The sequence below is a fragment of the Ensifer oleiphilus genome (genome assembly GCF_013371465.1).
Taxonomy (GTDB): domain Bacteria; phylum Pseudomonadota; class Alphaproteobacteria; order Rhizobiales; family Rhizobiaceae; genus Ensifer; species Ensifer oleiphilus.
The window spans coordinates 746741-804411 of sequence record NZ_JABWDU010000003.1 but is presented as its reverse complement, the minus strand read 5'-3'; the positions used below and the strand labels follow the sequence as shown (position 1 = coordinate 804411).

Below are 57671 nucleotides of genomic sequence, written 5' to 3'. Positions count from 1 at the left end.
GCTGGATGGGCGAGGTCGTGCAGCAGGTGAAAAGTTCCACTTTCATGAAGCGGTACGGGACCATCGATGAACAAGTGGCGCCGATCCTGTTCCTGGCCTCGGACGAGGCATCCTACATTACCGGCAGCGTGCTGCCGGTTGCCGGGGGAGATCTCGGCTGACGACGTGAGACATGAATGCGTAACGGACTCGGGGAGGAGTGATCATGCGCACCATCGATGTGAATGAAGCGATAGACAACAATCCGTTCGGGAGATTTCAGTGGCTCGTGGTCGCGCTTTGCGCGTTGCTGCTGATCGTCGACGGCTACGACGTCTTCGTCGCTGGCACCGTGCTGCCGACGCTGATTGCTGAGTGGGGCCTGAGCAAGCCGCAGGCTGGCGCGCTCCAGGCCTGGGCCTTGTTCGGCATGATGTTCGGTGCGCTCTTCTTCGGGCCTCTGGCTGACAGGATCGGCCGCAAGAAAGGCATCGCGATCAGCTTCCTAGTGTTCACCGTGTCGACGCTGCTCACCGGCTTCGCCAATTCGCCGGAGCAGTTCAAGGTCTTTCGGTTCTTTGCCGGCCTCGGTTGTGGTGGGTTGATGCCGAATGCGGTGGCGCTGATGAACGAATATGCACCCAAGCGCCTTCGAGGCACCATGGTGGCCATCATGTTCTCCGGCTACTCGGTCGGCGGCATGGTCGCGGCCGGTCTCGGTATCGGCATCATTCCGCAATTGGGCTGGAAGCCGATGTTCTTCGTGGCGGCGCTGCCATTGCTGCTCTTGCCTGTCATCCTGTGGAAGCTGCCGGAATCGCTCGGTTTCCTCATCCGTCAGGGCGAACAGGAAAAGGCGAAACAGATCTACGCGAAGCTCGCGCCTGCAGCAGCCCTTGGCGCCAATGATCGGCTGGCGTTTTCCGAAGCGAAGGGCGCGTCTGCATCAATCGCAGAACTGTTTCGTCACCAGCGTGCGTTGCGCACGCTGATGCTGTGGACCGCCTTCTTCTGCTGCCTGCTGCTCGTCTATCTCTTGTCGTCCTGGTTGCCGAAGGTGCTGCAGGAAGCCGGCTATGCCGAGAAGGCAAGCCTGCTCAGCCTCTTCTCGCTCAATTTCGGCGGCATGGCCGGCGCGATCGCCGGCGGGCGGCTTGGCGACCGCTTCGGTCTGCCGAAGGTGGTGGTCGGCTTCTTCGTTGCAGCCACCGCATCCATCGCGCTGATCGGCCTCAACCCGTCGGCAGGGATCCTGTTCCTGATGGTCTTCGTCGCAGGCGCCACCACCATCGGCACGCAGATCCTGCTCTATGCGAGCGTGGCGCAGCTCTACAATCTCTCTGTCCGTTCCACCGGGCTTGGCTGGGCGTCGGGCGTCGGTCGGATCGGCGCGATCGTCGGCCCGACGCTCGGCGGCGTGCTTCTTGCCAAGGAATTTCCGCTTCAACAGAACTTCCTGATCTTCTCGATCCCGGCGGCGGTCGCCGCGCTTGCCATGCTTGTATTTGCAGTCAGCAACGCCCGCAGCTCGGCAGTCGCCCGGCTTGCGACCGCCTGAGGCTATCCGGCTGATGTTGTAAGGCCGACCGCTCGCACTGGATTGTCCCGCCGCCCATTCTGGTCTGCCCCGAATGGGCGGCGGGCTGTCAGCAATCCGGACACCCATCCCTCGCCGCAACAAATGGAGCAATTACGCTGTGGCCTATCTTGAGCTTTCCAATCACCGTCTGCATTACCGCATCGATGGCGGCGCGAGTGACGACAAGCCCTGGCTCGTGTTCTGCAACTCGCTCGGCACCGACATGCATATGTGGGACGCTCAGGTGGGCGTCCTGTCGGCGCAGTACCGTATCTTGCGCTACGATCGCAGGGGGCACGGTCGATCGTCCGCGCCGTCTCCGCCCTATTCTCTCGACGACCTCGGTGGAGATGTCCTGGCGCTGCTGGATGCACTGGAAATCGAGCGAACGCATTTCTGCGGCCTGTCGATCGGCGGTCTCACGGGACAGTGGCTGGGCATCCATGCCGGCAAGCGTCTTGGCAAACTCGTCCTATGTGCGACCGCCGCGAAGATCGGCACTGCGGAAAGCTGGTCGGCGCGAATCGAGGCTGTGCAAGCCGGAGGGCTGGAGGCGCTGGTGCCCGCGACGGCAGAGCGTTGGTTCACACCGAAATTCCGCACTTCCGAAGCGCGATCTGTCGGCGAGGTGCTCGACAGTTTCGCCGCCACATCGCTCGCCGGATATGTGGGCTGTTGCGCGGCACTGGCAAAGGCCGACCTGCAAAATGCGCTTTCGCAGATAGAAACGCCCGTGCTGGTCATCTCCGGCGAGCAGGATCCGGTTTGCCCGCCGGCGGATCTCGAAAATATCGCGGCCAGAGTTCAGCGCGGTCGCCACGTGTCGTTGCCGGGGCGGCATATCGTCAACATCGAGGCCTCCTCCTTGTTCAACGCCCTGCTTCTGGAATTGCTCGGGAGCGAGGCCACAACACGTCCTTGCGAACCCGGCAACTGACGCGAGAGCCAGCATCATCGGTGCAGAATGCCCGCCAAGGGCTGCAGCTGGCGCCAAATGGCATTGCCGATGGCGCTGACCCGTGGAAAAAGGCCAAAAAAAAGGGGCCGTCGGAAAACCGCGGCCCTTAAGTGTGAAGGTCAATAAACCTCCAGAGGGGAACAGCTGCTGCGGCGGAACTGGGAGGAGACCGCCATGTGCATCAGCTGCAGGCTTTATGCTCGTTTTTTGATCATTTGGAAAACATTTTTTGTGCAATGCAGCCATGCGTGTGCTGCACTGCACCTTCCAGCCTGACTGCACTCGTAGAGGTGGGGGGTCGTTTACACGCCCCACCTGGCGCTGCCGGCCTGGGCGCTGCAGCGCCGCCATTCAGGTCCGCTTCGTCGAACTCACCGCGTCCTGACTTTTGGCGGCAACACTAGAATACATCCCGGTCGTGCGAAACTCGGTGGGGTTCGCCCCAAAATGCCGTCGGAAGACTTTGGCGAAATAGTTCGGATCCTCGAAGCCGGACATGATCGACACTTCCTTGACGGACAGATGCGCCGCCTTGGTCAGCAGCTTTGCCGCTCTCTGTAGCCTTTTGCGCAACACGAACTCCGCAGGCGGCATGCCCTCGCTGGCGGCAAAGACGCGCGAGAAATGTGCGCGGCTGAGCCCCGAGACCTCGGCCAACTTCTCGACGGGCAGGGGATGCTCAAGGTTCGCCGTGATATGTTGGATGACGTGTTGCATGGTCCGGTACTCCTGGCTGAAGACCGGATGGGCGCCGAAGACGTCGTCGTAGAGGGCCATTGCCGCCTCATAGGCGATGGCCGACGCACTGCCCGACGCTTCGCCGCCGCCTGCAATCAGCCGCAGGCTGCAGTCTGCCAGATGCTCGATCGTCTCGGGCTTCAGGTTCAGGATCGGTCCGGTTGTCGACAGTATGGCCTTGTGGATGCGCAACGCCTCTTCGCCGTTCATCGAGATCCAGAAGAACTCCCACCGACCACCCTGCTCGAGCCAGTAGCGGTGATTGTGCGGGACCATGAGGAGCAACGTCTCGCCCTCGCGCACACGGTGGTTGCGTGTCTCGTAGCGCAGGTTTCCCGCGCCTGAAATCGTATGTTGCAGCACGGTAAATGGTGTCTGGCCCCGCTTGCGGCCGTCCCAGTCGTAGCTTGCATCGGTGCGGATCTCATAGCCCGTGCTGGTCGGCATCGTGTGCAGGCTATGACGTCCGCGTGGCAGCGAGACCGTCTTCATCGCCGGACCGTTCTCGATCAATCTTTTCAGCACAGAATTACCCATGAAAGCACAATACCTCTCTGGTGGCGCCACGCATTATACGCATAATGCCTCTCAACAAAGCAAGATAGCCGATTTTGAGCGATATGGATGGAGCGGATCGATAGGGCAAGCACGCTTTGGTGCAACCCGTCGTATGAACCAATTTTACCCAACCGTTCACATTCAGCCGACAGAACAGCGACGAGGACAGCATGGGCAACTTCAAGATTGCGATCATTGGCGCAGGAAGCGTCGGCTTCACCAAGAAGCTCTTTACCGATATTCTCTGCGTTCCGGAGTTCCATGATGTCGAGTTCGCGCTGACTGACGTCAGCGCGAACAATCTCGAGATGATCAAGTCGATCCTCGACAGGATCGTCGAAGCCAACAATCTGCCGACCAAGGTTACCGCATCGACCGAGCGTCGCGAGGCAATCGCAGGCGCGCGCTACATCATCAGCTGCGTGCGGGTCGGTGGGCTCAGCGCCTATGCGGACGACATCCAGATCCCGCTGAAGTACGGCGTCGACCAGTGCGTCGGCGATACGATCTGCGCTGGCGGCATTCTCTATGGTCAGCGCAACATCCCGGTGATCCTGGATTTCTGTAAGGATATCCGCGAATTGGCCGAGCCGGGCGCGAAATTCCTCAACTATGCCAACCCCATGGCGATGAACACCTGGGCGGCGATCGAGTACGGCAAGGTCGACGCGATCGGGCTCTGCCATGGCGTCCAGCACGGTGGCGAGCAGATCGCCGAGATCCTCGGCGCCAAGGAGGGCGAACTCGATTTCATCTGCTCCGGCATCAACCACCAGACATGGTTTGTCGACGTCAGGCTGCGCGGTCGCAAGATCGGCAAGGACGAACTGGTCGCCGCTTTCGAGGCGCATCCGGTTTTCTCCAGGCAGGAGAAGTTGCGCATCGACGTGCTCAAGCGCTTCGGTGTCTATTCCACCGAAAGCAACGGTCACCTGTCGGAGTACCTGCCCTGGTATCGCAAGCGGCCTGACGAAGTGACGCGCTGGATCGACATGTCGGACTGGATCCATGGCGAGACCGGCGGCTATCTGCGCCACTCGACCGAGACCCGCAACTGGTTCGAGACCGAGTTCCCGCAGTTCCTCGAAGCCGCCGCCAAGTCGATCGATCCGGCTCGCCGTTCCAACGAACATGCGAGCCATATCCTCGAGGCTCTGGAGACAGGGCGCGTCTACCGTGGCCACTTCAATGTGAAGAACAACGGCGTGATCACCAACCTCCCGTCGGACGCCATCATCGAATCGCCCGGTTTCGTCGACCGCTTCGGCATCAACATGGTCGCGGGCATCACGCTTCCCGAAGCTTGTGCCGCCACCTGCATCTCGTCCATCAACGTCCAGCGCATGTCTGTTCACGCGGCGATCTCCGGCGATATCGATCTGTTGAAGCTTGCGGTTCTGCACGACCCCTTGGTCGGCGCCGTCTGCACACCGGAAGAAGTCTGGCAAATGGTCGACGAAATGGTCGTCGCCCAGGCGCAATGGCTTCCCCAATACGCCGACGCCGTGCCTGCAGCGCGCGACCGCCTGAGCAAGGCAACTGTCAGGACCCGGGAATGGAAGGGTGCGGCGCGCCGCGAAATCCGATCGATCGAGGAACTGCGCGCCGAGAAGGAAGCGACGACACTGCGTGCGGTTGGCTGACAGGCCGAGGTGAGGGGATGCGGCAGATTGGGAGAGCTGCCCCCTCGGATCCAGGACGCGTCTGCGATTGAAAAAAATGCGTGAGGAGCAAGCCGTGCCGCTTCGGTCCGGCGTGAAGCATGAGGGAGAGAGAAACGATGAACGCAATGCGCCATTTTAGACTGCGAGCCGCCCTGATGGTCGGCGTATCGACCTTTGCCGTGCAAGCCTGGGCTTCCGAGCCGACCGTTGTCCCCGAACAGCCGCCATTCCCGGCACAGGGCAAGATCACCTACGTGCCGCGCGATTCCATTCTCGAATACAAGGCTTTGCCGGAGTATCGCGAACCCGATTGGGTGACCGAGAAATTCGTGAAAACCGGCAAGCTTCCGCCGGTTGCCGAACGGCTGCCGAAGGCGCCCCTCGTGTTCAAGACAGGAAACATGCCCGACGGTCTCGGCGTCTATGGCGATACGATGCGCCACGTCGTCGGCGGGCGTCCGGAGGGGTGGAACTACTCGGCCGGTCAGACGCAAGGTTGGGGCGGCATCGACATCGAAATGTTCGAGTGCCTGACCCGGACCGCGCCGCTTTATCAGGTCGAAGCAAAGGACATGGAGCCTTTGCCCAACCTCGCCAAAAGCTGGGAGTGGTCACAGGACGGTCACACGTTGACCATGCATCTGATCGAGGGCGCGAAATGGTCTGACGGCGTTCCGTTTTCGTCCGATGATGTGATGTTTTATTGGCAGGACAATGTCGTCGATCCGAACGTCTCGCCGCTCAATGGCGCGACGCCGGAAACGTTTGGAGAAGGCACGACGCTGAAGGCCATCGACGCCAACACCGTCGAATGGACCTTCAAGGAGGCGTTCCCCCGCCAGCATCTGTATTCGATGGCCTATGGCACCTTCTGCCCGGGCCCGGCGCATATCCTCAAGACGAAGCACCCGAAATACAACAAGGACATGACCTACGATCAGTACAAGAACGGCTTTCCGCCGGAGTACCTGAACATGCCCGTCATGGGCGCCTGGGTGCCGGTCGAGTATCGCTCGGACGACATCATCGTGCTGCGTCGAAATCCGTACTACTGGAAGGTCGACGAGGCCGGCAACCAGCTGCCTTACCTCAATGAGATGCATTACAAGCTGTCGACCTGGGCCGACCGTGACGTGCAGGCGATCGCCGGCTCAGGAGACTTCTCCAACCTCGAACAGCCGGAGAACTTCGTCGAATCCCTGAAACGCGCCGCATCGGACACGGCACCCGCCCGCCTCGCCTTCGGCGCCCGCCTGATCGGTTACAATCTGCACATGAACTTTTCCGGCAATGGCTGGGGCGATCCGGATGAACGCGCCAAGGCCGTGCGTGAGCTCAATCGCAATTTGGACTTTCGCAAGGCCGTAACCATGGCGATCGATCGCAAGAAGCTCGGCGAGTCGCTGGTCAAGGGTCCGTTCACCGCGATCTATCCCGGCGGATTGTCGTCCGGCACCAGCTTTTATGATCGCCAGTCGACGGTCTACTATCCCTTCGATCTCGAGGGCGCGAAGGCCCTGCTTGAAAAGGCAGGCTTGAAGGACACCGATGGCAACGGTTTCGTCAACTATCCCGCCGATACGCTGGGCGGCAAGGATGTCGAGATCGTGCTTCTCGTCACCTCTGAGTACAACACCGATAAGAACCTCGCCGAAGGCGTGATCGGGCAGATGGAAAAACTCGGGCTGCGCATCGTCCTCAACTCGCTGGACGGCAAGCAGCGCGATGCCACCAACTATGCCGGACGTTTCGACTGGATGGTGCATCGAAACGGCGCCGAACTGTCGTCCGTCGTACAGAACACGCCCCAGCTGGCTGCCACCGGTCCACGAACAAGTTGGCATCACCGCGTGCCGGAAAGCGGCGAGCTTGATCTGATGCCCTTCGAAAAAGAGCTGGTCGACATCGTCAACAAGTTCATCGCCAGCAACGACAATGACGAGCGGGCTGATCTGATGAAGCAATATCAGAAGGTCTCGACGAGCAACGTCGATACGGTCGGTCTGACGGAGTATCCGGGCGCGCTGGTCATCAACAAGCGCTTCTCCAACATTCCAAGTGGTGCGCCGATCTTCATGTTCAACTGGGCGGAGGACACGATCATCCGGGAAAGGGTGTTTGTCACTGCCGACAAGCAGGGTGACTACGAGTTGTTCCCCGAGCAGCTGCCGGGCAAGCCTGGTGAAGGCGGCCCGATCAACTGACCTTCGCGGAGTTCGTTCCGGCCGCCGCCGATCGCGGCCGGAACGATCCTTCAACAACACAAGAGAACCTAACAGCCATGTTCCGATTTCTGCTTGTGCGCATCGCATCCGCCATACCCGTGCTCTTCGTGCTGAGCGTCGTGACGTTCGCGATCATTCAGGCCCCTCCGGGCGACTACAGCGACTATATTCGCTCGCAGCTGATCAATCAGGGCGGCGCCTCCTTCGAGGAAGCCGATGCCCAGGCTCAGGCCTACAAGGTCGCCAACGGCCTCGATAAGCCGATGGCGGTGCAGTACGTCAGCTGGATCACGGGCATCGTAACGCGTGGCGATTTCGGCCATAGCCTGTTCTACAACAAGCCGGTGGCGGACGTTGTCGGTGAACGGCTGCCGCGCACGCTGGCGCTGGCGCTGGTGTGCCACATTCTTGCATCGATCATCGGCATTACCTTCGGCATCCTGGCTGCCACGCGGCAATACTCCTGGATCGACAGCCTGCTGTCGGGTATTTCCTTCCTGGGCATGACGGTGCCGCGCTTCCTGATGGCGCTGATCATCGTCTACATCCTGGTCTTCCATTTCAACGTGACGGAGATCAACAGCTTCCATTCCGCCCGCTACGGCGGCGCCCCCTGGTCCTGGGATAAATTCGTCGATCTCCTGAAACATGTCTGGCCGGTGATCGCCATCGCCACCTTCGGCGGCCTCGCCTACAATATGCGCGTGATGCGGGGCAATCTGCTCGATACGCTGAACGCCCAATATGTCGAGACCGCCCGGGCCAAGGGTCTGTCGGAGGGGGCCGTCATCATGCGCCATGCCGTGCCGAATGCTCTGCACCCGCTGGTGATGTATCAGGGCGTGGTTCTGCCCTACATGCTGACGGGCGAAATCGAGACGGCGATCATCTTTGCTCTCCCGACCGTCGGGCCGGCCATTGTCGGCTCCATGTGGGTCGGCGACGTCTATGTCACCGCCACCTTCATGCTGGTGTTGTCGGCAACGCTCATCATCGGCAACATCATAGCCGACATGCTGCTGGCGATGCTCGACCCGCGGGTGCGTCTTGGCGGAGGTGCACACGCATGAAAGCCGACGTTCAAGACATCATCGCCGCTCCGGTGCCGGCAGCTCATCACGGCAACGAGACCTATCTGGCGCTGGTCTGGCGCCGTCTCAAGCGCTCCTGGACCGGCATGGCCGGCCTCATACTCGTCTGCCTGCTGATGCTCATGACGATCTTTGCGGAGTTTTTCTCGCCCGTCGATCCGAAGCTGACCGGCGTCGCCTTTGCGCCGCCACAGATGATCAGCATTACCGACCAGGACGGCAAACTCGTCTGGCCGCGCACCTATCAGTTGGGCGAAGGTACCGAGCTCGACCCGATCACCTTCCAGCCGATCGTCGGCCCGGACTACGCCAATCCCAAGGATCTCGGTTTCTTCGTCAAGGGTTTCAGCTACCGGCTGCTCGGTCTCCTGCCGATGGACCGGCATTTCTTCGGCGCCGTCGATGGGACACCGGTCAATTTCCTCGGCACGGACAAGTTCGGCCGGGATGTGCTGTCGCGCATCTTTCATGGCTCGCGCGTATCCCTGATGATCGCATTGACGGTGGTGTTCATCGTCACCGTTGTTGGCACCACCATCGGCATGGTGTCGGGCTACTTCGGCGGTCGCTTCGACATCTGGATGCAGCGCTTCGTCGAACTGGTGCTGGCCTTTCCGCAACTGCCGCTTTACCTGGCTTTGACATCGCTGATCCCGGTGACGGCGCCGACCAACGTGTTCCTTGCCTTCGTCATCTTCGTCATGTCGGCACTGGGCTGGGCACAGATGTCACGCGAAGTCCGCGGCAAGACGCTGGCGCTGGCGAGAATAGACTACGTGCGCGCAGCCATGGCGATCGGCGCCACGGATCGCCGCATCATCTTCCAGCACATCTTTCCCAACGTCATGAGCCACGTCATCGTGGCGGTGACGCTGGCGATCCCGAACGTGGTTCTGCTGGAATCGTTCCTCGGCTTCCTCGGGTTTGCGGTCAAGCCGCCTTTGATGTCCTGGGGGCTGATGTTGCAGGATACCGCCACCTATTCCGTCATCGGGTCCTATCCCTGGATACTGTCACCTGTCGCCTTCGTGCTGATCACCGTCTTTGCGTTCAACGCGCTTGGCGATGGCCTGCGCGACGCCGTCGATCCCTATTGAGGAGGCGCCCATGGCACCCGTTGACTTAAACCTGCTTGCACCCGAACAGAGGCACGATCATGCCGCCGCCATCGGCTCTCCAATCATCGACGCACGCCATGTGGCGGTGAAATTCAAGGTCGAGGGCGGCATGGTGGATGCCGTCAAGGATGTCTCCTTCCAGCTCTATCGCGGCGAGACGATCGCCGTGGTCGGGGAATCCGGCTCGGGAAAGTCGGTGACGGCCCGCACGGTCATGGGGTTGCTGACCAAGCGCGCCACGGTGTCGGAGCGTTCCAGCATCGACTATGACGGCAGGAACGTGCTGAAGTTCTCCGATCGCCAGCGCCGGGCACTGCGCGGCAACCGTATCTCGATGATCTTCCAGGAGCCGATGAGTTCGCTCAATCCGGTCTACACCATCGGCGCCCAGATCATCGAGGCCATCCGGGTGCATCAGAAGCTGAGCCGCAAGCAGGCAACGGAGCGGACATTGGAGCTTTTGCGCCAGGTCCAGATTCCCGACCCGGAAGCGCGTCTCAACCAGTATCCGCACCAGCTGTCGGGCGGCCAGCGGCAGCGCATCATGATCGCCATGGCGCTCGCCAACAATCCGGACGTGCTGATTGCCGACGAGCCGACGACGGCGCTCGACGTTACCGTCCAGGCGCAGATCCTCAACCTCATCCGCGACCTGCAGAAAACGCTCGGCATGGCCGTGATCCTGATCACGCACGACCTGACCGTCGTCAGGCAGTTTTCGGACTATGTCTACGTCATGCAGAACGGCGAGGTGAAGGAGCACAACACCACGGCGGCGCTGTTTGAAAACCCGCAGCATCCCTACACTCGACACCTGCTCAATTCCGAACCGAGAGGCAACGCCAACCCGATGCCCGCGGATTCGGCCGCCATTCTGGAAGGTCGCTCGGTGCGCGTTTCCTTCATGCTCAAGGCAGGCGGTTTCTTCAAGCCGCAGCTCAAGGAGCTGGTCGCGGTCGACAGCCTCAGCCTGAAGCTTCACCGTCACGAGACATTGGGGCTGGTCGGCGAATCCGGCTCCGGCAAGACGACGTTCGGTCAGGCTCTGGTCAAGCTGCTGCGGGCCGAAGGGGGCGAGATCCTGTTTGACGGCGAGCCGATCCAGGACAAGACCCGCGACGAGATGCGGCCGTTGCGCTCACGCATGCAGATCGTCTTTCAGGATCCGTTTTCCTCGCTCAATCCGCGCATGTCGGTCGGCCAGATCATCGAGGAAGGGCTTGTCGTCAACAGGCTCGGCGCGACCCGCAACGAGCGCCTGGAGCGGGTTCGCGACGCGTTGAACAGCGCCGGCCTGCCGAGCAACATCCTATCACGCTTCCCGCACGAATTTTCCGGCGGCCAGCGGCAGCGCATTGCGATCGCCCGGGCGATCGCCTTGGAGCCCGAGTTCATCCTTCTCGACGAGCCGACTTCGGCGCTCGATCTCTCGGTACAGGCACAGATCATCGAACTGCTGCGCAAGCTGCAGGACGAGAAGGGACTGAGTTACCTCTTCATCTCCCACGATCTCAAGGTCGTGCGCGCACTTTGCCACCGGGTGGTGGTGATGCAGCACGGCAAGATCGTCGAAGAGGGGCCGGTCGAAGACGTACTTTCCCATCCCAAGACCGCCTACACGGAACGGCTCGTCAGGGCCGCGTTCGAAGTGGCTGCCTAGCAGAAAAGAGGCATTTCATGACGAGACAACCCAAGATCACCTTCATCGGCGCCGGCTCGACCGTGTTCATGAAGAACATCATCGGCGATGTGCTGCAGCGCCCGGCCCTGTCGGGTGCCAGGATCGCCCTGATGGACATCAATCCGCAGCGGCTCGAGGAAAGCGAAGTCGTCGTTCGCAAACTGATTTTAACGCTCGGCACCAAAGCCACCATCGAGCTGCATTCTAACCAGCGCAAGGCATTGGATGGTGCCGATTTCGTTGTCGTCGCGTTCCAGATCGGCGGTTACGAGCCCTGCACGGTCACGGATTTCGAAGTGCCTAAGAAATATGGCCTTCGCCAGACCATCGCCGACACGCTCGGCGTCGGCGGCATCATGCGCGGTCTGCGCACGGTGCCGCACCTCTGGAGCATCTGCGCCGATATGACCGAGGTCTGCCCGGAGGCGATCCTGCTGCAATACGTCAACCCGATGGCGATCAACACCTGGGCGATCGCCGAGAAGTACCCTCACATCAAGCAAGTCGGCCTCTGCCACTCCGTGCAGGGCACGGCGATGGAACTCGCGGAGGATCTCAACATTCCCTACGAGGAGATCCGCTATCGGTCGGCCGGCATCAACCACATGGCCTTCTTCCTGAAGTTCGAGCACCGCCAGCCGGATGGCTCCTACCGCAACCTCTATCCCGATTTGCTGCGCGCCTACCGTGAGGGTCGTGCGCCCAAGCCCGGCTGGAACCCGCGCTGCCCGAACAAGGTGCGCTATGAGATGATGACCCGGCTCGGCTATTTCGTCACCGAAAGCTCGGAGCATTTCGCCGAATACACACCCTATTTCATCAAGGAAGGTCGCGACGATCTGATCGAAAAGTTCGGCATCCCGCTCGACGAATACCCGAAGCGCTGCATCGAGCAGGTCGAACGCTGGAAGGGGCAGGCGGAGGCCTATCGCTCCGCCGACACGATCGAGGTCAAGCCGTCGAAGGAATATGCCTCCTCGATCATGAACTCCGTCTGGACGGGTGAGCCCTCGGTCATTTACGGCAACCTGCGCAACAATGGCTGCATCACCTCGCTGCCCGACAATTGCGCCGCCGAAGTGCCGTGCCTTGTCGACGAGAACGGCATACAGCCGACGTTCATCGGCGATCTGCCGCCGCAACTGACGGCGCTGATCCGCACCAACATCAATGTTCAGGAACTGACGGTCGCCGCGTTGATGACCGAGAACCGCGAACATCTCTATCATGCGGCGATGATGGATCCGCATACGGCCGCCGAGCTCGATCTCGACCAGATCTGGGCGCTCACCGACGATCTGCTCGCCGCTCACGGCAACTGGATCCCGGAATGGGCGAGAAGTGCCAGAAAGGTTCACGCCGCGTAGCTCTTTCTCCCGGTCGCGCGGCCAGGAAGCCCCGGAACCTCCCAGTTCCGGGGTTTTCCCTTGGGGGGCAGGGTGTCAGCGTGCTTGAAGACGATCAGGGCGCGGTGGCGCAGGACGAGCCAATCGGGGCGCTGGAAATCCAAGTCAGCCGATGGCAGGCAAGTGCCATCGGCGATGGGTGGGGCTCACCCTCTTCCTGCTTTAAGTTCTTGTTTTCACGTATGTCGTTATCGCAAAACCGCTGCACACTTTTGCACGGATACTTTAGACCCGGCGTCAGCGCAGTCGGTTGCCATTCTTGTCGAAAAGGAAGGACCGCGATGCGGCGATAGCGACGGTCAGGGTTTCGCGGCTGGCGATGTCGCGAACGTCGCCATGCTCGATAATGATCCGCTCTTCGTCGGAGACGTGGGCGTAGACATAGCTGGTATTGCCGAGATGCTCGGCGACATCGACCTTAACTTTGACGTCTGCGTCGCCTTTGCCCTGACCCAGAAAATGCTCCGGCCGGACGCCGAGTGTGACGACATCTCCGACCGCGACCGATGGCGCGGCAATGGGAAGGGTCAGCCGGACATCGGGCTGGCTTGTGAGCGAGACGGTTGCATTCTTGTCCGTCAGTGACGCGATGTGGGCCTTGAGAAAATTCATGCGCGGTGAGCCGATAAAACCGGCAACGAAGGTGTTTGACGGGTCGTCGTAGAGCTTCAGCGGCGCGCCCACCTGCTCGACAACGCCCGACCGCAAGACGACGATCTTGTCGGCAAGTGTCATCGCCTCCACCTGATCGTGCGTCACGTAGATGATCGTCGACTTCAGCTCCTTGTGAAGCTTGGCGATCTCGACGCGCATATGCACGCGCAATTCGGCGTCGAGGTTCGACAGGGGTTCGTCAAACAGGAAGACGAGCGGATTGCGCACGATGGCGCGGCCGATCGCGACCCGCTGTCGCTGGCCGCCCGAGAGTGCCTTCGGCTTGCGATCGAGAAGCGGCTCGAGCTCGAGGATGCGCGCCGCGTCGTTGACGCGGGCGTCGACTTCCCCTTTTGCCATGCCGGCGAACTTCAGCGCGAAGCCCATGTTCTCGCGCACGGTCATGTGCGGATAAAGGGCATAGGACTGAAACACCATGGCGATCCCGCGCTTGGACGGATCGACATCGTTCATCACCGTGCCGCCGATCGTGAGTTCGCCGGAGGAGATGTCCTCCAGACCGGCGATCATACGCAGCAGCGTCGATTTTCCGCAGCCCGAGGGTCCGACGAAGACGACGAACTCCCCTGCCTCGATCGACAGATCGACGCCCTTGATGATTTCGAGCGCGCCGAAGCGCTTGCGGATGTCGGTGAGACGGACTTCGGCCATGGTGACTACTCAGTTGACGGTAAAGGTGATGGACTGGGTGTCGAAGCGGCGGCTCTTCACCGTCAACTCAAGCTTGCCCTTGGCCTCACCGGCCTCGATCCAGAAGCCGGTGGCTCCGCCCTTCAGCGTGTGTTCGGACGGACCGATGATCCGGCCCTGACCTTCGAGCGATAGCATGACCGGCTCCTCGAAATAGGGCAACAGGTTGCCGCATTGGTCGAGGGCCCGCACCACCACGCGTACGGCATCATTTTCGCCAGCGCGAAGCTCCGTGTCGTCGGCGATGACTTCGAGCGAGGCCGGGACGGGATCGGCCGGCAGCGTCAGCGTCTTGACGGGCTCTCCGTCGACGTAGCCGGTAAAGGTGCCCTCGCGCCAGACCCTGCCCCATGTGCCGAATTCTTCCGGCGTCACGCTGCGCAGGTCGAGAACGACAGGGGGATGCGGCAGATGCGGGTAATTCTCCCTGTCCGGATAGATCCGCTTTGCCGGCCATTCGCCGAACTTCACTTCGACATAGTCGCAGTTCGTCAGCACGATCAGCGGCAGCACACCGCCGATGTTGCGCTCGCCGCGCGCCCAGAAGGTGACCGGCTGAAGCACGACATTGTCCTTCGGATCCCCTTGCGAGGCGTAGGCATAGGCGGCGAGTTTCGGGATCCGGTACATGTCGAGCACGCCGTGGTAGCAGATGCGGTCGCCGGCGCCGAAGTCCTTATGGGTGTTGTAGTCGAACATGCACCAGCCGGTGGAGCCGGAGATATCCCGGTCGGCGGCAACTGCGTTGAGGATCAGGAGATGGCGGGTCACGTGCTCGGCCTGACGCTGTTCCTGGTCGAAGCGCTTGGTCGGATACATGTGGCCGTTGTATTCGGTGATCATGTAGGGGATCGGCCGGTCAATGCCTGTCGTCTCCACGCGATCGCGTAACACCACACGCCCCCGGTTGTTGCCGGGCAGCTCCTCATTGCCGAGGATGAAGTCGTTCATCGTGTAGACGTCTTCGAGCAGTTCCGAGTTGGTGATGAAGCGTACGCCACCAGTCTGGCGGGTGGGGTCAAGTTCGCGGGCAAGACGGTTCGTCTCCGCGTAGAAGGCGTGGTTGTCCTGGCTTTCGTTGATACGAACGCCCCAGATGATGATTGAGGGATGGTTCCAGTCCCGCTCGACCATGCGGCGTACGTTCTCGATGGATTCCTTCTGCCAGGCTTCGCCGCCGATATGTTGCCAACCGGGAATCTCCTCGAAGACGAGAAGGCCGATCTCGTCGCAGCGCTCGATGAACCACTTCGACTGCGGATAGTGCGAGGTGCGAACGACGTTACAGGCGAGTTCGTGCTTCAGGATGTCGGCGTCCTTCTCCTGCGCGCGCCGGCCCATCGCATAGCCGGTATGCGGAAAGGCCTGATGCCGGTTCAATCCGCGCAGTTTCAGTGGCCGGCCGTTCAGCAAAAAGCCTTCCGGTGTGAACAGGGCGGTGCGGAACCCGAAGCGTTGGGTCAGCACGTCTTCGCCGTGTTCGGTCTCGAGTTTGAGCGACAGCGCGTAGAGCGCCGGATTGTCGATATCCCAAAGCTCGATGCCGGCGAGATCGGAGAAGGTGAGCACCGCCTCGTTGCCATCAACCGTAACCGAGGACGCAGCGACGTCGCCGCCACCCTTGCGGCGGATCTTTGCCGCCAGCGTCCCAGAGAAGGCGAGGCTTTCCGGATTGGCGATGAACACCCGTGCGGTGACGGATTTCTTCTCGGCGAGCGCGTCCGGCGTCTCGATCTTGACGTTGGCGATCGAAACTGGAGATGTCACCTTCAGCCAGACGTCGCGGTAGATTCCTGCATAGCAGAGGTAGTCGATCTGCCCACCGAAGGGCGGGATCTCTGGGTTCTCAGAACCGTCGATCTTGACCGTGATCAGGTTTTCTCCGCGTACGAGATGCGGCGTCAGTCGCGCCTCGAAGGGCGTATAGCCGTCCTTGTGGGCGATGATCTTCTTGCCGTTGAGATAGACGACGCTGTCGGCCATGGCGGCATCGAAGACGAGCGACACTTCGCGACCTTCGAACTCCGCGCGCCAGTCGAAGCGCTTCTGATAGGTGAACGGCTTCTGGTAGTCCGTCTCGTCGAAATAGTTGTAGGGCAGCTCGACGGCGCTATGCGGTAGGCGCACGGTTTCGCCCGTCTGAAGCGCATGGACGTGCGCCGGTTCGAAGCCGTCGCGAAAGACCCAGTTGGCATTGAAGTTTTCAGTAATGCGCATTGACGACGTTCCTATTTCACTGAACCGAGCATGCCCTGCACGAACTGGCGCTGCATGACGAAGAAAACGAGAAGGGTGGGAAGGGTGGCGAGGATCGTTCCGATCATCACCACGCCGTAATCGGGGTAGTAGGCGGACGCGAGCGAGGAGACGACGAGGGTGATCGTCTTCGTCTCGTTCGACTGCAGGACGATGAGCGGCCAGAGGTAGTTGTTCCAGTTGGTCATGAAGACGATGACGAAGGCGGCCGCGTAGGTGGAGCGCATCACCGGAACGTAGATGTAGAGAAAGATCTGCCACTCCTTGAGGCCGTCGACCTTGGCGGCATCACGAAGTTCCGTCTGGAAGGCCTTGGTCGACTGGCGGAAGTAGAAGATGATGAAGGCCGACGCGATCGTCGGCAGCATGATCGCAATATGCGTGTTGATCAGGCCGCTTCTCGCCATCATCATGAACAGCGGGATCATCAGTGCTGCAAACGGCACCATGAGCGTCAGAAGCACAAGCGCGTAGATGCGATCGCGCGCCTTTGACCTGAACATCTCAAAACCGTAGCCGGCGAGCGATGAGACGACGATCGTCAGGAGCGTCGCAAGCACGGCCAGCTTGGTGGAGTTCCAGAAGACCAGCGGCACGTCGACCTGAGAGAAGAAGTTGGCGACATTGGTGCCGAAGGCGTCACCGATACCCGTTCGGCCGCTGATGATGTCGATCGACTTGTTGGTGGAGCTGATCGCCATCCAGATGAACGGGAAGATCGACAGGAAGGCTGCGGTCCCCAGGAAGGCGTATTGCAGCACGGTCGTTGCACGGCGCGAGACGTTCATGACCGATCCCTCGCGGCGTAGAACTGGAGGAAGGAGAGAAGCGCCACCATGATGACGATGACGTAGGAAATGGTCGCCGCGTAGCCGAAGCTCGGCATGAAGCGGAAGGTAAGGTTGTAGATGTAGAGCGAAAGGGTCAGCGTCGCATTCGCCGGGCCGCCGCGCCCCTCGGTCAGGTTGTAGACCTCGTCGAAAAGCTGGATCGTGCCAATGGTCGAAATGATCGTCGTAAACAGGATCACCGGCTTCAGCATCGGTATGGTGATGTAGACGAAGCGGGCCCAGGCGGGCACGCCATCGATCTTCGCCGCCTCGTAGATCGACTTGTCGATGTTCTGCAACGCGGCCAGGTAGAAGATCATGTTGTAGCCGGTCCAGCGCCAGGTAATGGCGAGGATGACGAGCACCTTGGCCCAGAAAGGTTCCGTCAGCCATCCGATCGGGGTCGAGATCAGGCCGACCGTCAGAAGTGCGGAGTTCACGACGCCGTCAACGGAAAACATGCTCTTGAAGAGCACGGAATAGGCCACCAGCGAGGCGACGCAGGGCAGGAAAATGGCGGTGCGGAAGAAGCCGATGAACTTCAGCTTGTCGTTGTTCAGGACCGCGGCGAGCATGAGCGCCAGCGTGATCATGATCGGAACCTGGACGATAAAGAAGGTGACGGTATTGGTCAGCGCCTGAAAGAAGACCGGATCGTTCCATAGCCGCACGACGTTTCCGAAGCCGGCAAACTTCATCATCATGCCCTTGCCCGAGAAGAAGGACAGGTAGAGCGAGCGTAAGATCGGGTAGACCAGGAAGATCGCGATCAGAAGCAATGACGGGGCGACGAACAGCCAGCCGTTCAGGTCGTAATAACGCTTCAATCCGCCTGTTTTGCCGGCAGTCATGGGACGCCCTCAAGAAAAAGGGATGACATTGCGGGCGGCAGCGGCCCGAGGGCCGCATGCCGCTCCAGAGAAAGAGGCAGGCGGTCGCCGCCTGCCTTTGGATCCCTACTGGATCTGGCCCTGGGCCTGGCTGTCGACGGCTTTCAGCACGTCATCGATGGGGGCGCCTTGGCCGAGCGACGGCAGGTGTGCCGTGACCGCCGTGTCCACTTCGTTGGTGAAGACGCCGTAATTGACCGCCGGAACCTTCGCCAGCCAGTCGGAGAAGTTCTGCCAGACCTTTTCGCCGCCGAAGAAGGGGTCGGCTTCGGAATAGGCCGGGCCGTTGCGCGCTGCCATCAGCGAGCCGACGGCGCCGCGTTCCGTCAGGATCTTCTGATAGAAATCGACGTCCTTGGCATAGACCTCGTTGAGGAAATCGATGGCTTCGTCTTTCTCGGCGGAGCTTGCGGTCACGTACCAGCTGGAACCGCCGAGGTTGGAAGCATGGGATGCACCCTCGACGTTAAGCTTCGGAATGGGGGCCACGCCCCATTTGCCGGACTGATCGGCCTGGGCCTTGACGGTGCCGGTGATCCACACGCCCGTCGTCACGGTGGCAACATCGCCGGAGGTGAAGGTCGCGACCCATTCCGTCCAGCCGGCAGCCGGCTTGTGAATGTTGGCCTGTAGGATCTTCTGCTCTGTTTCGAGCGCTGCCTTCAGGGCGGCGTTTTTCTGGATCGACAGATTGCCGTCCTTGTCGAAGTACCAGCCGCCGGCGGACTGCATCAGGATGCGGATGAAGCCGGCATCATTGACGTCCAGACCCAGCATCTTCTTGCCGGTCTTGGCTTCAACCTGCTTGCCGATCTCGATGAATCGGTCCCAGGTCAGGTCCTGCATATCCTCGGGCTTGAAGCCGGCCTGCTCCAGATAGTCCTTGCGGTAGTAGAGGCCGGTGACGCCGGAATCGAACGGCATGCCGTAGACGGCGCCGTCCATCGTCATCAACTGAACCTTGTAAGGCGCGAAGCCGGAGAAATCGACCTTGCTGGAAAGCTCGGCGAAAGCGCCGGGGAAGGACTGAAGATACTTCTGCGCGCCATAGTCCTCGATCAGCACGATGTCGGGCAGGGCATCGGTCGTGCCCGACGACAGCGCCGTCTGCAGCTTCTGCTCGACATCGGCCTTGGCGAAGTCGACGATGTTGAAGGTCGTTTCGGGATGCTTTGCGCTATAGCGCGCCGCGGCTTCCTTCATGATCGCAACGTTGAAGTTCGGATCCCAACACCAGACCGTGACTTCACCGGCAAAGGCGGCCGTGGACGCAAGCAGGCTTGCTGCCGCGAGCGCGCCAGCCGCAATGCGCGACAGGTTTGTTTTGCTGTACATCGTTTCCTCCCTAGAAACTTGCTGAGGGCAGGTGCTCCTCTCCCGCCGTCAGCGCAACAGTTACCCAAATTCAGGAAACACGCAAGGAAAATTCAGTAAATATTTATCTCGCATGAAAGCCAGGTCCCTGATGCCTAGGATTCCAGGGGTTTTCGACAGCTGTCGCGCCAAACGAGTTCGGTCGAGATACGCACCTGTTTGCCGTAGCTGCGACCGGAAAGGCGCTCGAGCAACAGATCGACGGCCGTCTCGCCGATATGCTCGCCATGGATGCGCACCGTCGTCAGCGACGGCGTCAGAAACTGCGCGACAGGGATATCGTTGAAGGAGATGACGCCAATGTCGCCCGGGATCGAAAGGCCGAACTCCTGGATCGCCCTGTAGGTGCCGATCGCCATGTTGTCGTTGGATGTCACGATCACATCCGGCCGGTCGGTGAGCGAAAGCAGTTCGCGCGCCAGACGATAGCCGGTATCGAGCCGAAGGCTCTGACCCGACGAGCAGTCGGCGAGCGCCAGAAGCTCAGGCGCGAAGGTGCCGTTCTTCGTCTGCCAGTCGATATAGGCGGCACATCGGCGCTCGGCGAAACGCTGGACGGCGCCATTCAGATTTTCGTGGCTGCCGATAAAGCCGATGCGCCTGTATCCGCTGGATTTCAGGGCGTCGAGGATCTTGCGGGTCGCAAGGCCGACGTCGGAAAACACACTGTCCAGCCGGTCGCTCCTCGGGTCGAAATCGGCAAAAACCACGTGGCGGGCATGCTCGTTCAGCCATGCGATCTCGTTGTCCGAGTGCTTGCCGATGACGATCACGCCCGATGCGCCTTCAAGCAGGGACGCTTCCGGAAGTGCGTCGGAATGGAAGACCTTGACGATCTCCGTTCTCAGGTCGCGGCAGCGGCTTTCGATGCCAAGTCGCACGCCGACATAATAGGGATCGGCAATCTCATCCGACGGCTCAAGAAAGTGCACGATGACAAGCTTGGTCAACAGGCTGGGGGCTGCCTGTCCGTTGGTCTTGTTGCGGTTGCGCGGGGTCTCGTAGTTCAGCGCCTCGGCCGTCTCGATGATCGCCTGGCGCTTGGCGGGCGAGATCGACAAGGCCGGGTCGTAGTTGAGTACCCTCGACACCGTGGCCGACGACACGCCAACGCTCTTGGCGATTTCCTTGATAGTGACCATGTCGTCATTCCGTTGTTGTCATTGGGCGACTATGCCACACGCACCCAAATTCCGAAATCGCTTTTAGTAAAGTTTTACTACCCTTGAAGGCGCAGGACCAACGAAAATCTGACCGAGAGCGCTAAAGCGGCGCAGTTATAACCAAGCGATAGGTTGTTCTCAAGGAAGCACACGGTTATCGGCAAGGCAGCGGGAGGCAGGCCTGCCTTGCTCTTGGAGGGTTTCCAAGGAAACGCGTCCGGCCGCGGTGTCGGCTGGCGATTTATGCATTCAACGCATGAATTGCATGTCGATATCTCGTTTGCGCAGGCCGAGCCGTCAGGACTAGGCTGCCATCAATCCAGAACAACAGTGAAGCGCAAAGCTTCGGGGAACCTCTATGAGCGATACCAGACTTGCCGATCCGGGCCAGTTTGTCGTCGTGCCGCGGCGCAAGATCGGCACGAAGATACTGGCCCTCGTATTCATCACGATGCTGATCCTGCTTGTGAGAGCCTTTTGGCTCGGCGATATCGCCTGGAGCTATGTCGGAGAAAACCTGTTTTCGAAGGCGGTTATGGCTGGTGTCGTCAACACCATCATCATGACCTTCTGCGCCATGGCGCTTGGCATTCTGCTCGGCGTGCTCGCCGCAGTCATGCGCATGTCCGACAATCCGGTTCTGAGAAGTGTTTCCGTCGGCTACATCTGGCTGTTTCGCGGCACGCCGGCGCTGCTGCAATTGCTCCTGTGGTTCAATCTGGCGCTGATTTTCCCGACCATCGGTATTCCCGGCCTGTTTTCGCTGCGCACCGTCGACGTGATGACGCCTTTCGTCGCGGCCTTCCTCGGCCTCGGCATCCAGCAGGGCGCCTATACCGCGGAGGTCGTGCGCGCCGGCATTCTCTCCATCGACAAGGGGCAGACAGAGGCGGCCCTGTCGATCGGCATGACCAAGCTGCGTTCTACGCTGAAGATCGTCCTGCCACAGGCGATGCGTGTCATCGTGCCGCCGATCGGCAACGAGACGATCGGCATGGTCAAGCTGACCTCGCTTGCCAGCGTCATCCAGTACTCCGAGGTGCTGCGCAGCGTGGAAGACATCTACTACGTCAATTCGCGCGTCATCGAACTGCTGATCGTTGCCGCCATGTGGTACATGGCCGTGGTCACGGTCCTCAGCATCGCGCAGATGTATATCGAGCGCTATTTCTCCAAGGGATGGGGCGCCTCCGGTCGGAACGAAACCGCTCCCGCGCCGCAGACCACCGTCGAGGAGGCCGTCTGATGGACGCGCTTATCGTGGCCCATGGCCTTCAGAAATACTTCGGCACCTTCCATGTGCTCCAGGACATCGATTTCAGCATTCGCAAGGGCGAAGTCGTCTGCATCATCGGTCCGTCCGGCTCCGGAAAGAGCACGTTCCTGCGCTGCATCAATCAGCTCGAAAGCATCGAAGGTGGCTATGTGAGCGTCGATGGCGAGATTGCCGGCTACCGTCGTGACGGAAACCACCTCTATCCGCTGTCCGACCGCGAGGTCGCGCGGCAACGCCAGTCCGTTGGCATGGTCTTCCAGCGCTTTCATCTCTTTCCGCACCGCACCGTGCTCGAAAACATCATCGAAGGGCCGGTCGGCGTGCAGAGACGCCCGAAGCAGCAATGCGCCGAGGAGGCGCGTGCCCTGTTGAAGCGCGTCGGCCTGGCCCACAAGGCGGACGCCTATCCGGGCGAACTGTCCGGCGGGCAGCAGCAGCGTGTCGCAATTGCCCGGGCGCTCGCGATGAAACCGAAGGCGATGCTGTTCGACGAGCCGACGTCGGCGCTCGATCCCGAACTTGTCGGCGAGGTGCTCGGCGTTATGAAGGAGCTGGCCGCCACCGGCACGACGATGATCGTCGTTACCCACGAGCTCGGCTTCTGCCGCGAGGTGGCGGACCGGGTGGTGTTCATGGACGCAGGCCGGATCATCGAAACCGGAACGCCCGCGGAGATCCTGGAGAATCCCACAAATCCCAGAGTGAAGAGCTTCATCTCTGCGGTGCTTTGAAAACGAAAAATAACATCAAGAGGAGAATGACATGAAATTTCTGAGAGTGGCCGTGTCCGCGCTGGCGCTTCTTTCGGCCGGTGTCGCGTCGGCCGAAACCAAGCTCAACCTGGTCAATGACGGCGAGCTTCGCATCCTGACCAATCCGATCTATCCGCCGATGGAATTCGTCAACCCGGAGAAGGGCACGCTTGACGGTTTCGATGTCGATCTGGCGACGGCGATTGCGGCCAAGCTCAAGCTGAACCCGCTGTTCGTCACCTCCGCCTTCCAGGAATTGCAGAGCGGGCTCCAGACGGGCCGCGGCGACGTGATCATCTCCGGCATGAGCGACAACGTCAAACGCCAGGAAAGCATGGACTTCGTCGACTACCTGACGAGCGGCCCGATCCTGTTCACGACCAAAGCCAGCGCCGAACAGTACAAGTCGCCCGAGGACCTTTGCGGCAAGACGGTTGCCGGCAGCCGCAGCACCAGCTTCGGCGAAAACGTCACCGGCTGGAGCGAGGCCAATTGCGTGGGCAAGGGTAAGCCGGCGATCAAGTTCGAAGGCACGGCCGATTCCAACGCCGCCCGCCTCGGCATGAAACAGGGTCGCTATGACGCGGTTGTGCAAGGCATCGAAACCATCGCCTACCAGATGCGCGTCGAGCCGGACACGTTCACGCTGGTCGGCGATCCGCTGCTTAGCAACGACACGTTCGGTATGGGCTTCAAGAAAGACAATTCGGCACTGCGCGACGCTGTCGCCGGTGCTCTCGACGACTTGATCAAGGACGGCACCTATAACGAACTGCTGACGAAGTGGGGCCTTGTGCACAATGCCGTGCCGAAGGCCGTGATCAACGGCGTCAAGTAAGCTGTCGTCTTCCGCTCGCGCACCTGATCTCTCCGAGAGAGGCGGGCGGTAACCCCCCAAAGCTCTTTCCTTTTCACCGGCCTCAGTGCCGGAACGGGAGAGCTTTGTCTTGCAAAAACCACCCCCGGCGCTCCCGCCGGGGGTGGAGAAAACCGGACAAAGACCATGCTGACCGAAACTATCCCTGCTGCCGATCGTGTAGCCCCGCTGTGGCCGCCAGGAAAACAATCCGCGGTCGCGCTTGCCTTCGACGTCGACGGCCCGACGGGCGATGCGATGCTCGATGGCTCGCTGCTTTCCAATCCCCGCTATTTCACGCAGGGCGCCTATGGCCCATGGAAGGCTCTGCCGCGCTTGCTTGATCTGCTGTCGGTCTACGATCTCAAGGCGACCTTCTTCATTCCCACCTGGGTGGTGTTGCATTGGGGCGCTCATTGCGAACGGATCGTTCGCGAAGGCCATGAAGTCGCCTATCATGGCCACCGTCACGAGGTCTTTATCGATCTGAGCCGTGAGCAGCAGCTCGCCATCATGGAGCGCTCGCGTGCCATCTTCCAGGAGCGGCTCGGCGTGACGCCGATCGGCTTCCGTACCCCGTCCGGCGACTGGAGCACCGAGACTGCGGATCTGCTGGGCGCCTTCGGCGTCCTCTATTCGAGCTCGATGCGCGGCGACGATCGCCCCTATTTCCATCCGAGCAGAACATCCGAGCGCGGCCTCGTCGAAATTCCCGGTCGCTGGGACATCGATGACTATACCGCCTTGGCCTACACGGAGGAGCCTGATTTCCCGGTTGGTCTCGACCGGATCTCCGACTACCGGACCGTCGAGCAGAACTGGCGCGCGGAGTTCGAGGGATACCACCGCGAAGGCCTGTGCTGGACCACGATCCTCCACCCCAAGGTTTGCGCCAAGCCGGGGCGCCTCTCGATTCTCGAGGGCCTTTTCAAAGCGATCAAAGCGCATGGCGACGCGGTCTGGACCACTCCCTGCGGCGATGTCGCCCGCTGGTGGATCGACCGGCATTCGAAGGACCTCGGAAGGACGCTGGCATGAACGAACAGGCGACAACGACGTGGCCCGAGGGCAAGCGATGCGCGGTGCTGATCTCGGTGCTGTTTGACGACGGGATGGACGCGGCTACTGCTGCCCCGGACCTTCTCCAGCGCAGCAAGAGTTTTTCCGTCTGGAAGTATGGCGCAACCCGCGGCGTGGAGCGCCTGTGCCGGACCTTCGCATCTTTCGATATCGCCGCCAGCTGGTTTGCGCCGGGGCAGGTGGCCGAAGAGCATCCCGGTTTGCTGAAGTCGGTCGCCGGCGCCGGCCACGATCTGGAAAGTCATGGCTGGGCCTTCGAGCGCCACGATCGCATGCTGGCGTCGCAGTCGGTGGATCTGCTGAAGCGGTCACGGGAGACACTGGGCGAGCTGTCGGGGAAAGCAGCCACCGGTTTCCGTCTCCCGGCCGGGAACTGGCCGCAAGGCTTCGATCAATCGTTGCTGGAGGCAGGGTACGGTTGGTCGGCGTCCCTCAACGGCGACGACGTTCCCTATCTGCACCCCTCCCGCCTGGTCGAGATACCTGTTCATGTTGAGCTGGAGGATCGGCCCTACTTCCAGTTCAATTTCACCCCGGCATTTCCGAAAGGGCAGAGCCGCATCCCGTCTTACGACGGTGTTCTTCACAACTGGATCGCGGAGTTCGACGCCTATCGCCGCTTCGGCCTTTGCTACGTGCTGCAACTCCGGCCGGAATGGACCGGAACACCAGGACGGATCTCCATCGTCGAAGACCTGTTGGCCCATATCCGCGGCTTCGACGACGTCTGGATCGCCACCGGCGCGATGATTGCGGACTGGCACCGCAAGAATGGTGTCGCGCCGCCGCTGACCCATCCCCTCCACGTCTTCGATGCCTACCTGCAGGAGCAGCAATCCCATGGCTGACACCGTACTTCAGTCGCTGGCGCTCAAGGTCGCAGCCACGGCGTTCGACGACTTTCCGCAAGCAACCATCCGCAAGGCGAAGCAGCATGTGCTAGACACCTTCGGCGTCGCTGTCGCCGGCTCAGCGTCGGCCGAGACGCGCATGGTCCTTGCTGCATCGGGCGTGAGCGCAGCGAACGGTTCTTCGCTTATCTGGGGAACTCCGCTTTTTGCCGATGCGCGCACCGCCGCGCTCGTCAACGGCGTTTCAGCCCACGCCCTCGAACTCGATGACAGCGGCGGATGCGACCACTCCGGTGCAGTCGTGCTGCCGGCGGTTGTCGCCGCCCTCGGCGAGGTGACGCGCCCTGTTCATGGCAAGGAATTTCTGAAGAGCGTGCTGATCGGATACGAGGTCGGCCGGCGCGTGCTGGAGGCCGCCGGCGGCTACGAGACGCATAACGGGCTCGGATGGCATTCGACCGGCACCTGCGGCGCCTTCGGCGCGGCGGCAGCCGTCGGAACCTTGATCGGCTTTGACGCGCAGCGCATCGCCTCGGCGCTCGGCCTAGCCTGTTCCTTTTCCGGCGGCACGTGGGCGTTCGTCCACGACGGCAGTCCTGCCAAAAAGCTTCATGCCGGTCGCGCCGCGGAAGGCGGATTTCTCGCCGCGCACCTCGCCGCCAGCGGCTTTGTCGGGCCGGGAGATGTTTTCGATAAGAGCGCCTGGGGAAGTTTCTTTCAGGCCTTTTGTCGGGGCGAGGGGGATCCGGCGATGCTGGTCCACGGCTTCGGCGAAAACTGGCGCATCGAGCGTTGCTCGATCAAACCGCATGCCACCTGCCGCGGCACCCACTCGGCAATCGATGCGATCGACAAGCTGCTGGGCGACCAGGAGCTCGCGAGCCAAGACATCGCAGCGATCACGGTCGACATGAGCGGCTTTCAGTTTGGCATGTGCGGCGGCAAGGTGCTGACATCGCGCGCGCAGGCACAGATGAGCCTTCCCTATGCGATTGCCGCACGGCTTCAGTACGGCAAGGTGTCGCTCGCGGAACTTGAGGAACGCGCCTGGCGCGATCTGAGCATTGACCGATGGCTCCAACGCATGGACGTGCGGATCGATCCGGCCATGTCCGATGAGGCGGAACCGGCAGTCGCGCTCGCCACGAGCGACGGCCGACATGTGAAGACGACGGTCGATTTCCCGCTTGGAAGCCCCGCGAACCCGCTGAGCGACGACCGCCTGATCGGAAAATTCGACGAATTGGCTGGCTCCGCGTTGGGGCGGGAGAAGGCTAATGGCCTGCGCGATCGCGTCCTCACGCTCGACACCTGCTCCGATGCACGCGAGCTCTTGGAGTGGCTGCATTGACGCTGGATCAGCCAAAGCCGCGTAACAACAAACCGCAAGAATGCTGAGAGGACGAGATGACTACGATGGCTGAGACGACCTGGTCGCCGCTCTTTAAGGAAGCAGTATCCACGGACTTCCGCGATTTCCACGAGTGCCTCGACCAGGACAAGCGCATCGCGCTTTATGATGTCGCCGGCTCCAAGGTCCACGCGCACATGCTGGCGCGAGCCGGCATCCTGACCAAGGAGGAGAACAACCACATCCAGGTGGGCCTCGATCAGATCGCCGACGAAATGCGCTCCGGCGCGTTTGTGTGGAAGAAGGAGCTCGAGGACGTTCATATGAACGTCGAGAGCCGCCTGACCGCCCTTGTCGGCGACGCTGGCAAGAAGCTGCACACGGCGCGTTCGCGCAACGACCAGGTGGCAACGGACATCCGCCTTTACGCGCGCGCCGAACTGGATGCGCTCGCGTCTGAGCTGACGTCCCTGGTGCTGGCTTTCGTCGACCTCGCCGATCGCCACGCAGAGACGATCATGCCGGGCTTCACCCATCTGCAGGTCGCCCAGCCCGTGACTTTCGGCCATCATTTAATGGCGTATGCCGAGATGTTCCTGCGTGACCTTGAACGCGTAAGGCAGGCGCGCGAGCGGCTGAATGTCTCGCCGCTCGGCGCGGCTGCACTTGCCGGCACCGGCTATCCCATCGATCCGGCCTATAGCGCTGGCGAACTCGGTTTTTCCCGCGCCTTCCGCAATTCGTTAGACGCCGTATCCGATCGCGATTACGTCGTCGATATCTGTGCGGCCGGGGCCATCATCATGGGGCATCTCTCGCGCTTTTCCGAGGAAGTCATCCTGTGGTGCACGCCGATGTTCGATTTCATCGAGGTCGGCGACCAGTTCTGCACCGGTTCCTCGATCATGCCGCAGAAGCGCAATCCCGATCTGGCCGAACTCGTGCGCGGCAAGGCGGCGCGCATCATCGGCAATCTGGCGACATCGGCAGCGCTGATGAAGGCCCAGCCGCTGGCCTTCAACAAGGACCAGCAGGAATCCAAGCCTCCACTCACCGATACGCTGGAGAATGTGCGCGGAGCCGTCACCGTGACCGCTCAGATGCTGCCGACGATCAAGGTGCGTGCCGCGAACATGCTGGCCGCTGCCGAACAGGGCTATTCCACGGCGACGGATCTGGCGGACTATCTGGTGCGCGCCGGCTTGCCTTTCCGCGACGCCCATCACTCTGTCGCGGCGATCGTCGGCGCGGCGCGAGAAAAGGGGCTGGCGACGCTCTCTGATATGCCGCTTGCCGAGATGCAGACCTTCGCGCCGGCCCTCGGTGAGGATGTTTATGAGGTGCTGAGCGTCGAGGGCTCCGTTGGCAGCCGCAACCATCCGGGCGGGACCGCTCCGCAACAGGTCAGACGCGCCATCGCCGAGCTCCGTTCGCTTCTTGCCTGATCGCGCCAGTCTGCGCTTTACCAACGCGATGACGACGGTTTAAATGCCCCGGTTGCCATCGCGGAGGAACACTTTGAAGCCGGTTTTCGAGCAGAATCGCTTGCCGCCCTTGCAGACGCTGCAGACATTCTCGATCGTTGCGGAAACCGGCAGCTTCACGGCCGCAGCCACGGAACTCAACCTCAGCCAGAGTGCGATCAGCCGCCAGATCCAGCAGCTGGAGCATTATTTCGGCTGCAGTCTGTTCGAGCGCCACACCCGCAAGGTGGTGATCACAGAGCAGGGTGCGGCGATCATGCCGATCGTCAATGGATTGCTCGTTTCGCTGCGCAATTCCTTCGAGGCGACGCGAACGAAGAGCCGATCCCTCACGATCCGAATGCCGCCGACATTCGCGCGGCGGTGGCTGCTGCCGCGGCTTCCGGAACTGCAAAGCCGTCATGAAGATCTGAACATTACGATCGACACGGCGTGGTTTGCCCGCCCGACCTTCACCGTCGGCGACATCGATCTCCTGATCACCTACGGCAACGGCCACTGGCCGGGCATGGACGTTTTCCTGCTGCTTCCGGAAAAGTTGACGCCGATGTGCTCGCCGGCCGTTGCCGAAACGCTCGGCGATCCGGCGACGCTCGAAAACCTGTCGGCCTGCGTCTTGTTGCATTCCAATCCGCGCCAGAGCGACTGGACATTGTGGCTGCAGGCGGAAGGGGCCTACGACTTCCGCGCCGCCCGCAACCAGATCTTCGACACGCAGGATTTTGCGATGACGGCTGCCGCAAGCGGTTACGGCGTCACGATGGGCGACCTCTATCTTGCAAAGCAGGACCTGCAAGGCGGCGAGCTGGTCACGCCGTTCCCGCGCATCATCGACAGCGGCTATGGCTACTACGCCCTCTATCCGGCCCGCACCGAAACGCGACGGAAGGTTGCGGATCTCGTTGAATGGCTGACGGAAGCACGCCCCGTCGATGAGCGTTAGGGGGCCGGGCGGCTGTCGGGCGTGCGACTCATCCGAGTTTAAGACCGCTTCGCCAACTGGTGCTCGCGCCAGATGGTGAAAAGTCCCGCACCGACAACGATGGCCGCACCGGCGATCATGTTCAGCGTCACAATCTCGTTGAACAGAATGACAGCGATGATGACATTGAGAACCAACTGGAAATAGGTGACGGGTTGCACCTCCGCTGCCGGTAGCAGTCCATAGGCTCTGATCAGAAAATAATGGCTAAGCGTGCCGCAGACGCACAGTGCGGCAAGGGCGATCCAGTCGGACGGCTGCACTTCGGTCCAATAGAATGGGCCTATCAGTGAGATCGCGACTGCGCCTGCAACGCCAGCATAAAACAGGCTGGTGACGGCCGAATCCTCGTGACTGACGGCGCGGGTGGCGATGCTGTAGAGGGCAAACAGCACGGCTGCCGCAAGCGGCAGCAGCAGCGACCGGTCGAAGTGAACGTCGATCGGATTTATGATTACCAGGACACCGATCAGGCCGACCATGACGGCGATCCCCCGCCTCCAGCCGACCGTTTCCCCGAGAAGAGGGATCGAAAGGACAGTGATGATCAGCGGCGTTGCCTGGAAGATCGACTGGCTCATCGCGAGCCCGGCATGCACATAGGAAAAGACGATGATGACGATTTCTGCAACCAGCAGCAATCCGCGGGTGATCTGCAGCCAGGGGCGGCGCGTCTGAATAGCCCCACGAATCCCGCCCGGTGACGAGGCGGCGAAGCAAAACACGAACAGCGCGAATGCCCAGAACCGGATCATGGTGATGAAGAGTGCGGGGTAACGATCGCCAAGATACTTGGTAATCGCATCCTGGCCGGCAAAGATACAGATCGCCAGGAAAGCGAACAGATAACCGCGGGTCTTCGTGCTCATGATGTAAACGTACTCTCATTCGTAGTGCACCCCGATAGCATGAAATATGCGCAAAGGCTCAAGCCATTTGCAGGCTGTCTGGTGCTCCGGGCGGGTGGGAACCACTCCAGGAAAATCGATCGTCCTTCTCGGCGTCCGGGTCTCAAGTTGCCGAACCGTTCCTCAGTTTCGGGCTCGTTTGCGAGGCCGCCGCGCCAGTTGCGTTTCAATTCAGCATCGATCCAGTCAAATTCTGATTTACGTACCTCAGAAAATGGGCTAGCAGTGTTTCCGGAGGAGTTCACATGACTTTATTTCGTTGCGTTCGTGCCCGAGCACGTGGCGTGGCGGCCGAGCCTATGGCGCATGGCATGACCATTGCGGTCGCCATATGATGGCTGCGACATCCCAGAATGGGCCGCCTGTGCTGCAGGCAAAGGGCGTTTCCAAGACGTTTGGTATCGTCGAAGTGCTGCGCGACATCGATGTGTCCGTGCGATCAGGCGAAGTCCACGCCATCATCGGCGAAAACGGCGCCGGTAAATCCACGCTGATGAAGATCCTGGCCGGCAACCACTTGCCGACCCGCGGCGAGCTGGCGATCGACGGAAAGCCGGTGCGTTTTTCCGGTCCGGTCGATGCCGAGCACGCGGGCATCGTTCTCGTCCATCAGGAAATCCTGCTCGCACCCGATCTGACGGTGGCGCAGAACATCTATCTCGGTCGCGAACTGCGCAAGGGCATTACCGTCGACGACCGGGCCATGAACGATGGCGCGGCCAGAGCAATCCGCGATCTCGGCGCAGAGATCGACCCGAAGACCGTCGTGCGCCGCCTGTCGATTGCCCAGCGCCAGCTGGTCCAGATCGCGCGGGTGCTCCTGGTGCCGCACCGGGTGGTGATCTTCGACGAGCCGACGGCATCGCTGACGCCGCACGAAACCGAAGCGCTGCTCAAGGTCATCAAGGCCATCCGCGCCAAGGGTGTGGGCGTTCTCTACATTTCGCATCGCCTGCCGGAGGTGAAGGAGATCGCCGATCGGGTGACGGTGCTGCGCGACGGTCGGGTTGTTGCCGTGCATGATGCCGCCGAATTGCAGCCGGCAGACATGGCGCGGCTGATGGTCGGCCGGGACGTCGCAAAACTTTATCCGGAGCGTCACGGCGCGCCTGCGCGAGACGTCGTGCTTGAAGTCGAGGACTTTTCGGTGCCGGGCTTTGCGCGCAATGCAAGCTTTCAACTGCGCAAGGGCGAGATCCTGGGCTTTGCCGGGCTTGTCGGCGCTGGCCGCACCGAGTTGATGGAAGGCGTCGTCGGGCTTCGCCCTGGCCATGGCCGGATCAGGCATCACGACAAGGCCGTCGACTTCTTCAGCGTTCAGCAGAGCCTCAAGGCCGGGATCGTCTATCTGAGCGAGGATCGCAAGGGCAAAGGCCTGCTGCTCGGCAAGGACCTCCGGGTCAACCTCACGCTGGCATCCCTTTCGAGGTTCGTCAAAACCCTGCAGATCGATCGTAGGCAGGAAGCCGACGCGCTGGACGGAGCGATCCGCGAGTTCGACATCCGAACCGGCCGCAAGGACATCCTTGCAGGACAGCTGTCGGGCGGCAACCAGCAGAAGCTGCTGCTCGCCAAGATGATGATGCTCGATCCGGAGATCGTCATCATCGACGAGCCGACGCGCGGCATCGACATCGGCAACAAGGAACAGATCTACAAATTCATTGCCAAGCTCGCAGAGGAGGGGCGGTCGATCATCGTCGTCTCATCGGAAATGCCGGAACTGATCGGCATCTCCGACCGCATCCTGGTCATGCGGGCAGGCCAAATTGTCGGCGAAGTTGCGGGAGACAAGATGACAGAAAACGAGATCGTCGTTCTTGCGACTGGCGCCAATACCGGGGAGGCCGCGTAAGCGCGGGACATGACTATGACGAATGCTGCAACCGAAACGCAGAGCGCTCCGCGAACGTCACGAGACTGGGACATGGCGGCCATTGCGCCCTTTGTCGCGCTGGCGCTCTTGCTGATCCTTGGCTATTTCGCCAACCCGAACTTTGTCTCCGTCGCAAACCTCTTGAACGTCATCACCCGCAGCGCCTTCATCGCCATCATCGCGCTGGGCGCAACCTACGTGATTTCATCCGGAGGGCTCGATCTTTCCGTCGGCTCGATGGTCGCCTTCGTTGCCAGCCTGATGATCCTGTTCATGAACAGCGGCGTCATCGCCGATCCGGTGCTGATGCTGATCTGCGCTGCAATGCTCGCGCTGTTGCTCGGTGCGGCCTGCGGGCTTGTCAACGGGCTGATCACCACAGTCGGCAGGATCGAGCCCTTCATCGCCACTCTCGGCACCATGGGCATCTATCGCGGGCTGACGACGTGGCTGTCGCAAGGCGGGGCGATCACGCTGCAGGATCGCGAACTGCAGCAAATCTATCGGCCTGTCTACTTTGGCTCGGTCGCCGGCATTCCCGTGCCGATCATCATGATCTTCGTCACCGCCGCGATTGCCGCCTTCGTGCTCTATCGCACCCGCTATGGCCGTCATGTGGTCGCGGTCGGTTCCAACGAGGACGTCGCGCGCTATTCCGGCATCTCGGTCAACAGGGTGCGTACGATCGCCTATGTGATCCAGGGCCTCTGTGTCGCTGTTGCCGTGCTGCTCTATGTGCCGCGCCTCGGCTCGACTTCGGCCACAACAGGCATTCTCTGGGAGTTGCAGGCGATCACGGCGGTCGTCGTCGGCGGCACGGCTCTGCGGGGTGGCGTCGGCCGCATCTGGGGCACGGTCTGTGGCGCCTTCATCCTGGAGATCGTCGGCAACATCATGCTGCTTTCGAACTTTGTCAGCGAGTATCTGATCGGCGCCATCCAGGGCGCGATCATCATCATCGCCATGCTGGTGCAGCGCTCGCTCATGCGCCGCACGTGAGATTGGCCGGGCCGTTGGGGCGAGCCCGGTTTCATTGCAATCGAGGCCCCGTGGAACTCTTGGGAGGGAGACTATGCGTAGAACAATTATCGGTTTGACCGTCGCCGCCGTGGCGGCATTAGCGGGCGCTGCACCGGGCGCCTTTGCGCAGGACAAGAAAGTGACGATCGGCGTCTCGATCCCGGCGGCCGACCACGGCTGGACTGCCGGCGTCGTCTTCCACGCCGAGCGCGTCGCCAAGCTCCTGATGCAGGAGCATCCGGGCCTCAACGTCATCGTCAAGACATCGCCCGATGCCGCCACACAGGCGAACGCGGTGCAGGACCTTGCGGTGCAGGGGCTTGATGCGCTGGTCATTCTGCCGTCGGATCCGGATCCGCTGGTCAACGCCATCCAGCAGGTCAAGGATTCCGGCGCCTTCGTCGCACTCGTCGACCGCGCGCCGTCGGTCAACGACAGCTCGATCCGCGATCTCTATGTCGCCGGCAACAATCCGGCGCTCGGCCAGGTCGCCGGCGAATACATCAAGAAGACGACACCGGACGCTGAAGTCGTCGTCATCCGTGGCCTGCCGATCCCGATCGACCAGCAGCGCCAGGACGGTTTCGACAAGGGCATCGCCGGTTCCAACGTCAAGGTTCTCGACCGCCAGTACGGCAACTGGAACCGCGACGACGCCTTCCGCGTCATGCAGGATTACCTGACCAAGTATCCGAAGATCGACGTCGTCTGGTGCCAGGATGACGACATGGCCGTCGGCGTTCTCGAAGCCATCGGCCAGGCAAAGCGCACGGACATCCAGTACATCGTTGCCGGTGCCGGTTCGAAGGACATGATCAAGAAGGTCATGGATGGCGACAAGATGGTTCCGGTCGACGTGCTTTATCCGCCGGCGATGGTGGCAACCGCAATGCAGCTGACCGCCGCCAAGTTCTACGACCAGGTTCCGGTCAGCGGCGAATACATCCTCGATGCCACGCTGGTAACGAAGGACAATGCCGAGCAGTTCTACTTCCCGGATTCTCCGTTCTGATCAACGAGGCGCGCGCGCTGGACGGGCGCGCCTTTCCTTTCACAATCATTCTTCAGGTCGATAATGCGTTTGGCCAGCTCCGTGCCCGGCGCCTCCTTAGCGTGACATCGGTCACGGCATCTTAGACGAGGAAAAATCATGAAAACGATCAAGGGCCCCGGCCTGTTTCTGGCGCAGTTTGCGGGGGATGTCGCACCGTTCAACTCGTTTGCGTCGATTACGAAGTGGGCTGCCGATTGCGGCTACAAGGGCGTGCAGGTGCCGACGTGGGATTCGCGGCTGATCGACTTGCGGAAGGCGGCGACGTCAAAAACCTATTGCGACGAGCTTTTGGGCATTGCCAGCGACAACGGCGTTGTGATCACCGAGCTTTCGACCCATCTGCAGGGCCAGCTGGTCGCCACCCATCCGGCCTATGACGAGGTGTTCGACGGCTTTGCGGTGCCGGAAGTGCGCGGCAATCCGAAAGCACGGCAGCAATGGGCGGTCGAGCAGGTGAAGCTGGCGCTGACGGCCTCGAAGAATTTGGGGCTTGATGCGATGGCGAGCTTTTCCGGCGCGCTGGCCTGGCCGTTCGTCTATCCCTGGCCGCAACGCCCGGCGGGTCTGGTGGAGACCGCCTTCGACGAACTGGCGAAGCGCTGGAAACCGATCCTCGACCACGCCGAGGATAACGGCGTCGACATCTGCTACGAGATCCATCCGGGCGAGGACTTGCACGATGGTATCACTTTCGAGATGTTCCTGGAGCGCACCGGCAACCATGCCCGTGCCAACATGCTCTACGATCCCTCGCACTATGTGCTGCAGTGCCTCGACTATCTCGACAACATCGACATCTACAAGGATCGCATCCGGATGTTCCACGTCAAGGATGCCGAGTTCAACCCGACGGGTCGGCAGGGCGTCTATGGCGGCTACCAGGGCTGGGTCAACCGGGCCGGCCGCTTCCGCTCGCTCGGCGACGGCCAGGTCGATTTCGGTGCTGTGTTTTCCAAGATGGCGGCCAATGATTTTGCCGGCTGGGCGGTGGTGGAGTGGGAGTGCTGCCTGAAACATCCCGAAGACGGGGCGCGCGAGGGTGCCGACTTCGTCAAGCACCACATCATCCGCGTCACCGAAAAGGCCTTCGACGACTTTGCCGATGGCGGCACCGACGAGGCGGCGAACCGGCGGCTGTTGGGGATTTGAGGCGGGGCGGCAGGTCCGGACTTAACCGCAGCGCCAACCGCTGCCCCTCACCCTAACCCTCTCCCCGCAGGCGGGGAGAGGGGACGTGGCATACGGAGCCGAACATCCCTTTGGCCTGCAGCCGGGCAAACAGGAGGGAACGCCGACAGTGCGGGAAGTCCCGTCTCCCCGCCAGCGGGGAGAAGGTGCCGGCAGGCGGATGAGGGGCAGCCTCGACAATGCGGGCAGCTTCACGAGAGAACACGACAAACCGACACGAGGAGACAGGACGATGGCAATCGAGGGAACGAGCGAGAGGCGCGAGCGGCGGATCCGGCTCGGCATGGTCGGCGGCGGCTCGGGCGCCTTCATCGGCGCGGTGCACCGCATCGCCGCCCGGCTCGACGATCACTACGAGCTGGTGGCCGGCGCCCTGTCGTCGACACCGGAGAAGGCCGAAAGCTCTGGCCGCGAACTCGGGCTCGATCCGTCGCGGGTCTATTCCGACTTCAAGCAGATGGCGATCCGCGAGGCCAAGCTGAAGGACGGCATCGAGGCGGTGGCGATCGTCACCCCCAACCACGTGCACTATGCCGCGGCAAAAGAGTTTTTGAAGCGCGGCATCCATGTAATCTGCGACAAGCCGCTGACCTCGACGCTGTCGGATGCGAAGAAGTTGAAGAAGGCGGCCGACGACAGCGATGCGCTGTTTGTGCTCACCCACAACTACACCGGCTATCCGATGGTGCGCCAGGCGCGCGAAATGGTTCAAAACGGCGACATCGGTGCCGTCAGGCTGGTTCAGATGGAATATCCGCAGGACTGGCTGACGGAGAATATCGAGCAGTCGGGCCAGAAGCAGGCGGCCTGGCGCACCGATCCGGCCCGCTCGGGCGCCGGCGGCTCCACCGGCGACATCGGCACGCATGCCTATAATCTCGGCGCCTTCGTCTCCGGGCTGGAGCTCGAAGAACTGGCAGCCGATCTCGACAGTTTTGTCGAAGGCCGACAGCTCGACGACAATGCCCATGTGATGATGCGCTTCAAGGCCAAGGGCGGTCAGCGTGCCAAGGGGCTCTTGTGGTGCAGCCAGGTAGCACCCGGCCACGAGAACGGGCTGATGGTTAGGGTCTACGGCACCAAGGGCGGGCTCGAATGGACGCAGAAGGACCCGAACTATCTATGGTACACGCCGTTCGGCGAGCCGAAGCGGCTGATCACAAGGGCAGGCGCCGGATCCGGTCCGGCCGCTGCCCGCGTCAGCCGCGTCCCCTCAGGACATCCCGAAGGCTATCTTGAGGGTTTTGCCAACATCTATACCGAAGCCGCCCGCGCCATCTTCGCCAAGCGCCGCGGCGAGGCCATCGACCCCGCCGTCACCTATCCGACCATCGACGACGGCATGAAGGGCATGGCCTTCGTCGACGCCTGCGTCCAGTCGTCAAAACGAAACGGGGCATGGGTAAAGCTGTAGGGGCTAAAGCGCCGCGCGTCTTGTCAGACGCGCAAAGGTCGCTGTCGTACCTCGCATGGCCGCATCATATTGTCCTTGAACCGGACAGGATGTCAGGACACATGCAGTCATGTGCCCACAGATCACCAGCCGTCGCGGCTTGCGCGATGGCTGGTGGCCGCAGGCGGCGGCCAGCTGCGCTCGGCCTCTATCACCGAATTTCTGGATGAGCCTGACGACAATCGACCAGAGCAACCTCGACTGCCGTCGGGGCAATCAGGATGCGAACTTCTGCTTCGTAGCGATCCATCTCACTTTGCTCAATGCCCCCTGGTGTAAGAGGCATTGGTCGTTACGATGATCACGAACCCCTGTCGTTATCTTAGCGGGCGCATGCTGGCGCCGTCGGGTTTGACGGGTCGCATCCTTTCGCCGTGGCCGCACGATTGTTGTTCCTTGCAGCAGACCCCGGCAGATGGTCGGCATAGTTGTCGCGGGTATTCTGATCGACGACGGCGACAGGGGCAGCAAGAACCAGGCCGGCAGCGTTGCCAACGGCTGCCGCCGTTCCGGTCGTTGCCACCAGGATCTTGTCCCCGAAGCCGACCCGGCTGTCGGTCAGCGTCTGGCCGTCGGAAATGCGCGAGCCGATCAGGCGAACGATCTCCGGTGATTCCGCGAATTTGCCGTGATTGAGGCGGTCGCCCGCCTTTATCTTCGTCAGGTCGATCACGGTAATCTCGTTGTCCTCGAGTTCCTTCTTGTAGGGTTCCTGCTCCGGGTCGATCGCCCCGAGCCGGGACACGTCACCCCAAACCCGGCGCGAGACGGCGAGCGCACGGTCGTCGCGCGAGACGAACAGCGTGAAGTTCGGATGCTTCTTGCCCATGTCCTCGATCTGCTGGCGGAAGACGTCGACGTCGACATCGGGGGCCGCCAGCATGACGTTCTTGAACTTGGCCGGCAGTTCGCCATTGCGGATCGCCATCTGGCGCAGCGCCTCGAGCGCCAACCAGTTGCCCATGGAGTGCGCGAGGATCGAAACCTCCTTCACTTCCGGATCGCGGTAGAGATACTGAAACAGGTTTTCCAGCGCATTGCGGGTGTAGTTGGCACTCTCGCGATCGTAGCCGTAGGCCAGCAGACTCCCGCGTGACGGCCACGTCACGAGAATGGGTGCGCTGTGGACGCCGGAATCATGGACGATCTGGGCGAAGCGATAGACGGAATCCTCGAAACGGTTGTTGAAGCCATGGATGAAGACGAGCACGCTTCGATCAGGGGTTTTGCGGACGCTGGCGCTCAGCCACGATTTCGCGCCGGCCATGTCAAGGCTATCAGCCTTCAGCGTTGCAAAATCGGTCGCCGGATTGGGCGGCAGCTTCTTCGGCCAGGCGACTTCGCCGGCCTTGCGTACGGTGTCGGGCGGAATGGAAACGGTCATGTCGACGAAAGATGCCGCCAGCGCGCGTTCGCCGCTGTACATCTCTCCGGGGTTGGGCGAATGGCTGCGTGTCGTTGTGATCAGCATGTTGACACGGCTCGAACCGGGAGAGGTATCGGCGACCGGTGTCAGCACGCCTTTGGGATGACCTCCGCATGCGGCCAGCACAAAGACAAGCATGGCGACGATTGCGCCGGTTCGAAATCGTTCAGAAGGTGCGTCGCACCCCCTGCCGCTAGTGTTCCGGCTCATCGCATCCCCCTGTCAAAGCGCAGTGCAAGCAGTCCCCAGCCGGCTTCCTGTCTTCTATCTGAGATGCTAATGCACGGAGCAGTTACAATGCAAGTGCGTCAACGTTCGCTCGGCAGAACGGTCCCCTCTTCGAAGTGGTCGCTTCTACACGGATACGTTGCGGCATTCCGGCGACGTTGCCGATCATCTCAGTAAAGCCCCAATCACCGGCTACGCCTTTATCGTCATTCTCTGGCTCATCTGGCTTCTCGCTGCGGCGGCGACCGCAGGTCTGCCAACGCGGCCGGTTATAGACCCCTCCATGGGCAATATGGTCTCTGTCCTGTTTGAGGACAGGCTGGCGTGGATGCAGAGCGAGGTTCCTATGCGTGGAATTCCCGACGATATGCTTGCCGCCTTGAGCAAGGCGGAAGTCTCCATGCTTTGGCGTGTCTTTGAGACGGTGTGCATCGAATACGACATTCCGAGAGATGGCGAGCAGATCCAGCATCTCGCCCGGTTTCTCATGAGCGAATTCCATCGCCCCTTGGACGAGGAAGCGCTGCTGATCGCGGCCGAGGCTTTTTACCTTCACCATGACGGCAAATACGCAAAGTCGGCCTGAGGCCGCAAGGCCATTCGCGGGTAGGACGAGTTGCCGGCGACCCAAGCCGCTATCGGACTGAAACACAACCAGGGGAGAAATCCATGAAGCCATCTGTCGGAAGTTTCGGATACCAGTTCAGGTTCCTCGATTTCACGGTTCGATCTTCGCTGGCAATCGTGCTGGGTGTCGTCGGCTGTGTCACCCTCTACGGCGCCTTCTGGTAGCGCAACGGCAGCTCAGAGCAACAAGCCGAGAACGATTGCGGCGATGGCCGAGGTCAATATGCCGTTGAGTGCCATGGCCAGGCCCGAAAACGTGCCGGCAATTTCGTTGACCTGGAAGGCGCGCGCCGTGCCGATGCCATGCGACGTCAGACCGGCCGCAAACCCGCGCGCGGCATAATTCTTGATGCGCAGCAGGTTCATCAGCGGCGTGACGATGATCGCCCCGAGCACGCCCGTGAAGATAACGAGAAGTGCTGTCAGTGCCGGATCGCCGCCGAGCTGCTGCGAGATGCCCACGGCGATGCCGGCCGTTGCCGATTTCGGCGCGAGCGATATGGCGACGCTGTCGGGCGCGCCGAGCAGGAGCGCGACCCCGGTCGCGCAGACGATTGCCGTCAGGCTGCCGGCAAAAAGCGCGACGATGACGGGTACGAAGTTCTGCCGGATCAGCGTCCGGTTCCTATAAAGCGGAACGGCCAGCGCCACAGTCGCGGGGCCGAGTGCGAAATGTACGAACTGCGCCCCGTCGAAATAAGTCGAATAGGACGTGCCGGTGGCAGTCAGGATCAATACCACCAGGGCGACCGAGATCAGCACCGGATTGACGATCGGGTTGAAACCGCTCCAGGCGGCTAGCCGTTGGGCGGTGATATAGGCGCCGATCGTTACCGTCAGCCACAGAAGCGGGCTGGTCGAGAGATAGACCCAGAGTTCGAAGACGCGGCCGCTAGTGTCCATTTCCAGCACCTTCCGCGCCAAACAGCCGGCTTGCGAGCAGGAAGGCGCCGACCGTTACCATCAATGTCACGATGGTCGACACCACGACGACGACGATGATCGTGCCGGCGTAGTCGTAGATCAGCCGATAGTTCTGCATCACCCCGACGCCGAGCGGCACGAACAGCACGCCGAGGTTCTTGAGGAGCGTGTCGGCGACGCCGCTGATGCGAGTGTGGGCTGGGCTGTCTTCCGACCCGGCTCTCCAATCGGCAAACCAGAGATAGGCGAGTAGAAGCATAATGCCGAGCGCGGGAGCGGGCATGCTCAGGTCCAGAGTTCTGACGACGATCTCACCGATCAGCTGGCAGACCAGTATGACAAACAGTCCTTCCATCGCCGTCTCCCGCAGGGGCCGCGGAGAGATCACCGCGGCGCATTCGCCATACCCATCGGTGCTTCGTAGCCGAAATCCTTCCGTCTTGCCTACCGCATTTTGTGCCCTGCGTTTCAGTGATGCGCCGCGGCAAGTCGAACCTCGTTGCCTTCGTGGTCGTAGAGCTTGCCATCGCGATAGTGATCGCCGTCGCGCAGGGCGGAGATGTCCTGATAGCGGATGATGCGCTCGGTGCCGGCCACGAACACCGACTGCTGGTCGGAATTGCCGGCCTTGAGGTGGTTGAAGAGCAGATTGAGCGAGATCGCCATGATCGCAGACGAGCTGATGCCCGAGTGGAAGATGGTTTCGAACCAGGCCGGGAAGTGGTCGTAGAAATGCGGTGCTGCGATCGGGATCATGCCGAATCCGACCGAGGTGGCGACGATGACCAGGTTCATGTTGTTGTGATAGTCGACCTTGGAGAGCGAGCGGATGCCGCTTGCCGCCACGGTGCCGAACAGCACAATACCGGCGCCGCCGAGGACTGACGGCGGAACGGCGGCGATCACCCGTCCCATGACAGGAAGGATGCCGAGTGTCACGAGGATAAGGCCGCCGGTTGCAACCGCGTAGCGGCTCTTGATGCCGGTGACCGCCACGAGGCCGACATTCTGGGCGAAGGCGCTTTGGGTGAACGAGCCGAAGATCGGGGCAAACAGGCTCGATATCATGTCGGCACGCAGGCCATCACCCAGGCGCTTGGAATCGACCTTGGTGCCGATGATCTCGCCGACGGCGAGGATATCCGCCGATGTCTCGACCAAGATCACCAGAAGAACGATGAACATCGAGATGATCGCCGCGGCCGTGAACACTGGCGCGCCGAAATGAAAGGGCGAGGGGAAGGCGAGCATCGGCCCTTCGGCGACCTTGGAAAAGTCGGTCATCCCGAAGGCAAGCGCAATCAGCGTGCCGATGACCATGGCAAGCAGGATCGACAGACGGGAAATGCTGGAGCTGCCGACCTTGCTCAGAAGCAGCACGGTCAACAAAGTCACGGCCGCAAGGCCGATATTGCTGACACTGCCGAAATCCGGCGCGTCCGGATTGCCGCCCATGGCCCAGCGTGCCGCGACCGGCATTAGCGTCAGGCCGATGGTGGTAATGACGATGCCGGTGACGAGCGGCGGAAAGAACCGGGTGATGCGTGAGAAAATCGGGGTGATCGCGAGGCCGACGAGCGAGGCGACCATGACGGCGCCCATCACCGCCGGCAATCCGCCGCCTTCGCGGCTGGTGACGATCGCCACCATCGTGGCGACGCCCGCGAACGAGACACCCTGCACCAGTGGCAGCTGACAGCCGAAGAACGGGATGCCGATGGTCTGCAGGATGGTCGCGAGGCCGCCGGCAAAAAGCGACGCCGTGATCAGAAGGCCGATATCGGCCGGCGACAGGCCGGCGGCCTGACCGATGATCAGCGGGACGGCGACGATGCCGCCATACATGGTGAGCACGTGCTGAAGGCCGTAGACGAGGTTCGCGCCCGCGCCCAGGTGCTTGTCTTCCGGCCGCTCAATCGTCTGCTCGACGTGATTGTTGCGATGCGTAACATCCATGCGCCTCCTCCCAGATGCGTGTTCTGTTCAATCTGCGCGTCTCCTCAAACGCGATCCCAGAACTATAGGCCGAGTTCTCCGGCATCATTGCATGCGGGTGATTTGAAGTTGTTTTCGGTTTGGCAGCGGTAATGCACGCGTCCGGAATCGAACGGATTGCTGCCAAAACGGACATCGCCGTGAGCCGGGTGGCGTCGCTATCGCGATGCAGCCTGGACCACGGTGACGGCGATCATATGGAAGACGTCGTCTGCCGTGCAGCCGCGCGATAGATCATTGGCGGGCTTGGCGAGCCCCTGAAGCACCGGGCCGATGGCGGTCGCGCCGCCGATGCGCTGGGCGATTTTGTAGCCGATGTTGGCGGCATCGAGATTGGGAAAGACGAAGACGTTTGCCTGGCCGTGTAGCGCCGAATTGGGCGCCTTGGAGGAAGAGACGGCCTCGACGAAGGCGCTGTCGAACTGCAGTTCCCCGTCGATCAGCAGGTCAGGGTCGGAGGCGCGGGCGATGTTCGTTGCCTCGACCACCTTGCTGACACGATCATGGGCGGCACTGCCATTGGTCGAGAAGGAGAGCATCGCCACCTTGGCGCGGTCCCCGAGCAGTGCCTGATAGGATCGCGCCGACATGCGGGCGATATCGGCGAGACCGCTAGCATCCGGATCGACGACGAGGCCGCAGTCGGAAAAGACGAATGCGCCCTTCTTCGCGTGGTGCGGCTGACACAGCATCATCAGGAAGAAGCTGGAGACGAGCCCGGCATCCGGCGTCCGGCCGATGACCTGCAGCGCTGTGCGCACCGTATCGGCCGTGGTCGCGACCGCCCCGCCGATGGTGCCGTCCGCCTCGTCCTCGCGGACCATCATGGCGGCAAAGACCAGATCTTCGCGCACGGCCTTTTCGGCGGCCTCTCGGTCGACGCCCTTGCCCTGGCGCAGTTCGTGGTACCGTTCGGCGAACCGCTCCGTCAGTGGCGACGTTGCCGGGTCTTCGATCCGGAAGGCATGTTCGTCGCCGCCGTGATCGCGCAGGCGCTCAGCGATAATGTCGTGCCGTCCGATAAGCGTGATCTGGGCAATGCCTTCGGCGCGAGCGCGCAGAGCGGCTGCGACCACACGCGCATCCCCACCTTCGGCAAGCACGATTTGGCGCGGCGCATTTCTTGCGGTTTCGATGATCTTGTCGAGCGGTTTCATCAGAGATGTCCCAGATAATGCATGCCGGCGACGATGAAGACGCCGAGGAAGATGGTTTCGGCGACGATGAGCGCAACTGCGTCGCCGCCGACATCGAGCACACGACGCAGCGACGTCTTCATGCCGACGGCGACGATGCCCGCCAAGAGCGACCAGCGCGATGCCTCCATGCCGAGCTCGGCGACGGCAGCGGGCACCATCCCGACGGAGTTGGTGGCGGCAAGCATCAGGAAGGCGACGACGAAGCCGGGCAGCAAGGGCGGACGCTTGCCGGCCTCGACCCCTTCCTGGGGAACGTTTCGAAGCGCGATCGAGAAGATGAGGACGACGGGTGCCAGCATCGTGACGCGGATGAGCTTGACCAGCGTCGCCGTCTCGCCGGCCTCTGGCGACACCGAGAAACCGGCCCCGACGACCTGCGCGACGTCATGGATCGTGCCGCCGAAGAAGATGCCGGTGGCGCGGGCATCAAGCCCCAGCGACTGGGCAAGGATGGGATAGCCGATCATCGCAAGCGTGCTCAGAACCGTCACAGACAGCACGGTGAAGATCAGGTTGCGCTCGGAGAACTCGTTCTTCGGCAGGACGGCGGCAATTGCCATGGCAGCCGACGCGCCGCAAATCGCCACGGCGCCGCTGGTCAGAAGCGCCAGCCTCCAGCCCCTGCCGAGGATCTTGGCAGCCGCCAGACCGAACAGGATCGTGGCCGCGATCGCGGAGACCAAGAGGAGAATGGTGCCGCTGCCGAGCCCGATCAGAAGATCGACGCTGATGCGCATGCCGAGCAAGGCGACGCCGATCCTGAGGATCATCTTGGCCGATAGCTCGATGCCGGCGACGCAACGGCCTTCCTCGGAGAGAAAGTGGAATGCGATGCCGAGCAGCAGCGCCATCAACATGGCGGGCGCGCCATAATGATCCGATAGGAACTGAGCGGCCATGGCGACGGCCGCCGTTACCAGGAGGCCGGGACCATAGGTCGACAGGGCCGCAGGCAGCCATTGAAACCGCCGCGTCGTTTCGGATACCGCACTCATTTGAAATTTCCCGTCTGAGAATGCCAAATCGGAGGGCCATGCCCGGCGGGTCCGCCGGGCATGGGATGGATGTCAGACGTGCTGCTGCGGCCGCATGTCCGAGCGCTCGATGCCGGCGACCTGCACCGGCTTCTTCATGGCGTCGCGGCGGAAGGGCTCGCCGAGCTCCTGGTTGAGGATGACCTCGACGAAGGTGGTCACGCCCTTCGCCTGGTCCTGCAGCGCCTGCTGCAAGGCAGCCGTCAGGTCAGCTTGCGTGTCGACCGTCACGCCCTTGAGGCCGCAGCCGTCGGCTACCTTTGCGTAGCTGAGGTTGGTGTTGAGCTCGGTGCCGACGAAGTTGTTGTCGTACCAGAGCGTCGTGTTGCGCTTCTCGGCTCCCCACTGGAAATTGCGGAAGATCACCATGGTGATCGGCGGCCAGCCGGCGCGGCCGATGGAGGTCATCTCGTTCATCGAGATGCCGAAGGCGCCATCACCGGCAAAGCCGACCACAGGCATGTCGGGGCAACCGATCTTGGCGCCGACGATCGACGGGAAGCCGTAACCGCAGGGACCGAACATGCCGGGTGCCAGGTACTTCCGCCCCTGCTCGAAGCTCGGATAGGCGTTGCCGATGGCGCAGTTGTTGCCGATGTCGGTCGAGATGATGGCGTCCTTGGGCAGGGCCGCCTGGATCGCCCGCCAGGCCTGGCGCGGCGACATGCGGTCGCTCTCCCGGCGACGTGCCGAGGCATTCCATTCGGTGCCCGGATCGTCGTCCTCATGGTCCATCGATGACAGCTGCTGCAGCCAGGCAGAGCGGGTCGTGTGGATCAGCGCCTTGCGCTCCTCGCGGCCGCTGTCGCCGGCTGAAGGCGAAAGCTGCTCGAGGATCTGGCTTGCGACCTGCTTGGCGTCGCCGCAGATGCCTACGGTCACCTTCTTGGTCAGGCCGATGCGGTCGGAGTTGATGTCGACCTGAATGATTGCTGCATTCTTCGGCCAGTAGTCGATGCCGTAGCCCGGAAGAGTCGAGAACGGATTGAGCCGGGTGCCGAGCGCCAGCACCACGTCGGCCTTGGCGATCAGTTCCATCGCCGCCTTGGAGCCGTTGTAACCGAGCGGGCCGGCGGCGAGACGGTGGCCGCCCGGGAATGCGTCGTTGTGCTGATAGCCACAGCAGACGGGCGCGTCCAGCCGTTCGGCCAGCGCGATGGATTCGGCGATCGCGCCGCCGATAACAACGCCGGCACCGTTGAGAATGACAGGGAATTTCGCTTCCGACAGAAGTTTCGCAGCCTCGGAAATCGCCTGTTTGCCGCCGGAGGGACGCTCCAGCCGGACGATGCTCGGCAATTCGACGTCGATCACCTGCGTCCAGTAATCGCGCGGGATGTTGATCTGCGCCGGAGCGCAGCCGCGCCAGGCCTTCTCGATCACCCGGTTGAGGACTTCGGGAACGCGGCTCGCGTCGCGCACCTCTTCCTGGTAGCAGACCATTTCCTCGAACAGCGCCATCTGGTCGACTTCCTGGAAGCCGCCCTGGCCGATCGTCTTGTTGGCCGCCTGCGGCGTGACCAGAAGCATCGGCGTGTGGTTCCAGTAGGCGGTCTTGACCGCGGTGACGAAACCGGTAACGCCGGGGCCGTTCTGGGCGATCGCCATCGACATGTTGCCGGTGACGCGCGTGTAGCCGTCGGCAATCAGCGCCGCGTTGGTTTCATGGGCGCAATCCCAGAAGGTGATGCCCGCCTTCGGGAAGAGGTCGGAGACCGGCATCATCGCCGAGCCGATGATGCCGAAGGCGTGTTCGATGCCGTGCATCTGGAGGACTTTGATGAAAGCCTCTTCGGTCGTCATTTTCATTGTCTGTTTCCTTTCATGTTGGGTTTTGGGGCCGACCGAGCGGCTAGAGGATTTCGTCCTTTAGGTAGTACCAGCGATACATTCCCCACTGGCCGATGCGCCGGAACGGCGTCAGCAGCCCGTGGCTGGGAAGGGGAGAGGTGAAGATCGGCAGGTCGAGCGTGCCGCCCTTGCCGGCGACCATCTGCGCCATGCGCCGTCCGGCCTGGGCCGAATACATGACGCCATTGCCGCCGTATCCCATGGCGTAGAACAGCGCCTGTTTCGGATCCGGGCGGAAGATGCGCGGCATCATGTCGTGGCTGACGTCGACCCAGCCCCACCAGGAGTAGTCGACCTTGATGCCCGTCAGCACCGGGAACTTGCGGTAGAGGCCCTCGAGCAGCCGGTCGAGATGCCTGGGGTTGACCGCGTCCGTGCCGGTGATCGCGCTGCGGCTGCCGATCTGCACGCGGCCGTCCGGCAACAGCCGGTAATAGTGGCGCAGCGTGCGCGTATCGGTGAGCGGGATGTGCGTGCGGAAGTTCAGCGCCGCCCGCTCGTCGTCGGTGAGCACGCGGGTGACGATCGAGTTGGAGAGGATCGGCATCAGCCGGTGCTTGGTCAGCGAATGCAGACCGGGCGAGGTGTAGCCGGCGGTCGCGAAACACACCGCTCTTGCCCGCACGGTGCCGCCGGGGGTGCGCAGGTGGACGCCGCCGCCTTTCTGATCGCAGGAAAGTACCGGGCTCGATGTGTGGACGCGGGCACCGAGCTTGCGCGCCAATGTGAGATAGCCGAAGGCGAGCCTGGCCGCATGGATGCCCATGCCATCGGGCTCGTAAAGCGCCCCCACCGCCTCGTTGTCGCGGACGAAATCGCGATGGATCTCGTCGCGGCCGAGAATGCGCGTGCGGTAGCCGAAGACGTCGTTAAGGACACGCGATTCGGCCTCCAGCGACGGCATCACCTTGTTGCGATGGGCGATATAGAGATGGCCGCCGTCCTGCGGGTCGCAGGCGATCTCCGGCGAGCGGATCAGGTCGCGGAAGAGGTCGAAGGCCTCGCTGATCTCGACGTGCAGCTTCCTGGCGACGTCGACGCCCCAGCGTTCGATCCACTGCGAGCGCTTGAGCCGGCCGGCAGAAATCTGCGCCTGGCCGCCGTTGCGGGTGCTGCAGCCCCAGGCGACGCCGTTGGCTTCGAGCACCGTCGCCTTGATGCCGTGCTCCCTGGCCAGATGGATGGCGCAGGAGAGGCCGGTGTAGCCCGAGCCGACGATCGCGACGTCGACGTCGATGTCCCTCGAAACGGGGCCGTCGTCGGCTGGCGGCGGGCCGGCCGTTGCGATCCAGTAGGTCGGCGCATAGTCCTTGCCCTCGCCGGGATTGGCGGCACGGTTGGGGTCGTATGCCGGGTCGAAGGGCTTGCTCGGCCTGACTGTTCTGACAAGCTGTTCCATATCGGTTTCCTGGCCTGGCTCGAGCTCAGTAGCGGAAGGGAGCCGCAATCAGCGGCCGGTTCTTGCGGAAGGCCTGCTTGCGCACGATCTTGCCGTCGCGCAGCGTGAAGAGGTCGCAGCCCTCGGCCTCGATGCGGCTGCCGTCGGCGTTGGTGCCGGAAAAGGTCCATTCCGATACGGCTCGGTCGCCATGGACGAAGTGACCGTGATGCGCCCAATGGGCATCCGGCATCGTCTGCCAGACGCCGCTGAAGGCGGTGGCGATCTGGTCAGTGCCTTCGATGCGCGTGCCGTGCGCTTCGCTGCCGGCGACCGTGTTGAAGGTGCAATCCTTGGCGAAGAAGGACATGACGCCGTCGATGTCGTGCCGGTTGAAGGCGTCGAAGAGGTTGGATAGATCGTTCGGAGTCATGGTCTGTGTTTCCTAAGCGTTGCAGGCGATGAATTCGGGCATGGCTTCGCCGTGGCCGGATGAACCGGCAGATCGGCTTTGTCTGTCTGGTGATGGTGCCTTTAGGGCCGAGCGGTTATCCGCTCGGCGGCTGTCGTCCAGTCGAAGGGAGCATCGTCACACCTTGCCCTTCCAGGGAATGAGCGCCTTTTCGAGATGGCGGATCAGGAGATCGAAGGCAAAGGCGAAGGCGCCGATGACGATGATGCCCATGATCACGGTATCGCTGGCGAGGAATTCGGCGGCGTTCAAGACCATGAAGCCGAGGCCCCTGTGGGCGGCGACCATTTCCGCCGCAACCAGTGTCGTCCAGCCGACGCCGATGCCGATGCGCATCCCGGTGAAGATTTCGGGCAGCGCCGCCTTCAAAATGACGTGGCTGATGACCTGGCGGCGGCTGGCGCCCATCGCATAGGCCGCATGTATCTGTTCGATCGAGACCGAGCGCACACCGGCCCGTGCGGCAATCGCCATCGGCGCGAAGATCGCGAGGAAGATCAGGAACACCTTCGGGAACTCACCGATGCCGAGCCAGATGATGATCAGCGGCAGGTAGGCGAGCGGCGGCAGTGGGCGGTAGAATTCGATGATCGGATCGAACAGCCCGCGCATCACCCGGTTGACGCCCATGAGGATGCCGATCGGAACGGCGGTGACGAGCGCCAGCGCGAAGGCGCCGAGCACGCGACCGAGGCTTGCGAGCGTGTGCTGGGCAAGCGTCGAGTTGGAGACGCCCTCCGTGAGCGCGATCACGAATTTGTCCCAGACCGCAAGCGGCGACGGCAGGAACAGCGGCTTCACCCATTGCATCTCGGTGATCAGCAGCCAGAGCGCGATCAGCGTCAGCGCGGTCAGGAGGCTGATATGCCCGCTCATGCCTTCGCCGGGGGCGCCGTAGATCCGGCCCGGCTTGACCGGCTTGGCTTTCATCACGCGCTCAAGCATGGAGGAGCTCCGGGTTTCCGGATTGGCGTTCGTCGCCGTAGATGATGCTGAGGATCTGCTCACGCATGTCGATGAAGTCGCGACTGGATTTGATTGCACGGGCATTGCCTTCTTCCAGAAACCGTTTGTTGAAATCGAGCTCGTAGGTGTGGGTGATCCGTCCGGGCCGCGGCGACATGACGATCAGCCGCGATCCGAGGAACAACGCCTCCTCGACGCTGTGGGTGATGAAGAAGAACATCTTGTTGGTCAGCTGCCAGACTTTGAGCAGCAGTTCCTGGATGGTCTCGCGGGTCAGCGCGTCGAGCGCCGCCATCGGCTCGTCCATCAGGAGCATCGACGGATCGCAGCTCAAGGCCCGGGCGATGCCGACGCGCTGCTGCATGCCGCCGGACAGGTGGTAGATCATGTGCCGGTGAAAATCCTGCAGCCCGACGAGGGCGAGGTTCTTGGCGGCCACTTCATGGCGCGTCGCCTTGTCGACACCGCGCAGTTTCAGTCCGAATTCGGTGTTGTCGATGACGTTGAGCCAGGGCAGCAGCGCGTGCTTCTGGAACACGACGCCACGGTCGGCACCGGGGCCGGAGACGCGGCGGTGTCCGAGCGTAATCTCGCCGGCGCTCGGGGCCATGAAGCCCGCCATCAGATTGAGCAGCGTGGTCTTGCCGCAGCCCGAGGCGCCGAGCGCGACGACGAAATCACCGCTCTTGATCTCCAGGTTGACGCCCTTGAGCGCGATGACCGCCTCGTCCGTATAGAGACCAGGATAGGTCAGGCTCACATTGCTGACATTGAGAGTTTCCATTGGAAAGGCCTTTCGAGAAATGGCTGTTGAGTGGCGTTGGCGGCGCTCCTGACCGACCTTGCGGTCAGGAGCTAAGCGTCGGCTACTTTGCAGCCTCTTTCGCGTAGGCGCTGTTGACGTAAGGCGCGTAGTCGTCGAGCGCCTTGTCGATCTGCTTCTGGTCGGCAAGGAACTTTGCGCTTTCCGTGAGCGCGCGAAGCGCACCACCGCCGAGCCAGGTTTCGGATGCCTGCTCCTCAGCTGTCGGGAACGACAGGAGGTTCAGCGCTTCTACGGTGCCTGCGCCATCGCCGCCGATCAGCTTGACGATGTTCTGGACCGGCGCGGAGTCCGCCGTCCAGCTGGCGCCATTTGCCTTGTAGTCGGCATAGGCTTCTGCCAGCACCTTGGTGAAGGCGGCCATGAACTTCGGGTTTTCGGCCGCCCATTTCTTGTCGACCACGAGGCCGTCGAAGGTCGGAACGCTCGCCGCGCCGATCGCCTCGGAATCGGAGATCACCTTGCCGGTCTTCAGCAGTTCCGACAGGGCCGGCGGCCAGACATAGGCGGCATCGATATCGCCGCGCTGCCAGGCGGCAACGATCTGCGGCGGCTTCATGTTGAGGATGTTGACCTCGCGCGGATCGACCTTCCAGACCTGCTCGAGGCCGACGAGCAGGTGGAAATGCGAGGTAGAAACGAACGGCACGCCGACAGACCGGCCAACAAGATCTTCCGGCTTCTCGATGCCAGAGCCTTCGCGGGCGACGAGCGCTTCCGATTTGCCGATGTTGTCGAGGATCCAGAACAGTTCAAGCTCTACGCCGCGCGTCGCTGCAGCGGTGGTGCCGGTCGAGCCGATGACGCCGATCGGCACGTTGCCGGATGCGAGCGCCGTCGAGATGTCGCCGCCGGAGCTGAACTGGCGCCAATCGACGATATAGCCAGCTTCCTTGGCGGCAGCATCAAAGCGGCCGTCGGCGATCGCCGCAATGAACGGACCGACGATCTGCTGGTAGCCGATGATCACGTTGGTTTCGGCGCGGGCAAGGCTTGCGGTCAGGAGGCTGGCCGCAATCGTGGCTGCCCCCGCCATATATTTCAAGGCGTTGGAGTAGAACATGTGTTTCCCTCTGGTTCCGACCCCGTTTTTCGGGATCTGTCGACTGTTATGCCGATCTCATTTTCGATCATTAGGGATAAAGCAGCTTTGTCGTTTGCTTTATAGCCAGATTGAAAGTTAGATAAGTCCAGATTTAATCGATGGGGGATCGGACTTGGCGCGCATCTCGGTTCCGGAAACCATGTTCTTCGTTGAGCGGGCGAGCCGCACAAGCCTGCAGGCGCAGATCCGCGAGACGGTCGTGTCCGCCGTGCTGTCGGGCCGGTTGCCATCAGGAGCGCAGCTTCCGTCGACGCGTAAGCTGGCCACCTATCTCACCATTTCGCGCCTCACCGTCACGCTCGCCTATCAGGAACTGGCGACGCAAGGGTATCTCGAGGCGGCAGACCGCAGCAGTTACCGGGTTGCCGACAAGCCGCCGTTCAATGTGCTCGGTACGGATGTGGCGCTGCCGGATGCGGATGCTGTCGATTGGTCCTCCAAGCTGCGCTCGACTTTTCGCGTCGCCAAACAGATGCGAAAGCCGCTCGACTGGCGGCGCTATCCCTATCCCTTCCTCTATGGCCAGATGGATCCGTCGCTCTTCGATCTCACGGCCTGGCGGGACTGCGCCAGGCGGGCGCTGGCGCGCGAGGATTTCGAGCTGATGGCCGGCGATTTCGCTGCGTCGGACGATGTGCAATTGGTCAACTACATCTGTTCGCGCACGCTGCCGGGGCGTGGCATAAGGGCCAATCCCGATGAGATCCTGGTGACGGTGGGCGCGCAGAATGCGCTCTGGATCGTCATTCAACTGTTGCTCCAGCGCGGCTCCCACGCCGTCTGCGAAAACCCCTGCCACCCGGATATGAGCGCGTCGCTGCGGCTGAGCGGTGCCAAAGTCACGGTGCTCGATGTCGATGAGGGTGGGCTACCGCCCGCAGACTTGCCCGAGCAGATCGATGCCGTGTTCGTGACGCCGAGCCATCACTCCCCGACCGGCGCGACGATGCCGATGGATCGCCGCGTCGCGCTGCTCGAAGCGGCGTCAGCCAGGGACTTTGTGATTGTCGAGGACGATTACGAGTTCGAGATGAGCTTTCTCGCGCCACCGTCGCCGGCGCTGAAAGCCTTCGACCGGAACGGGCGGGTCTTCTACATCGGCAGTTTTTCGAAATCGCTCTTTCCCGGTCTGCGGCTCGGCTATCTCGTAGCACCCGCGCCCGTGATCCGCGAGGCGCGGGCGCTGCGCGCCCTGATGCTGCGCCATCCGCCCGGCCACCTGCAGCGAACGGCCGCCTATTTCCTGGCGCTCGGGCACTACGATGCCGTGCTGCACAGAATGCGGGAAGAATACCACCTGCGCCATCGAGTTATGGCCGACGCGCTCAATGCCAACGGACTGAAGATCGCCGGATCGGCAGCCTTCGGTGGAACGTCCTTCTGGATCGAAGGCCCCGACGGTCTCGACGCGGACAAGCTGATGGCGGAGCTGCGGGACGACGGGGTGCTGATCGAGTCCGGATCGCCGTTCTTTCCGACGGAAGCGGAAAGCTGCCGCTTTTTCCGCATGGGGTACTCGTCGATTGGCAGAGACCGCATTGCCGAGGGCGTGAAGATCACGGCGATGAGGATGGGGCAGTCTTGAGCGGCGCTACAGGCTCTCCCGCAGCGCCGGCGTTTCCGCAGACCCTCACTATGCTTCAGGTGCCTGCTATCCGTTCGACAGCAGAGCCAGGATCTCGGCGCGATTGAGCTTTTTCCCGCTGGCGACGTCGAAAATCCGAAGCGCGATCCGGTTGGCGGGCGGGTCGGATTGGGTGCAGTTGTTCTGGGTGCACCACTCGGCCAGAGCTTCACGCATCTCCATGATATCGGTTGCTGGTGGATTGCGGGTGTTTGACATGACAGAACCTCATTTTCGGCTTGAGCTTAGGTTCTGCACCCCTCCGTCACAACTCTGAGAAATCAGGGGAAACCGGCCGTTTTACCCATCAGAAAGCACGGGACGTCATGCCTGACGCGCAGCGCTTTCCGCTGGAGCGGCATCGCCCGTCTGGCGGATATGCGCCTCGATCAGGCGCTTGAGATCGGCGACATCGCGGGCTTCGAGCGCATCGACCATCATGTGATGCTCGCGTGCCGAGCGTTCGACGCGGGCCCGTGTGCGCCACTGCGAGACCGGTGCCGACGAGGTGCGTTGGCGGATTTCGGAAACGAGATCCACAAGCTCGTTGTTGCCTGACAGGAGCAAGAGCTCGCGATGGAAGGCAAGGTTTGCCTCGTAGTGCTCCAGCACCGTACCCACCATCGTCATCCGGTCGAAGTGGCTGGCGAGCTGACGCAGTCTGGCGATGCTTTCGGGCGTCGCCCTTTCCACCATCCGGTCCGCCACTGCGGTTTCGAGGATGACGCGGATGTCGCTGACTTCCTGCGCGCGCCGCCCGTCCGGCTGGTAGACGTGATAGCCGCGGTTGGGCACGTGTTCGACCAGACGCTTCTGTGACAGCCGGTCCAGCGCCCGACGAACCTCGGGCCGGGTGCAGTCGTAGCGTTTTTCCAAGTCGATCTGCTTCAGCCAGGTGCCGGCCGGCAGCACCCCGGTCAGGATGTCTTCGAGAACGAGATCGGTGACGTCCCGATCGTTGGCCGCAGTTTCGGTCACATCGTGCATTTCGGTCATGGGCATCCCTGTTTTCTCGTTTGCCGGCGGGCTCGCTTCGTTCGATCCGCGATCGGTGCGAACTCGGCGTGAGATGGATACCGAAAATATCCATCGCCGCCCATTGCGCAAATTATTTTTGTATCCTAAATTGGCGCCAATTTTGGTAACTATCTCATGTGGGACGCTAAACGCAATGAAGAATACGGAACGCGTATGGTCGATCGTCGAGGAAAAGAGCCCGGCATTCTTTGCGCTCAGCGACCGCGTCTGGGACAGTCCCGAAACCAACTACCAGGAGTTTCAATCCGCCAGCGAGCATGCCCGCCTGCTTGAAGCCGAAGGGTTTCGCGTCGAGCGTAATGTCGCCGGCCTGCCGACGGCGGTGACGGGTGAGGCCGGCGAAGGCGGCCCGGTGATCGCGATCCTCGGCGAGTTCGACGCGCTTCCGGGCCTGAGCCAGGTCGCGGGCCTTGCCGAAGAGCGCCCGGTCGTTCCCGGCGGCAACGGTCACGGCTGCGGCCACAATCTGCTCGGCTCCGGCTCCATGCTTGCAGCTGCCGCGGTCAAGGATTACCTCAAGGCCAATGGCTTGAAAGGACGGGTGCGCTACTACGGCTGCCCGGCCGAAGAGGGCGGCTCGTCCAAAGGCTTCATGGTGCGGGCAGGCGCCTTCGACGATGTCGACATCGCCATATCCTGGCACCCGGCTGCCTTTTCCGGCGTCAACAATCCGATCTCGCTTGCCTGCAACGAGATCAATTTCCACTTTTCCGGCCGCGCCTCTCATGCCTCGGCGACGCCGCATCTCGGTCGCAGCGCGCTCGATGCCGTCGAGCTGATGAATGTCGGCGTCAACTATATGCGCGAGCACATGCCGTCGAGCGCCCGGGTGCACTATGCCATCACCGATGCCGGCGGCGATGCGCCGAACGTGGTGCAGGCGCGCGCGACGGTGCGTTATCTCATTCGGGCGCGTTCCTTGCCGGACCTGCTCGGCCTGATCGAGCGCGTCAAGAAGATCGCTGAAGGCGCGGCGCTGATGACGGAGACGACCGTGCGTCACGAGGTGATCAGCGGCGATGCCAATCTCGTCGGCAATGGTCCGCTCGAGGCGCGGCTCCACACCTGTCTCGAACGTCTCGGGCCTGCCGCCTTCGATGCCGCCGATCTGGAGACGGCGCGAAAATTCCAGGCAACCTATACGCCTGATGATATTGCCGCGTCCTATGCCCGCTTCGGCCTCACGCCACGCAAGGGGCAGCCCCTGTGCGACATGATCTATCCGCTTTATGGCGGCGACGGCAGCATCGTCGGCTCCACTGACGTCGGCACCGTGAGCTGGGTCGTCCCGACGGTGCAGATGCGCGGCGCGACCTATGCGATCGGCACGCCGGGTCATTCCTGGCAGTTGGTCGCACAAGGAAAATTGCCGGCGGCCCACAAGGGCATGGCGCATGCCGCGAAAGCCATGGCGAGCCTTGCCATCGACCTCATGTCGGATCACGAATTGGTGGCCGCCGCCAAGGCGGACCATCGCAGCCGTCTCGACGGAACGCCCTTCGTCAATCCTATTCCCGACGATGTCGATCCGCCGCTTCCTGCGGGTGGGGCGGGCTCCGCAGAAAAGGGAGTGCAGGCGTTGTGACCCAACCCGGTATCCTCGAACTCCTCAGTTTCGGCCCCGGCGGCTGGGGGAACATCCTGCTTGCCGGCGCGACGATGACGATCCTGATCGCACTGTCGGGTTACGCGACCGGTGCCGTCATCGGCGTCCTCGGCGCCTGGGCAAAGGTTCGGGGCGGACCGGTCACCCGTCTCGTTGCGGATGTCTACACGACGGTGCTACGCGGCATTCCCGATCTCCTCGTGATCTATCTGCTCTATTTCGGCGGCTCCGCCGCAATCTCGGCCGTTGGGCGTCTGTTCGGTGCCGAAGGCTTCATCGGTTTTCCCGGTTTCCTTGCCGGCATGCTTGCGGTCGGGATTACCTCCGGCGCGCAGCACACGGAGGTTTTTCGCGGCGCGTTCAGGGCCGTTCACCCGGGTGAAATAGAGGCGGCGATCGCCTGCGGCATGCCGCGCGGGCTGCGCTTCCGGCGCATTGTCGCGCCGCTGACCCTTCGGCACGCGCTGCCCGGTCTCGGCAATGTCTGGCAGGTGGTGCTGAAGGAAAGCGCGCTGGTCTCGATCACCGGCGTCGCCGAACTGTTGCGCCAGGCGCAGGTCGCCGCCGGTTCTACCGGCTTGCCCTTCGATTTCTACCTGATCGCCGGCGGCATCTATCTGGCGATCTCGACGGTGTCGAGCACTGTCCTGCACCGGGCCGAACGGCATTTCAACCGCGGCGTGAGGAGAGGCTGATGGACTGGACCTTCCTTCAGGAGACCTTCGTCAGCCTCGTTTCGGCTGTTCCGCTGACACTGCTGCTTGCGCTCAACGCGATCGCGCTCGGCTCAGTCCTGGCGGTCGGCATCGCCGTCGCCCGTTTTTCGACCATCGCTCCGCTGCGCTGGCTGGCGCAGGCCTACGTTTTCATCTTCCGCGGCACGCCGCTGCTCGTCCAGCTCTTCATCATCTACTACGGCCTCAGCCAGTTTCCGGCCATTCGCCACAGTCCGCTCTGGCCGATCCTCAGGGAGCCCTACTGGTGTGCAGTGCTGGCGCTGGCGCTCAACACCGCCGCCTATGCCAGCGAGATCGTCCGCGGCGGTCTGCTTTCGGTTCCCTTCGGCCAGGTCGAAGCGGCCAGGGCATGCGGCATGTCGCGCTTCATGATCTTTCGGCGCATCACGCTGCCGCTCGGCGTCCGCCAGGCGCTGCCCGGCTACGGCAACGAGATGACTCGATGGTCAAGGCGACGTCGCTGGCCTCGATCATCACGCTGATGGAAGTGACCGGCGTTGCGGCGCGCATCATCTCCGAGAGCTACCGCGCGATCGAAGTCTTCGTCGTCGCCGGTGCCATCTATCTCACCATCAACTTCCTGCTCACCCGCCTGGTGCAGCTCGTCGAGTTCCGGCTGAGCCCGCATCTCAGGCAGCCGGCCGCGGTGCTGCCCGCCACCATCGAAGGAGAAGCGCATTGAGTTCGCCCGCGTCGTCCGTTGCGCCCGTCGCCATCAGCGTTCGGGACATCCACAAGAGTTTCGGCCCGATCGAAGTGCTGAAGGGCATCTCGCTCGACGCGCGCGAAGGCGAAGTTGTTTCCATTCTCGGCTCGTCCGGCTCGGGCAAGTCGACCCTGCTTCGCTGCATCAACATGCTCGAAACGCCCGACCGTGGTGCGGTTACGGTCGCGGGCGAGACCATCGAGATGCTCGCTGCCGGCAACGGCAAGAGCCGTCCCAGGGATCGCGTCCAGGTGGACCGCATCCGCTCGCGCCTCGGCATGGTGTTCCAGAGCTTCAACCTCTGGTCCCACAAGACGGTGCTGGAAAACGTCATCGAGGCGCCGATCCACGTGCAGAAGCGCCCGCGCGCCGAATGCATCGAGGAGGCCGAAGCGCTGCTTGCCAAGGTTGGGATCGCGGCCAAGCGCAATCACTACCCGGCGCATCTCTCCGGCGGCCAGCAGCAGCGGGCGGCGATCGCCCGGGCGCTCGCCATGCGCCCGGCGGTGATGCTGTTCGACGAACCGACATCGGCACTCGATCCCGAACTCGTCGGGGAGGTGCTGCGCGTCATGCGCGCGCTCGCCGAAGAGGGGCGCACCATGCTGGTCGTCACCCACGAGATGGGCTTCGCCCGTGACGTCTCGGGCCGGGTCATCTTTCTTCACCAAGGTCAGATCGAGGAAGACGGTCGACCAGAAGAGGTATTTGGCAACGCCAAATCCGAACGTTTCCGGCGGTTCATCAAGGCATGAGCCACCGGTCCTGACCACTCAAAAAAGGGGAACTACCAATGAACTATAGCAAATCGGCAATGAAGGCATTGTGCATTGCGACGATGATGTTTTCAGCCAGCGGCGCGCAGGCGGAAAACAAGACGTGGACGCGTGTGTCGATCGCCACCGAAGGCGGCTTCAAGCCTTACA

At 62.0% G+C, this 57671-nt stretch carries 51 protein-coding genes and 1 pseudogene (2 of these 52 running past the window's edge); 30 read left to right on the top strand and 22 right to left on the bottom strand.

Features of this window, described 5'->3' with window-relative positions; translation table 11 throughout:
• From benD to pcaD, 3 genes are all read left to right on the top strand, one after another.
• Positions 1 to 161: the end of a benzoate diol dehydrogenase BenD gene (gene benD / locus HT585_RS16220; RefSeq protein WP_176353893.1), read on the top strand. It extends 628 nt beyond the left edge of the window; only the last 161 of its 789 coding nucleotides appear in the window; its start codon lies off the left edge, out of view; it ends in the stop codon at positions 159 to 161.
• Between the two features lie 44 nt (positions 162 to 205).
• Entirely contained in the window at positions 206 to 1537 is a 1332-nt protein-coding gene (locus tag HT585_RS16215) for an MFS transporter (protein WP_176353892.1), read from the top strand.
• A gap of 139 nt (positions 1538 to 1676) precedes the next feature.
• Positions 1677 to 2495 carry a 3-oxoadipate enol-lactonase gene (gene pcaD, locus HT585_RS16210; protein ID WP_176353891.1) on the top strand — a complete coding sequence of 273 codons (819 nt, stop codon included), beginning with the start codon at positions 1677 to 1679 and terminating at the stop codon, positions 2493 to 2495.
• Positions 2496 to 2867: 372 nt separating this feature from the next.
• Here pcaD and HT585_RS16205 read toward each other — a convergent pair whose 3' ends face one another.
• Positions 2868 to 3791 (bottom strand): AraC family transcriptional regulator, encoded by a 924-nt coding sequence (locus HT585_RS16205; protein WP_176353890.1) that lies wholly within the window; start codon positions 3789 to 3791, stop codon positions 2868 to 2870.
• A gap of 191 nt (positions 3792 to 3982) precedes the next feature.
• On the opposite strand from HT585_RS16205, the gene melA (HT585_RS16200) reads away from it, so the two are divergent.
• The 6 genes from melA (HT585_RS16200) to melA (HT585_RS16175) all read left to right on the top strand — a co-directional run bounded on the left by melA (HT585_RS16200) (position 3983) and on the right by melA (HT585_RS16175) (position 12958).
• A complete protein-coding gene (gene melA, locus HT585_RS16200) occupies positions 3983 to 5455 on the top strand; it encodes an alpha-glucosidase/alpha-galactosidase (protein ID WP_176353889.1) in 1473 nt (490 codons plus the stop codon).
• 146 nt (positions 5456 to 5601) lie between these two features.
• Entirely contained in the window at positions 5602 to 7680 is a 2079-nt protein-coding gene (locus HT585_RS16195; RefSeq protein WP_246707702.1) for an ABC transporter substrate-binding protein, read from the top strand.
• Positions 7681 to 7757: 77 nt separating this feature from the next.
• Complete coding sequence (locus HT585_RS16190; RefSeq protein ID WP_176353887.1) at positions 7758 to 8771, top strand: ABC transporter permease; 1014 nt, start codon at positions 7758 to 7760, stop codon at positions 8769 to 8771.
• On the top strand, positions 8768 to 9889 hold the full coding sequence (locus HT585_RS16185) for an ABC transporter permease (protein WP_176353886.1): 1122 nt from the start codon (positions 8768 to 8770) through the stop codon (positions 9887 to 9889). The genes HT585_RS16190 and HT585_RS16185 overlap by 4 nt, the downstream gene beginning before the upstream one ends.
• A gap of 10 nt (positions 9890 to 9899) precedes the next feature.
• The gene (locus tag HT585_RS16180; protein ID WP_176353885.1) at positions 9900 to 11570 is read left to right on the top strand and encodes an ABC transporter ATP-binding protein; all 1671 of its coding nucleotides are present in this window, start codon (positions 9900 to 9902) and stop codon (positions 11568 to 11570) included.
• A gap of 17 nt (positions 11571 to 11587) precedes the next feature.
• Complete coding sequence (gene melA / locus HT585_RS16175) at positions 11588 to 12958, top strand: alpha-glucosidase/alpha-galactosidase (RefSeq protein WP_176353884.1); 1371 nt, start codon at positions 11588 to 11590, stop codon at positions 12956 to 12958.
• A 276-nt stretch (positions 12959 to 13234) separates the two neighbouring features.
• On the opposite strand, the gene HT585_RS16170 is transcribed toward melA (HT585_RS16175), so the two are convergent.
• From HT585_RS16170 to HT585_RS16145, 6 genes are all read right to left on the bottom strand, one after another.
• Positions 13235 to 14323, bottom strand: coding sequence for an ABC transporter ATP-binding protein (locus tag HT585_RS16170; RefSeq protein WP_176353883.1), 1089 nt, complete (start codon positions 14321 to 14323; stop codon positions 13235 to 13237).
• Positions 14324 to 14332: 9 nt separating this feature from the next.
• The gene (locus tag HT585_RS16165) at positions 14333 to 16579 is read right to left on the bottom strand and encodes a glycoside hydrolase family 2 protein (protein ID WP_176353882.1); all 2247 of its coding nucleotides are present in this window, start codon (positions 16577 to 16579) and stop codon (positions 14333 to 14335) included.
• A gap of 11 nt (positions 16580 to 16590) precedes the next feature.
• Positions 16591 to 17406, bottom strand: a complete 816-nt coding sequence (locus HT585_RS16160) for a carbohydrate ABC transporter permease (RefSeq protein ID WP_176353881.1) — start codon at positions 17404 to 17406, stop codon at positions 16591 to 16593.
• A complete protein-coding gene (locus HT585_RS16155) occupies positions 17403 to 18299 on the bottom strand; it encodes a carbohydrate ABC transporter permease (RefSeq protein ID WP_176353880.1) in 897 nt (298 codons plus the stop codon). Before HT585_RS16155 ends, HT585_RS16160 begins: the two co-directional genes overlap by 4 nt.
• A 105-nt stretch (positions 18300 to 18404) precedes the next feature.
• Positions 18405 to 19673: an ABC transporter substrate-binding protein gene (locus HT585_RS16150; RefSeq protein ID WP_176353879.1), complete on the bottom strand. Its 1269-nt coding sequence runs from the start codon at positions 19671 to 19673 to the stop codon at positions 18405 to 18407.
• 134 nt (positions 19674 to 19807) lie between these two features.
• Complete coding sequence (locus tag HT585_RS16145) at positions 19808 to 20854, bottom strand: LacI family DNA-binding transcriptional regulator (protein ID WP_176353878.1); 1047 nt, start codon at positions 20852 to 20854, stop codon at positions 19808 to 19810.
• A 379-nt stretch (positions 20855 to 21233) separates the two neighbouring features.
• On the opposite strand from HT585_RS16145, the gene HT585_RS16140 reads away from it, so the two are divergent.
• From HT585_RS16140 to HT585_RS16105, 8 genes are all read left to right on the top strand, one after another.
• Positions 21234 to 22121, top strand: coding sequence for an amino acid ABC transporter permease (locus HT585_RS16140; protein ID WP_176353877.1), 888 nt, complete (start codon positions 21234 to 21236; stop codon positions 22119 to 22121).
• Positions 22121 to 22882, top strand: a complete 762-nt coding sequence (locus HT585_RS16135; protein ID WP_176353876.1) for an amino acid ABC transporter ATP-binding protein — start codon at positions 22121 to 22123, stop codon at positions 22880 to 22882. Before HT585_RS16140 ends, HT585_RS16135 begins: the two co-directional genes overlap by 1 nt.
• A gap of 31 nt (positions 22883 to 22913) precedes the next feature.
• Entirely contained in the window at positions 22914 to 23741 is an 828-nt protein-coding gene (locus HT585_RS16130) for an ABC transporter substrate-binding protein (protein ID WP_176353875.1), read from the top strand.
• A gap of 165 nt (positions 23742 to 23906) precedes the next feature.
• Positions 23907 to 24797: a polysaccharide deacetylase family protein gene (locus HT585_RS16125; protein WP_176353874.1), complete on the top strand. Its 891-nt coding sequence runs from the start codon at positions 23907 to 23909 to the stop codon at positions 24795 to 24797.
• Positions 24794 to 25687, top strand: coding sequence for a polysaccharide deacetylase family protein (locus HT585_RS16120; protein WP_176353873.1), 894 nt, complete (start codon positions 24794 to 24796; stop codon positions 25685 to 25687). Before HT585_RS16125 ends, HT585_RS16120 begins: the two co-directional genes overlap by 4 nt.
• Positions 25680 to 27041, top strand: a complete 1362-nt coding sequence (locus HT585_RS16115; protein ID WP_176353872.1) for an MmgE/PrpD family protein — start codon at positions 25680 to 25682, stop codon at positions 27039 to 27041. Before HT585_RS16120 ends, HT585_RS16115 begins: the two co-directional genes overlap by 8 nt.
• Positions 27042 to 27097: 56 nt before the next feature.
• Positions 27098 to 28486, top strand: a complete 1389-nt coding sequence (gene argH / locus HT585_RS16110) for an argininosuccinate lyase (RefSeq protein WP_176353871.1) — start codon at positions 27098 to 27100, stop codon at positions 28484 to 28486.
• Between the two features lie 73 nt (positions 28487 to 28559).
• Complete coding sequence (locus HT585_RS16105) at positions 28560 to 29468, top strand: LysR substrate-binding domain-containing protein (RefSeq protein ID WP_176353870.1); 909 nt, start codon at positions 28560 to 28562, stop codon at positions 29466 to 29468.
• Between the two features lie 38 nt (positions 29469 to 29506).
• Here HT585_RS16105 and HT585_RS16100 read toward each other — a convergent pair whose 3' ends face one another.
• Positions 29507 to 30376, bottom strand: coding sequence for a DMT family transporter (locus tag HT585_RS16100; RefSeq protein WP_176353869.1), 870 nt, complete (start codon positions 30374 to 30376; stop codon positions 29507 to 29509).
• Positions 30377 to 30746: 370 nt separating this feature from the next.
• Between HT585_RS16100 and HT585_RS16095 the strand changes: the two genes are divergently transcribed.
• From HT585_RS16095 to HT585_RS16075, 5 genes are all read left to right on the top strand, one after another.
• Positions 30747 to 32270 (top strand): sugar ABC transporter ATP-binding protein, encoded by a 1524-nt coding sequence (locus HT585_RS16095; RefSeq protein ID WP_425513750.1) that lies wholly within the window; start codon positions 30747 to 30749, stop codon positions 32268 to 32270.
• A gap of 15 nt (positions 32271 to 32285) precedes the next feature.
• Positions 32286 to 33290, top strand: coding sequence for an ABC transporter permease (locus HT585_RS16090; protein ID WP_176353867.1), 1005 nt, complete (start codon positions 32286 to 32288; stop codon positions 33288 to 33290).
• A 73-nt stretch (positions 33291 to 33363) separates the two neighbouring features.
• The gene (locus HT585_RS16085; RefSeq protein ID WP_176353866.1) at positions 33364 to 34323 is read left to right on the top strand and encodes a substrate-binding domain-containing protein; all 960 of its coding nucleotides are present in this window, start codon (positions 33364 to 33366) and stop codon (positions 34321 to 34323) included.
• Positions 34324 to 34461: 138 nt separating this feature from the next.
• Complete coding sequence (locus HT585_RS16080; protein WP_176353865.1) at positions 34462 to 35514, top strand: sugar phosphate isomerase/epimerase family protein; 1053 nt, start codon at positions 34462 to 34464, stop codon at positions 35512 to 35514.
• A gap of 271 nt (positions 35515 to 35785) precedes the next feature.
• Positions 35786 to 36967: a Gfo/Idh/MocA family protein gene (locus HT585_RS16075; protein WP_176353864.1), complete on the top strand. Its 1182-nt coding sequence runs from the start codon at positions 35786 to 35788 to the stop codon at positions 36965 to 36967.
• A 361-nt stretch (positions 36968 to 37328) separates the two neighbouring features.
• Here HT585_RS16075 and HT585_RS16070 read toward each other — a convergent pair whose 3' ends face one another.
• Positions 37329 to 38570: an alpha/beta hydrolase gene (locus tag HT585_RS16070; RefSeq protein ID WP_246707770.1), complete on the bottom strand. Its 1242-nt coding sequence runs from the start codon at positions 38568 to 38570 to the stop codon at positions 37329 to 37331.
• A gap of 229 nt (positions 38571 to 38799) precedes the next feature.
• Between HT585_RS16070 and HT585_RS31750 the strand changes: the two genes are divergently transcribed.
• Positions 38800 to 39246, top strand: a complete 447-nt coding sequence (locus HT585_RS31750; RefSeq protein WP_246707701.1) for a hypothetical protein — start codon at positions 38800 to 38802, stop codon at positions 39244 to 39246.
• Positions 39247 to 39329: 83 nt separating this feature from the next.
• Positions 39330 to 39452, top strand: coding sequence for a hypothetical protein (locus HT585_RS32105; RefSeq protein WP_268833705.1), 123 nt, complete (start codon positions 39330 to 39332; stop codon positions 39450 to 39452).
• 12 nt (positions 39453 to 39464) lie between these two features.
• On the opposite strand, the gene HT585_RS16060 is transcribed toward HT585_RS32105, so the two are convergent.
• From HT585_RS16060 to tauA, 11 genes are all read right to left on the bottom strand, one after another.
• Positions 39465 to 40190: an LrgB family protein gene (locus HT585_RS16060; protein ID WP_176353862.1), complete on the bottom strand. Its 726-nt coding sequence runs from the start codon at positions 40188 to 40190 to the stop codon at positions 39465 to 39467.
• Positions 40180 to 40566, bottom strand: a complete 387-nt coding sequence (locus tag HT585_RS16055) for a CidA/LrgA family protein (protein ID WP_176353861.1) — start codon at positions 40564 to 40566, stop codon at positions 40180 to 40182. Before HT585_RS16055 ends, HT585_RS16060 begins: the two co-directional genes overlap by 11 nt.
• 113 nt (positions 40567 to 40679) lie before the next feature.
• A complete protein-coding gene (locus HT585_RS16050; RefSeq protein ID WP_176353860.1) occupies positions 40680 to 42167 on the bottom strand; it encodes a nucleobase:cation symporter-2 family protein in 1488 nt (495 codons plus the stop codon).
• 197 nt (positions 42168 to 42364) lie between these two features.
• Positions 42365 to 43363: a phosphate acetyltransferase gene (gene pta, locus HT585_RS16045; protein WP_176353859.1), complete on the bottom strand. Its 999-nt coding sequence runs from the start codon at positions 43361 to 43363 to the stop codon at positions 42365 to 42367.
• Positions 43363 to 44400, bottom strand: a complete 1038-nt coding sequence (locus tag HT585_RS16040) for a YeiH family protein (protein WP_176353858.1) — start codon at positions 44398 to 44400, stop codon at positions 43363 to 43365. The genes pta and HT585_RS16040 overlap by 1 nt, the downstream gene beginning before the upstream one ends.
• 72 nt (positions 44401 to 44472) lie before the next feature.
• Positions 44473 to 46248, bottom strand: a complete 1776-nt coding sequence (xsc, locus tag HT585_RS16035) for a sulfoacetaldehyde acetyltransferase (RefSeq protein WP_176353857.1) — start codon at positions 46246 to 46248, stop codon at positions 44473 to 44475.
• 43 nt (positions 46249 to 46291) lie between these two features.
• On the bottom strand, positions 46292 to 47689 hold the full coding sequence (locus tag HT585_RS16030) for an NAD(P)/FAD-dependent oxidoreductase (protein WP_176353856.1): 1398 nt from the start codon (positions 47687 to 47689) through the stop codon (positions 46292 to 46294).
• Positions 47690 to 47714: 25 nt separating this feature from the next.
• A complete protein-coding gene (locus HT585_RS16025) occupies positions 47715 to 48101 on the bottom strand; it encodes a nuclear transport factor 2 family protein (RefSeq protein ID WP_176353855.1) in 387 nt (128 codons plus the stop codon).
• A gap of 156 nt (positions 48102 to 48257) precedes the next feature.
• Positions 48258 to 49085 (bottom strand): ABC transporter permease subunit, encoded by an 828-nt coding sequence (locus HT585_RS16020; RefSeq protein ID WP_176353854.1) that lies wholly within the window; start codon positions 49083 to 49085, stop codon positions 48258 to 48260.
• Positions 49078 to 49890, bottom strand: coding sequence for a taurine ABC transporter ATP-binding protein (locus HT585_RS16015; protein ID WP_176353853.1), 813 nt, complete (start codon positions 49888 to 49890; stop codon positions 49078 to 49080). Before HT585_RS16015 ends, HT585_RS16020 begins: the two co-directional genes overlap by 8 nt.
• A gap of 82 nt (positions 49891 to 49972) precedes the next feature.
• Complete coding sequence (gene tauA, locus HT585_RS16010; protein ID WP_176353852.1) at positions 49973 to 50992, bottom strand: taurine ABC transporter substrate-binding protein; 1020 nt, start codon at positions 50990 to 50992, stop codon at positions 49973 to 49975.
• Positions 50993 to 51173: 181 nt separating this feature from the next.
• Here tauA and pdxR point away from each other — a divergent pair, with 181 nt between their 5' ends.
• Positions 51174 to 52619: a MocR-like pyridoxine biosynthesis transcription factor PdxR gene (gene pdxR, locus HT585_RS16005; protein WP_425513762.1), complete on the top strand. Its 1446-nt coding sequence runs from the start codon at positions 51174 to 51176 to the stop codon at positions 52617 to 52619.
• 66 nt (positions 52620 to 52685) lie between these two features.
• Here pdxR and HT585_RS16000 read toward each other — a convergent pair whose 3' ends face one another.
• Complete coding sequence (locus HT585_RS16000; RefSeq protein ID WP_176353850.1) at positions 52686 to 52877, bottom strand: hypothetical protein; 192 nt, start codon at positions 52875 to 52877, stop codon at positions 52686 to 52688.
• Positions 52878 to 52982: 105 nt separating this feature from the next.
• Positions 52983 to 53660, bottom strand: coding sequence for a GntR family transcriptional regulator (locus HT585_RS15995; RefSeq protein WP_425513749.1), 678 nt, complete (start codon positions 53658 to 53660; stop codon positions 52983 to 52985).
• Between the two features lie 169 nt (positions 53661 to 53829).
• On the opposite strand from HT585_RS15995, the gene HT585_RS15990 reads away from it, so the two are divergent.
• The 5 genes and pseudogenes from HT585_RS15990 to HT585_RS15970 form a co-directional block, all read left to right on the top strand.
• Entirely contained in the window at positions 53830 to 55281 is a 1452-nt protein-coding gene (locus HT585_RS15990) for a M20 family metallopeptidase (protein ID WP_176353849.1), read from the top strand.
• The gene (locus tag HT585_RS15985; RefSeq protein WP_176353848.1) at positions 55278 to 55997 is read left to right on the top strand and encodes an ABC transporter permease subunit; all 720 of its coding nucleotides are present in this window, start codon (positions 55278 to 55280) and stop codon (positions 55995 to 55997) included. Before HT585_RS15990 ends, HT585_RS15985 begins: the two co-directional genes overlap by 4 nt.
• Positions 55997 to 56721, top strand: a pseudogene (locus tag HT585_RS15980) (ABC transporter permease). The gene HT585_RS15985 and the pseudogene HT585_RS15980 overlap by 1 nt, the downstream one beginning before the upstream one ends.
• Complete coding sequence (locus HT585_RS15975) at positions 56718 to 57500, top strand: ABC transporter ATP-binding protein (RefSeq protein WP_176353847.1); 783 nt, start codon at positions 56718 to 56720, stop codon at positions 57498 to 57500. The pseudogene HT585_RS15980 and the gene HT585_RS15975 overlap by 4 nt, the downstream one beginning before the upstream one ends.
• A 38-nt stretch (positions 57501 to 57538) precedes the next feature.
• Positions 57539 to 57671, top strand: partial view of a transporter substrate-binding domain-containing protein gene (locus HT585_RS15970; RefSeq protein ID WP_176353846.1) — the 5' portion only. 725 nt of this gene lie beyond the right edge of the window; the window shows 133 of its 858 coding nt (coding positions 1–133); its start codon is at positions 57539 to 57541; its stop codon lies off the right edge, out of view.

Excerpts from the sequence above, each read along its gene's own strand:
- HT585_RS16215 (WP_176353892.1), top strand. The coding sequence starts at position 206 with ATGCGCACCATCGATGTGAATGAAGCGATAGACAACAATCCGTTCGGG.
- HT585_RS16205 (WP_176353890.1), bottom strand. The coding sequence starts at position 3,791 with ATGGGTAATTCTGTGCTGAAAAGATTGATCGAGAACGGTCCGGCGATG.
- melA (WP_176353889.1), top strand. The coding sequence starts at position 3,983 with ATGGGCAACTTCAAGATTGCGATCATTGGCGCAGGAAGCGTCGGCTTC.
- HT585_RS16195 (WP_246707702.1), top strand. The coding sequence starts at position 5,602 with ATGCGCCATTTTAGACTGCGAGCCGCCCTGATGGTCGGCGTATCGACC.
- HT585_RS16190 (WP_176353887.1), top strand. The coding sequence starts at position 7,758 with ATGTTCCGATTTCTGCTTGTGCGCATCGCATCCGCCATACCCGTGCTC.
- HT585_RS16185 (WP_176353886.1), top strand. The coding sequence starts at position 8,768 with ATGAAAGCCGACGTTCAAGACATCATCGCCGCTCCGGTGCCGGCAGCT.
- HT585_RS16180 (WP_176353885.1), top strand. The coding sequence starts at position 9,900 with ATGGCACCCGTTGACTTAAACCTGCTTGCACCCGAACAGAGGCACGAT.
- melA (WP_176353884.1), top strand. The coding sequence starts at position 11,588 with ATGACGAGACAACCCAAGATCACCTTCATCGGCGCCGGCTCGACCGTG.
- HT585_RS16170 (WP_176353883.1), bottom strand. The coding sequence starts at position 14,323 with ATGGCCGAAGTCCGTCTCACCGACATCCGCAAGCGCTTCGGCGCGCTC.
- HT585_RS16165 (WP_176353882.1), bottom strand. The coding sequence starts at position 16,579 with ATGCGCATTACTGAAAACTTCAATGCCAACTGGGTCTTTCGCGACGGC.
- HT585_RS16160 (WP_176353881.1), bottom strand. The coding sequence starts at position 17,406 with ATGAACGTCTCGCGCCGTGCAACGACCGTGCTGCAATACGCCTTCCTG.
- HT585_RS16155 (WP_176353880.1), bottom strand. The coding sequence starts at position 18,299 with ATGACTGCCGGCAAAACAGGCGGATTGAAGCGTTATTACGACCTGAAC.
- HT585_RS16150 (WP_176353879.1), bottom strand. The coding sequence starts at position 19,673 with ATGTACAGCAAAACAAACCTGTCGCGCATTGCGGCTGGCGCGCTCGCG.
- HT585_RS16145 (WP_176353878.1), bottom strand. The coding sequence starts at position 20,854 with ATGGTCACTATCAAGGAAATCGCCAAGAGCGTTGGCGTGTCGTCGGCC.
- HT585_RS16140 (WP_176353877.1), top strand. The coding sequence starts at position 21,234 with ATGAGCGATACCAGACTTGCCGATCCGGGCCAGTTTGTCGTCGTGCCG.
- HT585_RS16135 (WP_176353876.1), top strand. The coding sequence starts at position 22,121 with ATGGACGCGCTTATCGTGGCCCATGGCCTTCAGAAATACTTCGGCACC.
- HT585_RS16130 (WP_176353875.1), top strand. The coding sequence starts at position 22,914 with ATGAAATTTCTGAGAGTGGCCGTGTCCGCGCTGGCGCTTCTTTCGGCC.
- HT585_RS16125 (WP_176353874.1), top strand. The coding sequence starts at position 23,907 with ATGCTGACCGAAACTATCCCTGCTGCCGATCGTGTAGCCCCGCTGTGG.
- HT585_RS16120 (WP_176353873.1), top strand. The coding sequence starts at position 24,794 with ATGAACGAACAGGCGACAACGACGTGGCCCGAGGGCAAGCGATGCGCG.
- HT585_RS16115 (WP_176353872.1), top strand. The coding sequence starts at position 25,680 with ATGGCTGACACCGTACTTCAGTCGCTGGCGCTCAAGGTCGCAGCCACG.
- argH (WP_176353871.1), top strand. The coding sequence starts at position 27,098 with ATGACTACGATGGCTGAGACGACCTGGTCGCCGCTCTTTAAGGAAGCA.
- HT585_RS16100 (WP_176353869.1), bottom strand. The coding sequence starts at position 30,376 with ATGAGCACGAAGACCCGCGGTTATCTGTTCGCTTTCCTGGCGATCTGT.
- HT585_RS16095 (WP_425513750.1), top strand. The coding sequence starts at position 30,747 with ATGATGGCTGCGACATCCCAGAATGGGCCGCCTGTGCTGCAGGCAAAG.
- HT585_RS16090 (WP_176353867.1), top strand. The coding sequence starts at position 32,286 with ATGACGAATGCTGCAACCGAAACGCAGAGCGCTCCGCGAACGTCACGA.
- HT585_RS16085 (WP_176353866.1), top strand. The coding sequence starts at position 33,364 with ATGCGTAGAACAATTATCGGTTTGACCGTCGCCGCCGTGGCGGCATTA.
- HT585_RS16080 (WP_176353865.1), top strand. The coding sequence starts at position 34,462 with ATGAAAACGATCAAGGGCCCCGGCCTGTTTCTGGCGCAGTTTGCGGGG.
- HT585_RS16075 (WP_176353864.1), top strand. The coding sequence starts at position 35,786 with ATGGCAATCGAGGGAACGAGCGAGAGGCGCGAGCGGCGGATCCGGCTC.
- HT585_RS16070 (WP_246707770.1), bottom strand. The coding sequence starts at position 38,570 with ATGCTTGTCTTTGTGCTGGCCGCATGCGGAGGTCATCCCAAAGGCGTG.
- HT585_RS32105 (WP_268833705.1), top strand. The coding sequence starts at position 39,330 with ATGAAGCCATCTGTCGGAAGTTTCGGATACCAGTTCAGGTTCCTCGAT.
- HT585_RS16060 (WP_176353862.1), bottom strand. The coding sequence starts at position 40,190 with ATGGACACTAGCGGCCGCGTCTTCGAACTCTGGGTCTATCTCTCGACC.
- HT585_RS16055 (WP_176353861.1), bottom strand. The coding sequence starts at position 40,566 with ATGGAAGGACTGTTTGTCATACTGGTCTGCCAGCTGATCGGTGAGATC.
- HT585_RS16050 (WP_176353860.1), bottom strand. The coding sequence starts at position 42,167 with ATGGATGTTACGCATCGCAACAATCACGTCGAGCAGACGATTGAGCGG.
- pta (WP_176353859.1), bottom strand. The coding sequence starts at position 43,363 with ATGAAACCGCTCGACAAGATCATCGAAACCGCAAGAAATGCGCCGCGC.
- HT585_RS16040 (WP_176353858.1), bottom strand. The coding sequence starts at position 44,400 with ATGAGTGCGGTATCCGAAACGACGCGGCGGTTTCAATGGCTGCCTGCG.
- xsc (WP_176353857.1), bottom strand. The coding sequence starts at position 46,248 with ATGAAAATGACGACCGAAGAGGCTTTCATCAAAGTCCTCCAGATGCAC.
- HT585_RS16030 (WP_176353856.1), bottom strand. The coding sequence starts at position 47,689 with ATGGAACAGCTTGTCAGAACAGTCAGGCCGAGCAAGCCCTTCGACCCG.
- HT585_RS16025 (WP_176353855.1), bottom strand. The coding sequence starts at position 48,101 with ATGACTCCGAACGATCTATCCAACCTCTTCGACGCCTTCAACCGGCAC.
- HT585_RS16020 (WP_176353854.1), bottom strand. The coding sequence starts at position 49,085 with ATGCTTGAGCGCGTGATGAAAGCCAAGCCGGTCAAGCCGGGCCGGATC.
- HT585_RS16015 (WP_176353853.1), bottom strand. The coding sequence starts at position 49,890 with ATGGAAACTCTCAATGTCAGCAATGTGAGCCTGACCTATCCTGGTCTC.
- tauA (WP_176353852.1), bottom strand. The coding sequence starts at position 50,992 with ATGTTCTACTCCAACGCCTTGAAATATATGGCGGGGGCAGCCACGATT.
- pdxR (WP_425513762.1), top strand. The coding sequence starts at position 51,174 with ATGTTCTTCGTTGAGCGGGCGAGCCGCACAAGCCTGCAGGCGCAGATC.
- HT585_RS16000 (WP_176353850.1), bottom strand. The coding sequence starts at position 52,877 with ATGTCAAACACCCGCAATCCACCAGCAACCGATATCATGGAGATGCGT.
- HT585_RS15995 (WP_425513749.1), bottom strand. The coding sequence starts at position 53,660 with ATGCCCATGACCGAAATGCACGATGTGACCGAAACTGCGGCCAACGAT.
- HT585_RS15990 (WP_176353849.1), top strand. The coding sequence starts at position 53,830 with ATGAAGAATACGGAACGCGTATGGTCGATCGTCGAGGAAAAGAGCCCG.